This window comes from Hyphomonas sp. BRH_c22 (genome assembly GCF_000961795.1).
Lineage (GTDB): Bacteria > Pseudomonadota > Alphaproteobacteria > Caulobacterales > Hyphomonadaceae > Hyphomonas.
Genome location: NZ_LADU01000092.1, coordinates 1 through 57,299, shown reverse-complemented (window position 1 = coordinate 57,299; position 57,299 = coordinate 1). Strand labels below are relative to the sequence as shown.

The following is a 57,299-nucleotide window of genomic DNA, read 5'->3' as shown; positions in this document are numbered from 1 at the left end:
GCCCCGTGCGGCGCTGATGGACCCGGAAACAGTTACCTTTCTGTTCCTCATAACCATGTTTGCGGCCGTGGTCCTGCTCCTGGGGATTGGCGTTGGCGATGCGCTCGCCTGGGCAACGTCTGCCTTGTCGACGTCAGGACTCATACTCTCGAGCGCTCCAACGCGTGACCTTGTCCCGTTGCCAATTCTTGTGCTGCCAGCGCTCATCGGTGGTTCGGCTCTGTCTGCTGCAGGGGGCGTGAAGATCGCGCGTCTGATCGTTCTGGCACGCCGCGCCGGCCAGGAATTTCGCCAGTTGGGCTATCGTCGTTCAGTTCTTGGATTCCGCTTCCGGGACAGGGAACTCGACGAAAGAAGCGTGATCGGCGTATGGGTTTACCTCGTCGCCTACATTGTCGCGGTGTTCATTGTGATGATCGGTTTCAGCTTTCAAAATCTGCCATTTGAGGAAACAATTCGGCTTTCGATCGGCGGTCTCACCAATTCAGGGGCCCTTCTGATGGGGCATACGAGTGACCTCGGCGGCGGCGCGACAACGCTGCTCATCATATCGATGATTTTGGGGCGTCTGGAGATTTTGGCAATCATTCCGGCGCTTTCTCCCAGCTTTTGGCGGGGTTAAGCAGTGTTCGCACTTGCACAATTCACCCAATCCATTTAGTTCGCGACACATAACAAGAACAATAGAAGGACTGGTCGCTCCCATGTCTTCGGAAAAAAAGCAAAACTTGCAGGATACGTTCCTGAACGCAGTGAGAAAATCACGGACGCCTTTGACAGTCTTTCTGGTCAATGGGGTCAAGTTGCAGGGCGTCGTAACATGGTTCGACAATTTCTGCGTTTTACTGCGCGGAGATGGCCGTCCGCCTCAACTGGTCTATAAGCACGCGATTTCGACGATCGCTCCGAGTGCACCAGTTCAACTGTTCGATGAAGAGTTGGAGGGACAATAGGTCCCTTTGAACGACAAGCTGATTGATCGTCTGCCAGAGACCGAAATCGCCGGTGCGGTCATACCTTGGTTTACGCCTGCAAACCGCCCCACTGAAGAACGGCTTCAAGAGACCGCTGGGCTCGTTGAGGCGCTGGGTTGCAAACTTGCATTCTTGCGGGCTGATCATGTACGGAATGTCAACTCATCCGTCTTGTTTTCAGGCGGGTTGCTGGACCGCTTCGCGGCCGATCTCGACGAGCATCACTGCACTGTGGCGATTGTAGATGGTGCGCTGACACCGGTTCAGCAGCGCAACCTTGAAACGCGCCTCGGGGTCAAGGTTATTGACCGTACGGGTCTCATTTTGGAGATCTTCGGATTGCGCGCGCGAACCAAAGAGGGGCGTTTGCAAGTTGAGCTCGCACGCCTCTTATATGAACGCTCGCGACTGGTGAGGACCTGGACCCATCTGGAGCGCCAGCGTGGCGGGGGCGGGTTCCTTTCCGGGCCGGGAGAGAGCCAGCTGGAAGCCGACCGCAGGATGCTTGATGACAAGATTGTCCGATTGAGGCGGGATCTTGAAGATGTTCGTCGTACGCGCGCTGTACAGAGGGCCGGCAGAAAACGGGGCGGCAAACCGATCATCGCCCTCGTCGGTTATACGAACTCGGGCAAGTCGACGCTGTTCAACAGGCTGTCTGGAGCTAAAGTATTCGCCAAGGACATGCCGTTCGCGACACTCGACCCGACAATTCGCCGGATCGACCTTCCGACAATCGGTGAGGCTGCTTTGATCGACACTGTCGGTTTCATCACCGATCTGCCGACACATCTGATTGACAGTTTCAAAGCAACACTTGAGGAGGCGCTGCAGGCCGACTTGCTTGTCCACGTCAGGGATCGATCGAGTCCTGCTGACAGGGATCAAGCTCGTGACGTTGAGCTTGTTCTCGAGCGGCTCGAGAAGGAGACAGGTATCACCTTGCCGCCAATGATCGAGGCTTGGAACAAGTCTGATGCGCTGGCGCCTGAACGCGCTGAAATTCTTGAAATTGCTGCGCAAGGCAAAACAGATGTACCTGCCGTGCTCGTATCCGCGCTCACAGGCAAGGGCATGGGGCCGCTTCTCGACGCGATTGAGCTGGCCTTATTGCGCGGAGCGCGTGACGTGGCGGTTATGCTGGATGCGCGAGATGGACGCGCCCGCGCCTGGCTTCACAGCCACGGGGACGTCAATACTGAAACTAATCTCAAGGACGGCCGTGTTGCCTTGAGCGTCCGGCTCCCTGTTGAGCGTGTCGGGCAGTTCAAGTCTGAATTCCCGGATATAGAAATCGAGGATTAGGTTGCCGCTTTTTCAGCGCGTTTGACCTGTTGCCAGTAGGCTTCCTGCTCATCCAGTGACAGATCGGAGAATGCCAATCCGTCGGCTGTCGCTGCCGCCTCCATCGCGCGGAAACGACGTTCGAATTTCGCGTTGGCACGACGAAGGGCCTGCTCCGGATCAATGTCAAGTCGTCGGCTCAGGTTCGCGGCAACGAACAGAAGGTCACCGAGTTCGTCTTCAACATCGTCTTGTATTCCCGACGCGATCGCTTCACGCACCTCACGAATCTCTTCGTCGAGCTTGTCGAATATCGGTTCGGCTTCCGCCCAGTCGAAACCGACCCTCGCTGCGCGTTTTTGCAGTTTTTCGGCGCGCAACAGGGCGGGGAGCGCCAATGCAACGCCATCAAGCGCGCTTGCTGAGTTGCCGCGCGACTTATGAACGCGCTCCTCGGCCTTCATGCGTTCCCATGCACGCGTTTGATCATTCGCGGATCGCCCATCCGGCGTTTCGAACACGTGTGGATGACGCCGCACCATTTTCTCTGCGATTGCGTCGGTGACATCGCCGATATCAAATGCGCCGTCTTCGGACGCCATCTGGCTGTGAAAGACGACCTGAAAGAGGAGATCACCTAATTCCTCCTTGAGGTCTGCCATATTTCCTCGCTCAATCGCATCAGCGACTTCGTAGGCCTCCTCGATCGTGTAGGGTGCAATTGTCGCATAATTTTGCTCAAGATCCCACGCGCACCCCGACCCGGGGGTTCGCAAGCGCGCCATCACATCAATCAACCTGACGTAGGCCTGAGCGGGATCAATGGTTTCGTGTGAATCTTTCATGCCAGTCTCCTAGCGCAGCTGCGCCTGACCTGGAAGGCACCTCGACTGTGCGTTTTCGAGTCGATTAGATTGACTTTTGCAGCCGGTCGCGTGACCTCGGCGGAATGCAGATCTCAAGATTCTCCAGCAGCTGTATTAGCCGTTCGCGTAATTCCAGCTTGACTGTCGCCCGGTGGGCTTTCCGGTGAGCCCGCCAGTAGCGCTTATTGGAGTGGACTGGACAATAAATAGCGTCCGGGGCTGGGCTTTCGACGAGGACGGCGAAATTCTCTCAAGTGCCGAGGACGTCGCGGCTATTCGTCAGCCCGGTGCGAGTGCAGATACCGTGAAGGCGTTCGTTGCCAATTGGCTTGGCGGATCCATCAACATTCCCATAATTCTATGTGGCGATATGGGTGCGGGCCCCGGGAACTTGCTCCAGGTGCCGACGTTGCTTGATGCTTTGAGTGACGCGCTGGTCAGACACGGCGAAATCCACGTCATACCCGGACTCAAACAATTGTCTCCCGCCGACTTGCTCTGCGGTCAGGAGACATTGCTTGTCGGCCTCGGCCAGGTGTCCGGTGCAGTCTGCATTCCAGGCTTTCACACTAAGCATGTCTCGCTAGAGCAAGGTCGGGTTCTCGGTTTTTCCACTGAAATGACTGGAGAAATCATCTCTCTGCTCGAATCGGAGGGATCCCTGAAGCTGGGCGAGTCGGTCCATCAGACGTTCGAGGCGAGGGTATTCAGGGATTGGGTTGAGCGTTCACTAGACACTGAAGATGCTGCATCCCCTTTCGCTGTCAGCGCGGCACGCACAATCGGTGTGCTCAGGGCCGAGCATCAGACGTCGGCCTTGTCGGGACTAATGATCGGGGCGGACATCGCTGCGCACTATGACCCCGGCGACGAAGTGATCCTGGTCGCGGACGGCCCATTGGCCGAAGCTTACGGAATGGCCCTTGATGCATTGGGTGCGAGCGTGGAAGAGTATTCCGCAGAAGAAGCGATGCAGGACGGCCTGTTCGAAATCGCGGAAGCAGCAGGATTGCTCGACCAATGATCTGCCAGGCAAATCCCTTTGAATCGATGCGGGAGACCGCATGCTGATTACGCCCGAATGTGTTGCGCCGACAGGTTGCGTACTGGGGGAGGGGGCTGTGTGGAGTCCGTCTGAGGGTTTTCTTTGGTGGGTCGATATCAAGCGGGCAAAGCTTCATCGCTACAACCCAAAAACCGGGAATACGAGACGCTACGACCTGCCCATCCGGGCCAGTGCCCTGGCCCTCCATGACGGGTGCCTCCTGATGGCTGGCGACCGCGAGGTCGGCCTGTATGACCCTGCAACGGAAGCGTATGAGCGCTGGTGCGAATTGCCGGGAGAACCGGACACGAACCGCACCAATGATGGCGGAGTTGCCCCAGATGGATCGTTCTGGTTCGGCACGATGGACGACCGCGAAAAAGACCCGATAGGCAGTTATTTCCGTCTGACGCCAGATCGCAAGATATCGCAAATGCGACTGCCGTCGGTCCTGGTCACCAATACAATGCAGTTTTCCCCGGATGGCCGGACATTCTATACTTGTGACTCGGCGGAGCAGGAGATTCTGGCATTCGACCATGATCTGGAGGCGGGCACGCTCACCGGACGACGCGTCTTTGCCTCGACCTATGAGTTCGGCGGCTATCCGGACGGTTCTGCGGTTGATTCCGAGGGTGGCCTGTGGACGTGTCTGTGGAATGCATCACGCGTTGTGCGATATCGGCCGGATGGCTCGATCGATCAGGTGGTGACGCTCGCCGCGCCGCAGCCCACCTCGTGCACGTTTGGCGGAGATGACCTGAGAACCCTGTTCATCACGACAGCTCGCGCTGGAATGAGCTTTCCGGCTCTGGATTCACGACCGCTTTCAGGCAGCCTGTTTGCGATTTCTGTCGATGTCCCCGGCTTGCCTGCGCGTCAATTCGGCGTTTCCAGGTAAACTCTGCTAAGTTAGAGAGGCGAATTGTGCGAATTTCGTCGCTGAAACCCTCTTGCAAGCTCAGGTTTTCCGCCTCACATGCCTTCACAAATGAGCGTATCAACTTTAATCGTGGACGTAGCGGATCAAAACCGCTACCCCCCCGCCTTTCAAGAAAGTGTCGAAATGGCCGACAAGGACAAGAAAAAACGCGTTGGACCCATCACCTTCGTGCGCCAGGTGCGCGCTGAGGGGAACAAGGTCACATGGACGACACGCCCTGAAACAATTCAGGCGTCGATTTTCGTGGTGATCATGTCCGTTCTCATCGCCCTGTTCCTGTTTGCCGCCGACTCGGTCATCAGCATGGCCGTCAAAGCAATTACCGGCCTGTAGATGCAGGCCGAACAACTCGTATTCAAGGAGCGCGTAGGCCCTATGGCTGAAGCCAAATGGTATATCGTCCACGCTTATTCGAACTTCGAAAAGAAGGTCGCCGCATCGATTCTCGAACAGGCGGAGCGTAAGGGTCTTTCGGATCTGATCGAAGACATTCAGGTTCCGACCGAGGAAGTCGTCGAAGTCGCACGCGGCAAGAAGAAGACGGTCGAACGCCGGTTTTTCCCGGGCTATGTGCTGTTGAAGGCACTAATGACCGACGATGTTTACCACCTGGTCAAGGACACGCCCAAAGTGTCGGGTTTCCTCGGTTCGGACGGCGGCAAGAAGCCTTTGCCCGTTCGCCAGCGCGAGGTTGATCGTATCCTTGGCACGTCCACTGATTCAGCAGAAGAGCGTCCGCGGCCAAAGATTTCGTTTGAAATTGGCGAACAGGTTCAGGTCAATGACGGTCCGTTCCAGGGATTCGAGGGCGCAGTCGAAGAAATCGACGAGGCAAATGGCCGCCTCAAGGTCACCGTGTCCATTTTCGGCCGCGGTACGCCGGTCGATCTCGAATTCGATCAGGTTGCAAAGATCTGATTCGCGAGGATGGCAGTTTCAGGCGCCCTGGCGCTTGAATCGACGGTAAATGGACTGTATCTCAAAAAAATAAGCCGCCTTAGCTCAGTTGGTTAGAGCGCTGGTTTGTGGAACCAGAGGTCCTCCGTTCAAACCGGAGAGGCGGTACCATCCCCTAATAAAAGGGGAATATAGATTCCTGCCACAATTTTGACGCGCAAGGGTATTCTGTTGCAATTGGGTCGCGTGGCTGGAAAAACACCATGCGTTTCGGTACTTCGGTGTGGGAAAACACTCGCAGTATCCAGTAAAAAAGTTTAACAGGAACCATGCGCAATGATGCGCGTATGAACCTGCGGTCGAGGACAATCCCGTCCATCGGCACAAGAAGGGGATCGAGTATGAAGAAAACTCTTATGTGCGCGACAGCCGCGGCCGCGTTTGCGTCTGCCGGCATGGTCGCTCAGGCAGAGGAAGGCTGGTACGGCCGCGCCGATGCACAGTATTCGTTTGATGGAAAGCTGGATCATGATCCGGTAAACCAAAATGAAATGGGCACGATCGGCGGTGATTCCGACATCGACGACACCTGGGGTGGTGATATCGGTCTTGGCTACGGCTTTGACAACGGCTTCCGCCTTGAAGGTGTTGTGGGTTATAACAGCGGCGATTTGGCTGTTCCATCGGACGTCAACGGTACTCTGCCGCTGACCGTTTCCAACCCAAACGGTTACCTCCAGTCTGTCGACCTGATGCTGAACGGCATCTATGATTTCAACCGTGCGGGCGCCTTTCAGCCCTACGTTGGTATCGGTATCGGAGCGGTCCGCGCAAGCGCCAAGGCGAGCAACCTGAACTACGTTTCGGGAACAGACCTTAGCGCGGCTAACGGGTTTTCCGACACAGACACCAACCTGGCTTACCAAGGCCTTCTCGGTTTCGGTTACAAGTTGAGCGAAAAGCTCACGATGGACGTCGGTTACAAATATTTCGTGTCGGAAGACATGGATCTTGGCGGCAATCACGGTGGTCCGGACTACGAAGGCGATATGACCCGTCATTCGGCGACCGTTGGTCTCCGTTACGCGTTTGGCGCAACACCGCCACCGCCACCACCGCCACCACCGCCACCGCCACCACCTCCGCCGCCTCCGCCACCTCCGCCTCCGCCACCACCGCCTCCGCCAACCACGGAAACGGTTGCTCCGGAAGTTGTGTGCTCGGGTCTGAACCAGAATTTCGTGGTTTACTTCGAGTGGGACAAGGCTGATCTGACCAGCCAGGCTGCTGCAGTGATTGATCAGGCAGTGGCCAACATCACGGCTGGTGCCGGTTGTGCACCTAGCGCGGTGTCGATTGCGGGACACACCGATACGTCGGGTGCCAGCGCCTATAACGAGCGCCTGTCGCAGCGTCGCGCAAACATCGTAACGTCAGCCTTGGTGTCACGCGGTGTGGATGCAGCCATCATCACTGAAGTTGCCAAAGGCGAGAACGAACTTGCCAAGGCGACACGTGATGGCGTTCGCGAACCACTGAACCGTCGTGCGGAAGTTGTGATCAACGTTCAATAGTTGAACTCGATGTAATTATAATTAGCGGCCCGGCTTAAAGCCGGGCCGTTTTTGTCTGGGACACCCACTCTGGCAGACTTGCCCCGGATCGTTACCTATGAAACCAAGTATCCATGACTGAACTATCCAAGCTGACAATTGAAGATGAAGCGGCGCTTGAGCGTCTGAACATGGCCTCTGCAGGCATGGTGGCTCGCACATGTGCCTGGTCCGACATCAACACGGGCAGCTGGAACATCGACGGGCTGAAGGCCTTGTCAGGCGTATTGGCTGACGCGTTCTCAGAGCTGGATGGTCATGTCCGCCTCGACGAGGCTCCCGGATTTGAAACAATTGATGCTTCTGGAAAGGTTGAGATAATCCACACCGCGCCCATCCTGCGCGTCTCTTCACGCCCTTCAGCCCCCGTGCAGGTCGTGTTGACCGGCCACTACGACACTGTGTTTCCGAAGGGAACTTTTGAAGGCGTCAAGGACTTGGGAGACGGGCGTCTGAATGGTCCGGGCCTTGCCGACATGAAGGGCGGTCTATGCGTCATGCTGGAGGCGCTCAAGGCGTTCGAGGCCGGTCCTTTTCGTGATCGATTAGGCTACCAGATCGTCATCACACCGGATGAGGAAATCGGAAATCACGCCAGTGCCGCCGCGCTGACAGAAGCAGCGCAATCGGGCGCTCATGTCGGGATGACCTATGAACCGGCGATGGATACAGGTGCTATGTCAGGCGGACGCAAAGGGTCGGCCGTATTTGATATCGTCCTTCACGGAAAGGCAGCGCATGCCGGTCGCGCCAAGGAAGAGGGCCGAAGCGCCATCGAGGCCGCTGCCGAGCTCGTCGTTGGATTGGAGGCCCTTAATTGGCAACGCGATGGTGTGACAGTAAACGTCGGAGCGATAGAAGGCGGCAGCGCGGTCAATATCGTGCCCGACCTGGCGGTTGTCAGGTTCGGCGCCCGCGCTCCCGATGCGGAAGCTGCAGCTTGGACAATTTCTGCCGTGACGCGACTGTTTGAGCGCGCAACGTCGCGCGCCGGAATTTCAGGACACCTGCACGGGGGCTTCTACCGTCCACCCAAGCCGCGCAACGCTGCGCAAAAAGCCATCTTTGATGCTGTACACGCCACTGGCCGTGCAATCGGGCTCGATCTGGAATTCATCGACACAGGTGGCGTGTGTGAGGGCAACAATATATTTGCTGCAGGTGTGCCCAATGTCGATACGCTCGGCGTGAGGGGGGGGCGGATTCATTCAAGCGAGGAATTTGTCGTGGTCGATAGCTTTGCGGAACGCGCCACGCTTTCAGCTCTCCTTCTAAATCGTCTGGCGGATGGCCGAATGGATGGCCCGCGTATAAAGGCCTTGATGGAGAACTGACATGTCCAGCGCCTATGTCATGCGTCCATCCCGACTTGAAGACTTCGACGCACTCATGGAACTTGCGCGTCAGTCCGGTCCGGGCTTCACCAGCCTGCCGGTAGACGAACTCATCCTGCACGAACGCCTCGAGAAGTCGGAACGAGCTTTCAAGGGCCTGCAGAAACGTCTGGAATACGGCAAGTATTTGCTGATGATGGAGGATCTGAGAACTGGAGAAGTGGTGGGATGTTCGGCTGTAAAAGCTGGAACGGGCATCGACCAGCCGTTCTTCAATTATCGGGTCATAACCTTGGCCCAGGCGAGCCATGCAGCAGGTAACAAGCGCTTCGACATGGATGCGCTTATCCTGACCAACGAGTATGTCGGGTATACAGAGGTCGGCACACTTTTCCTGAAGCCCGATCATCGCGGCGGCGGTGCCGGACGCCTCGCAGCTCAGTCGCGCTATTTGCTAATGGCTGCAGCGCCCGAGAGATTTAGCGAAAACGTTCTAGCCGAGTTGCGGGGAGTCGTGGACGACACGGGACGATCGCCATTCTGGGAATGCCTGGGACGTCACTTCTTCCGCATGGACTTTACCGAGGCCGACCGTCTTTCAGCCACGACAGACAATCAGTTTATCCTGGACCTCATGCCGAAGTATCCAATCTATGTCGATCTGCTGCCGCCAGAAGCGCGTGAAGTCATCGGCAGGTGCCATTCGGAAGGTGTCGGGGCATACAAGCTGCTTCAGTGGGAAGGTTTCCAGTTCGATCGCACGGTCGATATTTTTGATGGCGGACCTCTCGTCGCGGCGCAACGACGGCATATTCGAACCATACAGGAAAGCCGACTGGTAACGGTGTCTCCTGGTAATGTGGAGAGCGATACGGCTGGTCGCCAGGGCATTGTGTCCAGCAACTCGTTGCCCGATTTTCGCGTATCGCTCGCAACGATGAAAGTGGATGCCGATAATGTTGCAACCATGTCGCCTGCGATCATCGAAGCCCTTCAACTGAAGCCTGGCGCCAAAGCGCGGATCTGGCTACGGAGCAAATCATGATGCCTAGCGTATATATAGATGGAAAATGGGCGGAAGGCCACGGTCCGCGTTTGGTCAATACGTGTCCAGCCACAGGAGAAGCCGTCTGGGATGGCAACGCTTCGGCTGCAAATCAGGTCGATGCCGCTGTCGCTTCCGCACGCGAGGCGTTTCATGATTGGTCCCGGCTGCCTCAGGGAGACCGTACGACGATCCTTGAGCGGTATGCTGAAGAGATTGGCAAGCGGACGGAAGCGATTGCAACGACGATCAGTCGCGACATGGGTAAAGTGCTCTGGGAAACGCGAGCTGAAGCTGCGACGATGAAAGCCAAGGTCTCGGTCTCCATCGCGGCGCAGAATGAGCGAGCAGGTTCGAAATTCGAACAGGCTGCGTTCGGTTCGTCACACCTTACACACCGCGCTCACGGGGTCTTGGCTGTGTTTGGGCCTTTCAATTTTCCGGGTCACTTGCCCAACGGGCATATCGTTCCAGCGCTACTCGCAGGCAACACGTGTGTATTCAAGCCATCTGAACTAGCACCAGGTGTCGCGGCGCTCATGGCTGAAGCTTTTCAGGCTGCGGGTCTTCCAGATGGCTGCCTCAATATCGTCCACGGTGCCCGAGATACAGGAGGGGCGCTCCTCAATGCTGAAATCAACGGCCTCCTTTTCACGGGATCAGCCAATACTGGTGTATTCTTTCACAAGCATTTTGCAGGTCGCCCCGATGTAATCCTTGCGCTTGAAATGGGCGGCAATAATCCGCTGATCATATGGGATCCCGCTGATGTCGAAGCGGCGGCCGACATTGCCGCGCAGTCCAGTTTCCTGACGACGGGCCAGCGTTGCTCGTGTGCCCGGCGGATCATACTCCCGGAAGGGAAATTTGGTGACTCCGTGGTCGAGGCTATCATCGCTCGCGCCAAGGGCCTGAGTATTGGAGCATGGGACGAAGAAGGCGCATTTATGGGGCCGCTCGTGTCCGAGGCCGCCGCTCAGGCTGCAACAGATTTCCAGATGATGTTGTCCAAGGCCGGCGGGAAGTCCTTGCGCCGGTTGAAGCGCATGGATCGTGGCGGCGGTTTTGTGACTGCAGGCGTCATAGACGTCACGGAAGCGCATCATGTGCCCGACGAAGAATTGTTTGGACCGCTCATGCAGATTGTCAGGGTCAAGACATTCGACGACGCTCTCATTCGGGCGAATGCGACGCGCTATGGCCTGTCAGGCGGTCTGGTTAGCGACGATGATGCCCTGTGGGTCAAGGCGCACCGGGAAATGCGGGCAGGCATCCTGAACCGCAACCGGCCCACTGCAGGGGCCAGCGGGTCCATGCCGTTCGGTGGCCCGGGACTGTCGGGCAATTTCCGGCCGGGCGCATACTATGCCGCCGATTATTGTGCGTGGCCGCAGGCCAGCCAGGTTGCCGACAAGGCAGAACGTATGGGCGCTCAGGGATTTCCGAAATGACCGCCTTTGAGGTCAACTTTGATGGATTGATCGGGCCTTCGCATAATTATGGCGGATTGTCGGATGGCAACCTGGCCAGCGCGACGCATGCTGGAGCGGTTTCGAATCCCCGGGAAGCAGCTCTGCAGGGCCTCGAAAAGATGCGGAGGATGATTCAAGCGGGCCTCATTCAAGGTGTTCTGCCTCCATTGCCACGTCCCAATTTCGATTTCTTGGTTTCGGCGGGATTTACAGGCAGCGATGCGCAAATCATCGAATCTGCAGCGCGGTCTGCGCCGCACCTCCTAAAGACGGCCTATTCGGCTAGCAATATGTGGACAGCGAATGCCGCAACAGTGTCGCCGTCTGCTGACACTGGCGACGGTCGGTTGCACTTGACCACGGCCAACCTCTCCACAATGCTTCATCGCAGCATTGAACACCCCGATACGACGGCGACACTCATTTCCGTATTTGATGACGAGGATTGTTTCGCTGTGCACTCTGCACTGCCAATGCATCCTGATTTCGCAGACGAAGGCGCGGCAAATCATGTACGCTTAAGCGCCGAGCACGGCGCGGCTGGCGTAGAGCTTTTCGTATTCGGGCGTCTGGCAGGAGAGAGTACGACCGGGTTCCCTGCCCGTCAGAGCCGTTTGGCAAGTGAATCGATCGTGCGAGGTCATGGGCTTGATTTTCAGCGGGCAATCTTGGCGCGCCAGTCAGCCGCGGCGATTAATGCAGGAGCCTTTCACAATGATGTTGTCTGTGTTGGCGCGCTGGATACACTATTCTTTCATGAGATGGCATTTGAGGATACGGATGGCGTTTTGGGCTCGATACGCCAAGCTGCAGACGGGCTGTTCGAACTGAAGGCGGTAATGGTGCCGCGCGCAGAGGTCCCGATAGAGGACGCCATACGGTCATATCTCTTCAATTCCCAACTTCTCAAAACGCCTGGTGATGATCGCCTCGTGCTGGTGGCACCCATTGAGACTCAGGAAATGGATTCGACCCGTTTATTTTGTGAGCAGATGGTGTCGGGCAACGGTCCGATTGGCCGGGTCGAATATGTCGATGTCCGTCAGTCCATGCGAAACGGGGGAGGGCCAGCCTGCCTGCGTCTTCGTGTGGTCATGACAGAATCTGAGATAGACGCATGCCATCAAGGCGTCCTGCTGGATGACGAGGTGATCGACGAGCTTCAGGATGTTGTTCGCGCTAGCTATCGTGACCGCCTTGCGCCATCGGATCTCGCTGACCCCAAATTCGCCGATGAATGCCGTGCCGCCCGCGAACAGATTCTCGGGGTGCTTGATCTTGAATCCCTTGCATGACTAGCCGGAGAGACGAATGCTGAAGCTATATGACTATTGGCGTTCCTCGGCCGCTTACCGTGTTCGTATCGCACTGAACCTGAAGGGTGTGACTTACGAGAGCATACCGGTGAACATCGCACCGGGTCGAGACGAACAGTTGCAAAGCGAGTATCGCACGATCAATCCACAGATGCGGGTGCCATCTATCGAGGTGGATGACCGCGTTATAGGCCAATCCATGGCGATCATTGAATGGATTGACGAGAGCTTTCCTGGTCCGGCACTACTCCCGTCCGATCCGTGGAAACGGCTTCAGGCACGGTCTTTCGCGGATACGATTGCCTGTGACATTCACCCGCTCAACAATCTGTCGGTACTGGCTGCCTTGCGGAATGATTTTGGTGCGGACGATACGGCAATAACCCACTGGTATCATGACTGGATTCGTCGCGGTTTTTCAGCACTTGAGGTAATTGCACGAGACTTGCCGAGCAGTAGGTTTTTGTTTGGTGAAGCACCAACCATTGCAGAGACTTGTCTCGTGCCGCAAGTGGCGAACGCGAAGCGTTTTGACATGGACCTGTCGGCTTTCCCCAGGCTGCTCGAAGTTGATGCGGCATGCTGTCAGTTGGACGCATTTGTGCGCGCCGCACCCGACGCCCAACAAAGAGGCTGATCCTAGTCTTTGTCCGTGGCGCGGTTTTCGTCTGTATCTCCGGGCCGCCGAATGTCGATGATCTCGACTTCTTCAAGCGAGCCCAGTGGTTCGGCAGTCTTGGCGACATTGGCCTCCAGCCATGAGGTCAGTCCCGATAGGTTGTCGCCGCCAACTGGCGAGTCCTGAGCAACAATCATCATGCCATCCTGACGTCCAATCCGGACTATCGGCTGACAGTCTGACAATTCACTATACTGGTCCGGACAGTAGTCTTTCAAACTAGCTGCACCATCGATTGCGGGAAAGGGATCGTCCGAACCAATGTCCCGTGTGAGTCTCAAAAATCCGCCAAAGCGTTCGCGCAGCGTATCATCTGCTTTCAGACCCGCAAATGCCTCAGCCGTCAGAGTGTGATCCGTCGCGATGACAAATGCCCGGCCGCGGTTGTGGGTGTCTACATATTGCTGGAATGCTGTAGACAAATCGGTTTGCTCCGAATCTCTCCGGAAAAGGGGCGCATAAACCGGACCCACAGCCGCCAGTGATTCCGCCATGCGTTTTGCCTGTGCACCGGCGCGTGTAGTTTGTGAGGCGAGTTCGGCTTCCGAGCGGGGCGCCAGACCAGCATCGGGCGCGATGAGAATGACATCCACGGCCCACCCATCTTTCCAGACTGGCGCGGGAACCTCGGCCGGTAATGCTGCCCAGCTATCAGTGGTACGATAGTCAAAGGCCGGGAGAGCTAATGGCTCGCCCGGCGCGAAGAGTGTTCTATAGGCCCACGGCCCCAATCCCACAGCCAATACAAAGAGTATGCCGATGGCCAGTAACACGCGTTTCATGGAAGGTTCTCGCTCGTCTCAGCTTTATCAGCCGGGCCTGGAGCGCGCGGCCTCAAGTCCGGAATAGTTCGGTTGATCTATAGACAGCTGGTCGATTGTGGTCGTTTTGAGATGCTGGAACAAGCCAGGTGTTGCAGCATCCATATGGCCATCACGTATGCGTCCGCACAGGTCGCGGTTCATGTCGTGGACCGTTGCGTCTGGCGCTGCGCCCAGGATTTCACGCAGGCGCTCGGATTCATCGTGCTCGGCAGCCGGGCGATGTTCAAGTTCGCGCAGCAAGGTTGCGAGCACGTTGGATGCGACGCGCGCATGAAAGGCGGCATGGCCGGTCAGTTGTGGAGCGGCCGCTTTGTCGATGAATGATTTAACAGCTGCAATCAACTCAGAAGGAGAGGGGGCATCATGCATGTCAAAGCGCCTTTTCGAGCAGATTGAGCAGGTCAATCTCCGTTTCAGAAACGCGTCTGCCTATGGCGGCGCGTTCGACACTCGGATCACCACCAGACCGGAAAGCTTCGTACATGATCATGCACATGATACCCCATTTCAGGCTGCCCAGTGTTTCCCACCAGTCGATCTCCCGCGCCTCGAAGCGCGCGCCGCCAGCGGCAGCGTATGCGGCCAACATCTCTTCAAGTTCACCAAACCCGCCGACGCGGTGCTCGATCTGGCCGAACCTCCAGGAATTTACGCAAATCCAGGCAATGTCTTCGCGCGGATCACCGATATGCGCGAGTTCCCAGTCCAGGACCGAGGCCAGTCCATTTGAATCGACGATAAGATTGCCAAGCCGAAAGTCGCCATGCACCAGAACAGGCGCATGAGCGGTCGGCTCATTAGCCTTGAGCCAGGAAAACGCCAGTTCAAACACCGGTCGTGGCAGGTCAAAATTGCGGTATATGTCTTCGTACTTCCGAATCTGGTCTGCGCCATTGCTACGAGGCAAATCCGGTAGCGTAGCCAGGTCCACTGCGTGAATTCCTGCCAGCGCTTGACCGCACTGTGCCGCGAGCAAGGGCAGCGCCGATTTATAGGCCTCGTCGCGCAGGATTTTCCGGCCGATCGTTTCCCCTTCGATCCGATGCATCACAAATGCCTCGCCAAGGTCGCTGCCGGGCTCGAAGACACCCAGCACGCCGGGAACAGGTACGCCTGCCCGCTGGGCGCACCCAAGCAAAGCTGATTCAGTGCGCAGGTTGATGGCCTCAGAAGACCGGGTAACCGATTCGCCTCCCGGTACACGGCGAAGGATCAGGCGATGATGCGTCGCGCCTTGCACCATTTCGAAGGCCCATGTTTCCTGGCTGGCCCCACCCGATAATCGTTTCAAGGCTGCAATATGCGCACTTTCGCCGAAATCGCGGCGGGCCCAGCTTTCCAAAGCTCTTTCAATCTGATCTGTGCTTCCCATCTTTGACACAATCGCGCGGAACAAGAGGCACGCCAAGGTCTTACCCAGAGTAACCTTGAGCCATAAGATTGGAGGGGCCTGATGGCTCGACGGAACGACCACGAAGGCGGCCCCTTGTCGCCAGAAAAGCCGCATCCTCAAAGCCTGTTCGCCTGGCTCAGAGGACGTTTCTTTGCTGGCATGGTCATTGCCGCGCCTATCGCGGTAACTTTCCTTATTCTTCAGTTCCTTATTAGTGAAATCGACCGGCGCGTTGTGCCGCTTATTCCGGCCGCGCTGAACCCTGAAACCTACCTCAAATATGCAGTTCCGGGATTTGGCCTGATCGTTCTCGTGGTCTTTCTGACCATCTTGGGCGCCATTGCAACCAACTTGATCGGGCGGTCTGTCATTTCTGTTGGCGACCGCATTCTGGGCCAGGTTCCGATCGTTCGCTCCCTTTATTCTGCGTTCAAGCAACTGGTGGAAGTCTTTGCCAAGGACAATACGGATCAGTTCAGCGAAGTAGTCCTCGTAGAATATCCAAAGCCTGGAACATGGTGCCTCGGATTTGTATCATCCCCTGCCAGGGGAGAGATCGGCGCCGCTTTAGGCCCGGATTTCCTTGGCATCTTCGTCCCGACCACACCAAACCCGACATCGGGTTTCCTGATGTATCTGGATGCCCGTGAGGTAATCCGGCTCAGCATGACCGTCGAAGAAGGTGCAAAAATGATCCTGTCGGCGGGACTAGTTGTTCCTGAGTTTCCACCATCGCCCAAGCCTGAGTCGAAGTCTTCCAAAACGTTGACATCTCAATCCGGAAAATGACGCTAGCCCGAATGGCCGGTTGGGACGCGAGGTGTCAGAAGCTCGCGGACAAGCCGAAGTGCCTGGCCGCGTGGGCCAGCCAGTTCGGGATCTGCGTCGATAGCAGCCGTTGCGTCCTTCTTGGCGATTGCCAGTAAGCCGGCATGACGTGACAGGTCAATCAGGCGATAATCGGTGGCGCCGGCCTGACGCAATCCGAGCATATCGCCCGGCCCTCGTAACTTGAAGTCTGCCTCGGCAATCTCGAAGCCGTCCTCCGTTCGTCGCAGGGTCTCAAGACGTTCGCGTGCCATGTCTCCGAGGGGAGGGCGATACAGCAACAGGCAGAATGAAGGCTTGTCACCGCGCCCGACCCTGCCTCGCAACTGGTGCAGCTGGGCCAGCCCAAAGCCTTCCGCGCGTTCTATGACCATGATCGTCGCTTCAGGCACATCGACGCCAACTTCGATGACCGTGGTCGCCACCAGTATTTTCGTTCGGCCTGATCGGAAGTCCTCGAGAGCGGTGTCCTTTTCGGTCGGTTTCAATCTCCCGTGCACCAGGCCAACAGGAACTCCCAGCTGCTCGGCCAGGGCTGCATGCCGACCGACTGCGGTGGAATCGTCGTCATCGACATCAACCTTGGGGCACACCCAGAAGGCCTGCTCCCCACGCCTTACAGCGCGGCCCACGGCGTCCACAACTTCGTCTATCCGCGTATCCGGCAGGGCGCGCGTCTCGATCGGCTTTCGGCCCTGCGGCTTTTCATCAAGAATCGTAACGTCCAGATCGCCATGCACCGCCTGAGCCAGCGTTCTCGGTATTGGCGTCGCGCTCATCACAAGCATGTGCGGCGAAGTGGCCTTGCTCACCAGCCGCATGCGATCCTGCACGCCAAAGCGATGCTGCTCGTCAACGATAATGAGGCCGAGATTTCGAAAGCTGACCGATTCCTGGAACAGGGCGTGCGTTCCGGCAACAACATGGATCGACCCGTCTGCGAGCCCGAGAAGTGTCCCTTCTCGGGCGGCTCCTTTGTCTCTCCCCGTCAACGAGGCTACGACATAGCCTTGAGGTGAAAGCAGCCTGTCCAAAGTCTCGAACTGTTGGCGCGCCAACACTTCGGTCGGCACCATGAATGCGGACTGGAATCCGCCAGCCGCAGCCTGTACGGCGGCCATCGCTCCGACAAGTGTCTTGCCTGACCCCACATCGCCCTGGAGCATCCGGCGCATGGGCGATTGGCGCGCCATGTCCTCGCTGATCTCGGCAACGGCCCGAACCTGTGCACCGGTCTGTCTATAGGGCAGGCTGCGCGCCAGGCGCGATTGTGCGACTTGAGCCTGGGGTATGGGCGGCGCATTCCGGCGCTTTCGACTTGCCCGGGCAAGGGCAAAAGCCGATTCGCGGGCAAGAGCCTCATCATAGGCGAGCCGTTCTCGTGCCAGGTCGAACGCCGTCTCGTCATAGACTGGTGGATTATGCAGTCCGATGAGGGCATCCTTGAATCCCACCCACCCCTTCTGCGCAACCAGGTGCACATCGCTCCATTCCGGCAAGCCATCCGGTACGCTGTTCAGCGCCTGAACGGCCAGGCTGTGGACCCTTTTGTTGGTGAGGCCCGCAGTGAGGCCGTAAATGGGCTCGACCTCGGGCGGTTGGTCTCCCTTGGCAGGATCCACAATATAGTCCGGATGTGTCATCTGGCGCTCACCCTTGAAGTCCTCCACCCGCCCCGAGACAATACGAGTCGAACCAAGCGGGAATTGGCCTTGCAGCCACCGGCCGTCGGCCCGGAAGAAGGCAAGAGTGAGGAATCCGGTCCCGTCAAACAATTGGATTCGGTGGGGTGCCTTGTCAGAATAGGGCGCTTGATAGGCGTGAACCTCTCCCTGAACGGTGGCGACTTCTCCGAAAACAACCTGGTCGAAGCTCGCGCGGACCCGGCGGTCGACCCAGCGTTCAGGCAGGTGCAGCAACAAGTCCCATATGGTTTCACCATCGACGAGCCGCTCAAGCAAGGGCTTCATCTTCGGCCCCACACCCGTGAGCGTATCCAGCCCGGCAAACATTGGAAAAAGTCGCTCGTCCCGCATGGACTGACTCTAAGCATGCGCACCAAAGCGCACAATGCGTGGTTTACGCTTCTCAAGTGTGGCCTATATCCTCGTCTCACAAACAAATCCGGAGTTCATGATGGAAACGCGGCGCCGCAAATTGACGTTTCGAGCCTGGCGGCGCGGATTTCGCGAGATGGACCTGTATATGGGGTCGTTCGCAGACAAATATCTGGGTGAGTTCGATGAGGCCCAGCTTGATGAGTTTGAGCGGATATTGTCGGTGCCTGATTGGGAAGTGTACGCTTGGCTGATCGGGCATGAAGACGTACCTGACAATCATAAGGGTCCCGTGCTGGACCAGCTGGTCGCTTTCCGCTACCCCGCGCAGGGCGGTTGAGCGAGTCAGCCGTTTTCCGAAACCAACCTGGCCTGTATTTCGATGACTCCCGTCGACCTTCTCAAATCCTTGAGCGGCCCGGCCACCTTTGCCGGTGCGCCCTTTGGCGCTGACCTGATTGCGTTTTGCCGTGGTCTTGAGGCACGCGGCGGGGTTGGTCTCTACATCGCGCGCGACGACAAGAGTGCGAATACGGCAAGACGCCTCGCCCAGTTCATTTCACCGCGTCTCGACAGCGTCGACCTGCCAGGATGGGACACGCTTCCCTATGACCGGGTCAGCCCGACACCCAGTGTTGCGGCCAGGCGCTGCGCAGGTTTGGCGCGTCTTGCGCGCCATGAACGGTCCCACGGGCCTCTCCTGGTGGTCACAACGGCGACATCGCTCGTTCAGCGGGTCCCGCCTGTTTCGACTTTGCGTCGCGCGTCATTCTCGGTCTCGATTGGCCAGACGGTCAGCCAGAAGGATTTGACCGGGTATCTCTCGGTCAACGGCTATGTCCGCGCCAGCACAGTGCGCGAACAGGGCGAGTTCGCTATTCGCGGCGGCATTATCGACATATTCCCGCCCACGGCCGGTGAACCCTATCGCCTGGACTTCTTCGGCGACACGCTCGAGACATTGCGCACATTTGATACTGAGAGTCAGCGCTCGACAGGCGATGCGAGGTCTGTCGCCTTCGCGCCCGTCAGCGAAATCCTGTTTGATGATACGATCCTCAGTGGTTTCCGCGAACGCTACCTTGCGACGTTCGGACCACCATCGGGTGATCAGATGTACGAATCTGCACGCGCATCGATCCGGCGACAGGGCGTTGAGGCATGGCTGGCGCTCTTCCACGACCATCTCGAAACACTATTCGATTATATCGGTGATGATGCGCTTATAGGTTTTGGTCACCTTTCGGCCGAATCGGCGGCCGAGCGCCTCGCTCAGGCACTCGATTATTTCAACGCCAGACTCGATGCAGCGGGTGGAGATGCCAACGTTGCGCGGGTTCTTGCCCCGTCATCGCTCTACCTGGAGTCGAATGAACTCGACCAGTATCTCTCAACCCGAGCGGTTGTGCGCTTCAATCCGGCAGAAGCAACAGGTGGAGCGTTCGACATGGGCGCACGCTTGGGGCGGGATTTCGCACCAGAGCGGCTGCGCACTGACGAAAATATCTTCGAAGCGGCAATTGCGCATGCCCGGGCCCTTTATGCATCGGGTAAACCTGTAGCATTTGCGGCCTGGTCCGCTGGTTCGGCGGACCGCTTGATCAACGTCATGGCTGATCACGGCTTGCCGGACCTGGTCCAGGTTCATTCTCTTGAAGCTGTTCGCAAGTCCGATTTCACGATTGTAGAAGTCCCACTGGAATCCGGATTCGTAACGACCGACCTCGCAGTCATCTCCGAAGCCGACATACTGGGTGACCGACTCGCTGCGCCGAGGCGCCGCCGCAAGTCCGCCAGCTTCATCACTGATGCGTCAGCCCTGTCACCCGATGACCTTGTCGTTCATGTCGATCATGGCGTTGGCCGGTATATCGGACTGAAAACACTGGACCTCACCGGCGCGCCACACGACTGCCTCCAGCTGGAGTATGCCGGTGGCGACATGATTTTCCTGCCGGTCGAAAACATCGACCTGATCAGCCGTTATGGTTCAGAGGAATCCGAAAGCCAGCTTGACCGGCTGGGGGGCGCAGGTTGGCAGACGCGCAAAGCCAAGGCCAAGAAGCGCATTCTCGAGATGGCCGCAGAACTGATGGCAATCGCGGCCGAGCGCGCCTTGAAACGAGCGGATGCACTTGCTGCCGGGCAGGGGATGTATGAGGAGTTTGCGGCACGCTTCCCCTATGAAGAAACTGACGATCAGCTGAATGCAATCGAAGACGTCCTGGGCGACCTGGCTTCTGGCCGGCCGATGGACCGACTCGTTTGCGGCGACGTCGGTTTCGGCAAAACCGAAGTTGCCCTGCGCGCCGCATTCATGGCGGCGATGAGCGGCAAGCAGGTCGCTGTGATCGCCCCGACCACGCTGCTCGCGCGCCAGCACTACAAGACATTCTCGGAGCGTTTTGCCGGCTGGCCGCTGAAAGTCCGCCAATTATCCCGGCTGGTCGGTCAGCGCGAGGCAGTCGAAACCCGCGATGGCTTGACCGATGGCAGTGTCGACGTCGTCATCGGTACACATGCTTTGCTCGCCAAGGGAATCGACTTCAAGCGCCTCGGCCTGCTCATAATCGATGAAGAGCAGCGTTTTGGCGTTAAGCACAAGGAACGCCTGAAGGAGATCAAGGCGGATGTGCACGTCTTGACGCTCTCGGCGACACCGATCCCGCGCACGCTTCAAATGGCGCTCACGGGAATTCGCGATCTGTCGATCATCGCGACGCCGCCCGTCGACCGCCTGTCGGTTCGCACCTATATCACTGAAGAAGACACGGTCACGTTGAGAGAGGCCCTGTTGCGCGAGAAATATCGCGGCGGTCAGGCCTTCTTTGTTGCTCCCCGCATTCAGGATCTCGACAAATTGGAAATCTTCCTCTCGACTCAGGTGCCGGAAGTCTCCTTCATCGTTGCACATGGCCAGATGGCGGCGGGCGAACTGGAAGACATCATGACCGCTTTCTATGACGGTAAGTATGATGTGCTCCTGTCCACGACGATCGTGGAAAGCGGCCTGGACATTCCCCGCGCCAACACGCTCATCATTCACCGCGCCGACATGTTTGGCCTGGCTCAGTTGTACCAGCTTAGGGGCCGCGTCGGCCGCTCCAAGTTGCGGGCCTACGCTTATTTCACGACGCCGCGCGACCGGGTCATAACGGAAATGGCCGAGAAGCGCCTGAAAGTCCTGCAATCACTCGACAGCCTGGGGGCTGGATTCCAGCTCGCAAGTCATGACCTTGATATGCGGGGCTCTGGCAACCTGCTGGGCGATCAGCAATCGGGACAGGTGCGGGAAGTCGGTGTCGAACTCTATCAATCCATGCTTGAAGATGCGGTGAAGGCACTTCAGGCGGGCGCCCGTGGAGAAGATGACGTTGCTGACGACTGGTCGCCTCAGATCAATCTCGGCGTGGCCGTCCTCATCCCCGAAGATTATGTCGAGGACCTGACGATTCGGCTGTCTCTCTATCGCCGGCTTGCCGAGATCAGCACGGCACCTGACAGGGAATCGTTTGCTGCCGAACTGATCGATCGGTTTGGGCCCTTGCCTGAAGCGACGCGGCAGCTCCTCGAGGTCACCGCAATCAAGGTACAGTGCAAGGCGCTGGGAATCTCCAAGCTCGACTCCGGCGTAAAGGGGGCCGTGTTTGCGTTTCGCCCGGACACCGTGATGGATCCGGCGCGATTAATGGAACTCGTCCGTACACGTCCTAATGTGTTAAAGCTTCGACCTGATTCAAAGTTGGTTCATTCCGGACTCGGAGGTGAACCGGAACGCCGGCTTGTCACCGTTAAGGCATTCCTCAAGGAACTGGAATCCGTGTCTGGCCTGGTGACGGCCTAAGCAGCTTCCAGGCGCGTAAAGGGGCCGGTCAGTCCTGCCTCCAGGAATGTCTGTGCCGTATGGAAAGCGCGCTTTTCGACCACACGCCAGCTCAGGAAAAGTTCGGAGAGCGGATCCCGGTCCGCAACGGTCATCGCAATGCGCTCGGCAAGCTGGACGCCGCCACGGTACGTCGTCAGCGGAAGTGACACGGCAATCGTTCCTGGATCAACGACTGCGGGACAATCAGTTTCCCGCAGCAGGTTCTGTACCAATCGCGCGAGTGACGCCAATGCGCCCGCGTCAGTGCGCTGGTTTCCAATGAGCTTCAGCGTCATGATCGACAAGGCATCGGAACGGGTGCCCGCAACAACCATCTGCCGCTCCAGATGCGCTTCAAGGAACCGGCGAGAGAATATGCCTGTTGACTGATCAATCGCGCTAGCCGGGGCTGAGGCGCTTGGTTGCAGGGGGCTCCCCGCGAAATATTTCTTGCTCAGGTCTGCAACGCGATCTGCAAATCCGGGCTCGCTGTCCTGGCATTCAATGATTTCGTCGCATTGCGAAAGAATGGAACGCACGTCGCCCATGAGGTGAGTGTCGCCATCTATCAAGGCCAGAACAGGCAAGCCGTTTAACCACTCACCGGGAGTGAATGTGTCCAGATCGTTGGTGTCGCGCCCGGTTGAAGTCATGTCCAGAAGCGCAGCTGTGAATCGACGGCTGGTCAGATACTCGCGGGTCGCAGTCCGGGTCAGCGCGGAAGTGATGGTTACGCCGCGCTCCATCAGAGCGGTCTGCAAAGAAAGAAACAAGGGAGAGCCCTGGCCCAAAAATATCAAGGCTGGGGTCTGCTGTCTCGGCACAGTCGTTCCGGCTCCGAAATGTCGGGCCGTCTGAGCGCGGATCTCGAATTCAAGCGTCCTTGCAAAGCGTCTCGCCATTGCGTTCAGCCGCCCTTTGACGAGGGGAATGTCCCTGTCACGGCGAATTGTGATGGCGTCGGACAAGTTCAATCCAGTGTTCGCAATGTCGAGAATGACCAGAGGGCGTGAAAGCCCTGCCAGGCAAGCGTCCCGGCAGCTTTCGAGCGTTTCCACCTCCACACTTGCAATGTCGACAAGCAGCGGTTCGGTCGAGCCGAAATCGATCATGTCATCCGCCTCGTAAGGGCGCATTCCGCCGGTGCGAAGCCGCGCAGCAATAATCTTGAGGCGCACTCCCGTTGCGGCAATCTCGATCGGTGGGTCCAGGTAGGACATATCAGACATGAATTTCTCTCGCCGCGGCTTCAGTCGACGCTGGGACACCCCTTTCTTTTGCCCGGTTCGCTCTTAAAGTTCCGCTAATCAGGCCAGTTGGCCAACACAATCAGGGAGAATGTCATGGCCAGCGGTCCACTGAACGGAGTCAAAATTGTCGAATTCGCAGGGATAGGCCCCGGACCTTTCTGCGGGATGTTGCTCTCCGACATGGGCGCGGATGTCATCCGCATTGACCGGCCGGGAGATGGCAAGCCGGGCCGTGCCGCAGACGTCATGGGTCGCGGGCGTCGTTCGATCAGCCTGAACCTGAAAGATCCTGCCGATGTCGAAACTGCGATGAAGCTGATCGAGAAAGCAGACGGCTTGATCGAGGGTTTCCGTCCTGGCGTGATGGAGCGCAACGGTCTCGGGCCGGACGCCGTCCTCGCGCGTAATCCGAAGCTGGTCTATGGGCGCATGACGGGGTGGGGACAGTTCGGTTCGCTGTCGCAGGCGGCGGGTCATGACCTCAACTACATCGCCCTGACGGGTGCCCTTCATGCGATGGGGCGCAAGGGAGAGCGTCCAAGCCCACCGCTCAATCTGGTGGGTGACTATGGCGGCGGCGCACTCTACCTCGCAATGGGCCTGTTGGCCGGTATTATCAACGTGAAGAATGGTGGCAAGGGCCAGGTCATCGACGTTGCCATGACAGATGGGGCAGCATCGCTGTCCACCATGTTCTTCGGCATGAAGGCCATGGGAGTGTGGACCGATGACAGGGAATCCAACCTGCTCGATGGCGGTGCGCACTTCTACGATACGTATGAATGTAGTGATGGGAAATGGGTATCGATCGGATCCATCGAGCCGCAGTTCTATGCCTTGCTGCTCGAGAAGGCCGGGATCACGGATCCTGAGTTCAAGTCCCAGATGGACCGGTCCAAATGGGGTTCTCTGAAAGACAAGCTCATCGCCCTGTTCAAGACGAAAACGCGTGATGAATGGTGCGCCGTCATGGAAGGGACCGACATCTGCTTCGCGCCAGTCCTGTCGATGGCTGAGGCGCCAGGCCACCCGCACAATGCGGAACGAAAGACGTTCGTTGAAGTGGAAGGTGTCATCCAGCCTGCTCCTGCACCACGCTTTTCTGAAACCCCACCAGAGATCCAACGTCGGCCTGCGGGTATTGGCGAGCATACCGATGAGATCCTGCGCGACTGGCAAGTCAGCCGCTGATGAGTGCCTTGCCGGGCACCACGGGCCGGCGGCGTATCTACCTGATGCGCCACGGCTTCGTGGACTACACCTCTGAAGCGGTGCGCAAGGCGCGGGATCCGTCCATAGCCGTGCTGACGCAACAAGGGGAAGACGAGGCTCGTGCGGCCGGTGTCGCGCTATCGGAAGTTCACTTCGACCTGGCGATCTGTTCTGGCCTCGCGCGCACACGGCAAACCGCAGAAATCGTCCTTGCCGAGCACCCTGATGCACCCGTGCTTGAGGAAGAGCGCCGTCTCGAAGAAGTGCGATCAGGCCGGTACATCGACTTTCATTCGGCTGCGCATCTGGCCGCCACCATGACGTTCATGTTCGAACAGGCCGGCGAGCCGGACGCCAGCTTTCTGGAGGGCGGTGAAAAGTTTTCGGACGCACTGGCGCGAATTCAGAGCGGGCTGAGCGATCTGTTGTTGCGCCCCGGCTGGGCTACAGCGCTGGTGGTGGCGCATGAGGTTGTGAACCGGATGGTTCTGGCATCGGTTGTCGGGGCGCCGCTTGGGGCAAGTGCGGGTTTTGAGCAGGATACAGGCTGCATCAACATCATCGATTTTGATATGGTACCTGCCGAAAGCGGGCAGGGCACGCGCATTGAGCGGGGTGTGATCAAGGCGGTCAATCTAACGCCAGCAAACTATCTGAAGAACGGCATGAACCTCAGAAGTCTGGAGGCTATTTTCACGCGTCCGAACGCTAGCGAGTAGGCGATTCGGCAAACTCGCCTCTCAGGTGAACAGAACATAACAATGGGACAGGGATCGGTTCAGGTAGGATTCTCTATTAACCTCTCTGTCGGCGCCGCGTTTTTAGGCATTTTGCCAGGACAAAGTGCTGACGTCCTTCTTGCTTTACCTTGGCCGCCCTTTTGGGCGGCCATTTTCTTGCGCCGCCCCCATTCCGCGATAAGGTCGCCCGGACACATCCAACGGCGAGGGCTGACAATTGAGAATTGCACTGACGAGCATACTGGTTCTGACTGCGGTGGCCTGTTCACCAGAAGCTCCCCAACCGGAAGCAGCGCCCGCACCAGAGTCAGCAGCGGACCTTCATGACCGCCTTCTGGTGATGGATACCCATCTCGATACGCCCGCAAACTTTTCGAAGGCTGATTTTGACATTCTGGCCGACAATCCGAGCGTGCTCGGAAGCGTTCAGGTGGATCTGCCCAAAATGCAGCGTGGCGGGCTGGATGGCGGATTCTGGGTCATCTTCACCCCGCAAGGCCCTCTGGACGCGGAATCCTATGAGGCTGCGAAGCAGGCGGCACTCACGCGCGGCGACGAGATACAGGCAATGGTTGCTGCCAATCCCGATTCATTTGAGATGGCATATACAAGCGCCGACGCTGGCCGAATCGCGGCTGCCGGCAAGCGCATTGTCTATCAATCCATGGAAAACTCTTATCCCATCGGTACCGATCTATCGCTGGTCGAGGTGTTCTACGATAAGGGTTTACGCATGATCGGCCCGGTCCATTTCCGGGACAACCAGTTTGCCGACAGTGCGACAGACTTTTCCGCAAGTGACCATGGCGGCCTCAGCCCGCTGGGTGAAGAACTCATCAAAGAGGCGAACCGGCTCGGCATGATCCTCGACGGGTCCCACGCTGCCGATTCGACGGTCGACGACATGATTGCCCTGTCTGCGACACCGCTCATCCTGTCTCATACGGGCGTAAAGGCAGTCTATGACCATCCGCGAAACATCGATGATGCGCTGATGCGCAAGATTGCGGACGATGGCGGCGTCATCCAGATCAATGCCTATGGCGGTTATCTTGAGCCGCTTGAACCCACACCAGAGCGGCAAGCTGCGCTGGATGCACTCGAGGTGGAGTTTGATGGCATATCGCCGCTGACGGCGGATGACGAAACTCGCGAGCGGTATTTTGCCCGCAGGGAAGAGGTTGATGCGGCCTTTCCAGCGCCACGTTCGACATTCGAAAAATTCATTGAGCACCTTTTGCACGCGCTTGAGATAGTCGGTCCCGACCATGTCGGCATGGGCGCAGACTGGGATGGCGGTGGCGGCGTCGAAGGCATGGAAGACGTGTCTTTCCTGCCCAAAGTGACCGAGCGCCTGCTCGCTGAAGGGTACACCGAAGCTGAAATCCAGAAATTCTGGAGCGGGAATATGCTGCGCCTGATGGAGCAGGCCGAAGCGGCCAAACAGGGCCCGTCTGCCGAATAGAGCAGGGGAATGCACAATTCGAGGGTTTGGTGATGTTCAGACCTTGCAAAGCCTGTTGGGCGTCTGTAAGAGGCCCGTTCCAATTCACTCGCTGAAATGCGCATTAATCCGGATACCTGTCATGGCAGTTCCAAAGAGCAAGATCTCCAAGTCCCGTCGCGGCATGCGCCGCTCGCATGATCGGCTTGATTCCAACACCTATATCGAAGACGCCCAGTCCGGCGAGCTTCGTCGTCCACACCACATCGACCTGAAAACCGGCATGTATCGCGGTCGGCAGGTTCTTGAACCCAAGGACGACATCTAGTCAGGTTGCGCATTTGCGCGCACAAGACTATGGCTTCCAGCGCCTCCCGCCATCCGGCAGGGGGCGCTTTTTACATCTGACGCTGAAAAACATATGAGGGGCACAGGACGGCCATGAGCGAGATCATCGATATTCACGCACGCGAAATTCTCGACAGCCGGGGCAACCCGACCGTGGAAGTCGACGTTACCCTCGAAGACGGTTCCATGGGCCGCGCGGCTGTGCCATCCGGCGCATCAACTGGCGCCTATGAAGCACATGAACAGCGTGACGGCGACAAATCGCGTTATGGCGGCAAGGGTGTCCTGAAGGCCGTTGACGCCGTGAACGGCGAAATCGCCAACGAACTTGAAGGACTTGATGCTTCCGACCAGCGCCTGATCGACATGATGATGATCGATCTGGACGGTACGGAAAACAAGTCACGCCTGGGCGCCAATGCCATTCTGGGCGTGTCTCTCGCTGTTGCAAAGGCTGCTGCCGAAAGCGCTGCCATGCCCCTTTACCGCTACATTGGCGGCGCCAATGCGCGCGTCCTGCCGACGCCGATGATGAATATCATCAATGGCGGCGCACACGCTGACAACCCGATCGACATTCAGGAATTCATGATCATGCCGGTCAGCGCGGAAAGCCTTGCTGATTCCGTACGCATGGGCGCCGAAGTCTTCCACGCACTGAAGAAGACACTCAGCGACGCGGGCCACAACACCAATGTCGGTGACGAAGGTGGCTTCGCTCCGAATATCGGCTCCACCGACGAAGCCATCGGCTTTATCATGAAAGCCATCGAGAAGGCGGGCTACGCCCCCGGCGAAGACATCGCCCTGGCGCTCGATGCCGCGTCGACCGAGTTCTACAAGGACGGCAAGTACAACCTTGCTGGCGAGAGCAGGATTCTCGGCTCGGAAGAGTTTGCCAAGTATCTCGCTGACCTTTGCGGACGCTACCCCATCGTGTCCATTGAAGACGGCATGGCTGAAGACGACTGGGATGGCTGGGTCGCCCTGACCGAAATGATCGGCGACCGGATCCAGCTTGTCGGTGACGATCTCTTCGTCACGAATCCGGAACGCCTTTCCACGGGGCTCCAGAAGGGGGCGGCCAACTCGATCCTCATCAAGGTCAACCAGATCGGCACCCTGTCCGAGACGCTCGACGCGGTCGAGCTCGCACACCTCCATGCCTATACCGCCGTCATGTCGCACCGGTCAGGTGAAACCGAGGATTCGACGATTGCGGATCTGGCCGTCGCCACGAATTGTGGACAGATCAAAACCGGTTCGCTTTCCCGCTCCGACCGGATTGCCAAATACAACCAGCTGATTCGTATCGAGGAAGAACTCGGGCCGATCGGAATCTACGCTGGCCGGTCACGTATCAACGCCGAATAGTGCAAACCGGCGGTTAACCAATCGCCGCTACAGATTCGCACCATGGTATCCCGCCTCGAAGCCCTCGGGCTCAGCTTGCTTGTGCTTTACTTCGCCTACCACGCGTTTGCGGGGGAGAAGGGGCTTGGCCGCTGGTCTGATGCGCAGTTGGAACTGGAAGACCGCAGAGCCGTTCTTGGGCAATTGGAAGCGGATATTTCCCGCCTGCAAACGGATATCCGAAGGCTGACCCCGGGATCGGTTGACCCTGATTTCGTCGAGGCATTGGCGCGTGATAAGCTGGCCTTCGTATATCAGAATGAAATCGTTTTGATGGCGTCAGACCGCAGCATTGCAAATTGACATAGATGTTCTGACTTGTCGCCGCGGAAACGCGCATACATAAAACGGGTAAGGGATGGAGTATCTAATGGCGACAAAACCAAAGAGTGCCAAAAAGGCACCTTCGAAAGCAACCAAAGCAGACATGCTCGAATACTATCGGGCGATGCTGCTGATCCGGCGCTTTGAAGAAAAGGCCGGCCAACTCTACGGTATGGGCAAGATTGCTGGCTTCTGCCATCTCTACATCGGACAGGAAGCGGTCGTTACCGGCATGCAGGCCTGCCTGAAGGACGGCGACCAGGTTATCACCGGTTATCGCGACCACGGGCACATGCTCGCCTGCGGGCTCGATCCGAAAGGCGTCATGGCCGAATTGACCGGACGCAGTGGTGGCCTGTCCAAGGGCAAGGGCGGCTCCATGCACATGTTCAGCCGTGAGAAGAATTTCTTCGGCGGTCACGGCATCGTCGGTGCGCAAGTACCGCTCGGTACGGGCCTCGCCTTCGCGAACAAGTACAAGGGCAACGACAATGTCTGTCTCGCCTATTTCGGCGATGGGGCAGCCAACCAGGGACAAGTGTATGAAGCCTTCAACATGGCCTCCCTCTGGGACTTGCCCGTCGTCTACGTGATCGAAAACAACCAGTATGCAATGGGTACGAGCGTGGCCCGTGCGTCTGCTGAAGTGGAACTATTCAAACGCGGGATCAGTTTTGAAATCGAAGGCGAAGCCGTTGACGGCATGGATGTCCTGGCGGTCCGGGAAGCCGGTGAAAAGGCGGTCAAATATGCGCGCTCGGGCAAGGGTCCCTACATCCTTGAAATGAAGACCTATCGCTACCGCGGTCACTCGATGTCCGACCCCGCCAAGTATCGCAAGCGCGAGGAAGTCGATGATATCCGCACGCATCATGACCCAATCGACGGGCTGAAAGGGCAGCTGCTTGACGCCGGACACGCGACGGAAGACGACTTGAAAAACATCGACAAGGAGATCAAGGCCATCGTGAAGGAGGCGGCTGACTTCTCACTTGAAAGCCCGGAGCCCGATGCATCCGAACTCTGGACCGATGTCCTGCGCGAAGTGGAGTCTGTCTAGATGTCCGTTGATATTCTCATGCCCGCGCTTTCACCGACAATGGAAGAGGGCACCCTCTCCAAATGGCTCAAGAAGGAGGGTGATGCCATCTCGTCCGGCGACATCATCGCCGAGATCGAGACGGACAAGGCAACGATGGAAGTCGAAGCCGTCGATGAAGGCATTCTGGCCAAGATCCTCGTTGCTGAAGGCACCGAAGGCGTGAAGGTGAACGCCATCATCGCCGTTCTGGCAGAAGACGGCGAAGACGCAGGCAGCGTCAAGCCATCGACGAACGGATCAGCCGCTCCAGCAGCCGAAACGTCGAAAAGTGCGCCTGCCGATTCGCAGGAACCATCACCCGAAGCAGAATCCGAAACGCCAGAACCGAACGACGCCCCAGCCGCAGCGGTCCTCTCCGATCCTTCCATTCCCGAAGGCACGACATTTACCGAAACGACTGTGCGCGATGCCCTGCGCGATGCGATGGCCGAAGAAATGCGCCGCGACGAAACCGTCTTCGTCATGGGCGAGGAAGTCGCCGAATACCAGGGCGCCTACAAGGTCACGCGCGAACTTCTCCAGGAATTCGGCGCGCGCCGCGTCGTCGATACGCCGATTACGGAGCATGGCTTCGCCGGTCTCGGCGTCGGAGCTGCATTTGGCGGCCTGCGGCCCATCGTTGAGTTCATGACGTTCAACTTTGCCATGCAGGCCATCGACCACATCATCAACTCAGCCGCCAAGACGCTCTATATGTCAGGCGGGCAGATGGGTTGTCCCATTGTGTTCCGTGGACCCAACGGTGCCGCCAGCCGTGTCGGTGCACAGCACAGCCAGGACTATGCCGCCTGGTACGGCGCCATACCGGGCCTCAAGGTTGTCGCTCCCTACGATGCCGCCGATGCAAAGGCACTGCTGAAGGCGGCAATTCGCGATCCGAACCCGGTTGTCTTCCTCGAGCACGAACTCGTTTATGGTACCAGCTTCCCTGTGCCGGACCTGGATGACTACGTCCTTCCCATCGGCAAGGCTGCCGTGAAACGCGCTGGCTCGGATGTCACGCTGGTGGCCTATTCGCGCATGGTCGGCTTCGCGCTCCAGGCTGCCGAGGAACTGGCAGAGCAGGGGATCGACGCCGAGGTTATTGACCTGCGTTCCATCCGCCCGCTTGATACCGCGACCGTGATTGAAAGCGTGAAGAAAACCAATCGTCTCGTCACATGTGAGGAAGGCTGGCGCTATATGGGCGTCGGCGCGGAAATCGCCGCATCAGTCGTGGCGGAGGCTTTCGATTATCTCGACGCACCACCGGCCCGCGTCCATCAGAAAGATGTTCCTCTCCCATACGCTGCCAACCTCGAGGCCATGAGCCTTCCCGGCGTTGCCGACATCGTCGCAGCAGCCCGCAAGGTCTGCTACGTGGACCAGGAGTAGCGCCATGAGTATCAACATCACCATGCCTGCGCTTTCTCCCACGATGGAAGAAGGCACGCTCGCCAAATGGCTCGTCAAGGAAGGCGACACCGTCTCGTCTGGTGACATCATCGCCGAGATTGAAACCGACAAGGCCACGATGGAAGTCGAGGCCGCCGACGAAGGCACGATTGCGAAAATTCTGGTTTCGGAAGGCACAGAAGGCGTGAAGGTCAACGCCGTTATCGCCGTTCTCGCAGAAGAGGGCGAAGACGCATCCTCGATCAAGGCGCCCAAAGAGTCAGCTTCTCCAGAGAAAGCCGGGGCCTCGGGCAGCCAGGACAAGAAGGCGGAGGCGGCAACTGAGCCCAAGTCTGCGAAGCCGGAGCCGAAATCTGACGCGCCTGCAAAGTCCGAAGCTGCGCCCAAGGCTGAAAAACTCGCTTCCACGCCGCTTCCAAGCGCCAACACATCAGATGGCCGGATCAAGGCGAGCCCGCTTGCCCGCCGCATCGCGGACATGAAGGGCATCGAACTCAAGGCCCTCAAAGGCACCGGACCGCGCGGACGTATCATCAAGCGCGATGTGGAAAATGCCAAGCCGGGCGCCGCCGCTCAATCGGCCGGCAAGGGAGCGCCCGCGCTGGATGGTCTTATCCTGCCGCAAATCCTCGACGATCGCGTCTATGCGCCTGACAGCTACACGCTGGAGCCGCTCGACGGCATGCGCAAGGTCGTCGCCAAGCGCCTGACCACCAGCTTCATGCAGGTGCCGCACTTCCCGCTGACGATTGACCTTGAGCTCGATCATCTCTTGGCGAGCCGCGCGGCCATCAATGCCGCCGCGCCGGACGGTATCAAGGTCTCGGTCAATGACCTGCTCATCAAGGCCAGCGCCATGGCCCTGATGGACGAGCCAGACTGCAACGCATCGTACACGGACAAGGGCATCGCATATCACAAGCATGCAAACGTCTCGGTTGCCGTCGCGATTGATGGCGGGCTCATCACGCCGGTCATTTTCCATGCCGAAACCAAGGGGCTCGCCGAGATTTCCGAAGAGATGAAGGATCTCGCCGCCCGCGCCCGCGAACGCAAGCTGAAGCCGCAGGAATATTCCGGAGGCACATTCTCCATCTCCAATCTCGGCATGTTCGGCATCCGGAATTTCGCTTCGATAATCAACCCACCCGAAGGCATGATCCTGTCCGTCGGGGCAGGGGAGAAGCGCCCGGTCGTCAACGCCAAGGGCGACCTTGCCGTCGCCACTGTGATGAGCATCACCCTCACCTGTGACCACCGCGTCATCGGAGGGGCAGAGGGCGCCAAATGGCTGCAGGCCTTCAAGCGCTACGTCGAGACGCCGGAGGCAATGCTGCTTTAGCGGGTAAGATCAATAGCTTTTGGGAGGAGGGGTGATGAGCAAGATTTTTCTGAGTGTCGGGAGCCCAAGTACTAAAGCTCAGGAAGCTTTCATCGACAACTTCCGATCTCTGATGATGTCCGCCGGCCTCAAACCTCTTACTGCCGACTCGTCGTCGGTAAGGCCATTCGACAATATCAACTCGACAATGAGAAAGGCCGAGGGCGTAATCGTGTTGGCACTAGAGCGATATCATGTGAGTGAATTGGTCGAGCGACGCGGCGCTGATCTTGATCATCGTGAGGAGAGCATTCTCAAGAATGTTGCCATGCCCACCACATGGAATCAGGTTGAAGCTGCATTTGCTCATGCGTGGAAGCTGCCTCTTCTTGTATTTCGGGAGCAGCACGTATGGGAGGATGCATTGCTCGATCGCGGGAATGACTGGTACGTGCATCCCATTCGCACCGACGGGTCGAGTAAAGATTTGCTTGTGGACCAGCTGTTGAAATTTGCGGAGAAAGTCCGGAAGACGCGCCGCCCCATCTGGCATATCTGGAGATCGGCAGGTCTCCTTGAGCGGCTTGGTGCGATCTCCGCACTGCTGGCCATTGGTGCGGTTCTGGGTCAACTCATCGCGATTGTCGTCTCGAGAACAGGATTATAAGCATGTCCACCCAATACGACCTTATCGTTATAGGTTCCGGTCCCGGCGGCTACGTTTCTGCTATCCGCGCCAGCCAGCTTGGCCTGAAAACCGCCATCGTCGAACGCGAGGCCTTGGGCGGCGTCTGCCTCAACTGGGGCTGCATCCCGACAAAGGCGCTGCTGCGCTCGGCCGAAGTCATGCACCTCGCCAAACACGCCAAGGATTTCGGCCTCAGGATCGACAAGGTCGAGGTTGATCTCGATGCGGTCGTAAAGCGCTCGCGCGATGTGGCGAGCCAGCTGTCGGGCGGCGTCAAGTTCCTGATGAAGAAGAACAAGATCGACGTCATCGAAGGCACGGCCCGCCTCGAAAAAGGCACACCTGCGCCGAAGGTCATCGTCAAGGGCAAGGATGGCAAGGACACCACCCTCCAGGCCAAGCACGTCATGCTTGCCACCGGCGCCCGCGCCCGCGACATCCCGCAGGCTGGCCTCGTCGCCGATGGCAAGCTGATCTGGACCTATCGTGAAGCCATGACGCCGGACGTCATGCCCAAGCGCCTCCTCGTCATTGGGTCCGGAGCCATCGGCATCGAATTTGCCAGCTTCTACAACGAGCTAGGCGCTGACGTGACGGTCGCAGAAGTCCTGCCGCGTATCCTGCCCGTCGAGGACGCCGAAATCTCCGCCATGGCGGAAAAGGATTTCAAGAAGCAGGGCCTCAACATCATCACCGGCGCCAAAGTCGAAAACCTGAAAGCGGGCAAGAACACGGTCACCGCCAATATCACCAGCAAAGACGGCAAGAAGGAGTCGCAGGAATTCGACCGCGCAATTCTGGCTGTCGGCATTGTCGGCAATGTCGAAAATCTGGGCCTCGAAACCCTCGGCGTGAAGGTCGAGAAGACCCACGTCATAGTCGACGGCTTCGGCAAGACCGGGGTGCCCGGCCTTTATGCCATTGGAGACCTCACCGGCCCGCCATGGCTTGCCCACAAGGCCAGCCATGAAGGCGTCATTTGCGTCGAAGCCATCGCCGGCAAGGGCAAGAATCACGCCGAGCCGTTCGACGCCTCCAACGTCCCCGGGTGCACCTATTCACACCCCCAGGTCGCCAGTGTCGGCCTCACCGAAGCCGCTGCGAAGGAAAAGGGTTACGACATCAAGGTCGGCCGTTTCCCCTTCATCGGTAACGGCAAGGCCATCGCCCTTGGCGAAACCAATGGCATGGTCAAAACCGTGTTCGACAAGAAGACCGGCGAATTGCTTGGCGCGCACATGATCGGCGCGGAAGTGACTGAACTGATCCAGGGCTATGTCATCGCCCGGCAGGGTGAGCTCACCGACGTGGACCTCGCCCACACCATCTTCGCGCATCCGACGATCTCGGAAACCATGCATGAAGCCGTGCTCGACGCTGACGGCAGGGCCTTGCACATCTGACCCGGCACTTGCCCCGGCACACTGTGGGCTGGTACGCATGATGATGCCCGCTCATCATCGGAGGATACAGCGTGATACGCTATTTGGTCATGGGCCTTGCCGCCTGCCTGCTTGTTGCCTGCGCGCCTGCACCTGCGCCTGAAACGGATGTAGCGCCACCCGCCCCGGCGCTCGTCCTCCCGGACTCCCGGGAAGGGGTCGTGACCGACCGCTTCGCGCGTCTGGCCCTGCAATGTGTTCACCGCGAATACCCGAACAAGATCAGTCACGTCATGAACAGCGACGCGGATGCGGCAACACCGCGCGAACTCTACCCGGCTTTCTATGGCTGCTTCGACTGGCATTCCTCGGTGCATGGCCATTGGCTGCTCGCCCGCATCCTGAACACTGATCCCGGCACACCCTATCGGGATGCCATCATCACGGTGCTGGGCCACAGTTTCACGCCGGAAAAGATCGCGGGCGAGGTCGCCTATTTCAAGGCCGAAGGACGTGCGTCGTTCGAGCGTCCATATGGCACCGCCTGGTTCCTGCAGTTGATGACCGAATTACGGGAATCCGATCTTCGCGAAGCCAATGACTGGGTTGGCTCGCTGGAACCGCTGGAATCGCTCATCGAGGCTGAGACATCCACCTGGCTCACCAAGCTTGCCTATCCGATCCGGCTCGGCACCCATAATCAGACCGCCTTCGCATTCGGCCTGATGCTGGACTGGTCGAAAGCCAGTAATGCAGGCGCCTTCAATGCGCAGCTGACCCGAAAAGTGTTCGAGTTTCATTCCGCTGACGTGAATTGCCCGCTCGCCTATGAACCGTCCGGAGAAGACTTCCTGTCGCCCTGCCTGATGGAAGCCGACCTGATGCGCCGCGTGATGCAGGCTGACCAATATGCGAGCTGGCTCGAGGCCTTCCTGCCGCAAATCCCGACCACCGGATCAGGCGACTGGCTGCTGCCCGGTGTGGTGCTTGATCCCTCCGACGGAAAGCTCGTTCACCTCGACGGCGTAAACCTGTCGCGCGCCTGGGCACTGGAAGGTATTGCCAGCGCCTTGCCTGAGGGCGACGCGCGTATCCCGTCTCTCCTTGCTGCCGCAGAGTTGCACAAGGAAACGGGCATCGCCGCTGTCAGCGATACGCATTATTCGGGCAGCCACTGGCTCGCGAGCTTTGCGACCTATCTCGAAACCCGGCGCGGAATCGGCTCGCAATGAAACTGCCCATTGGCCCCGGCGCACTCGTCGCAGCGGCCTTTATTGGTCCAGGCACTGTCACCACGTGTACGCTTGCCGGTGCAAACTTCGGCTTCGCGCTGATCTGGGCGCTGGCCTTTGCTACGATCGCGACCATTATCCTGCAGGACATGTCAGCCCGGCTCGGAGTCATGGGCCGCGTCGGCCTCGGCGAGGCGCTGGTCAGCGGAACGGGTAACAGGTTCGTCAAATGGGGAGCGGCCGGACTGGTTCTGGCCGCACTTGCATTGGGGAACGCCGCCTATGAAGCGGGGAACCTGTCCGGCGGCGCACTTGGCCTTGAAGCCATATTCGGGGCAGGGGGGCAAACCCGCCGCATCATCATTCTGGTTCTGGCCGCCATCGCTGCCGCCGTCCTCCTGTTCGGCCGCTACAAGCTGATAGAGCGGGTCCTCGTCGCACTGGTCATCCTCATGAGCCTCGCCTTCGCCGGAAGCGCCATTCTCGTGCGGCCGGATCTCGCCGCGATGCTCGTCGGGCTTGTTCCGCGTGTGCCGGAGGCGGGGCTTCTGACATCTGTCGCCCTGATAGGCACAACCATCGTGCCCTATAATCTCTTCCTGCATGCCGCCTCCGCGCGCGAGCACTGGCCGGAGGCGAACCCGCAGGCGCTTGAAGAAGCCAAGCGCGATACGCGTGTGTCCGTCGGACTGGGCGGCCTGATCTCCATTCTTATTCTCACCACAGCCGCGTCCAGCCTGTTCGGTTCCGGCCAGCAGATATCCGGCGCGGCCGACATGGCAGCCGCCATCGCGCCCACCTATGGCGAGGCCGCGCGCTATCTCGTCGGCATCGGCCTTTTCGCGGCGGGCCTGACCTCGTCCATCACGGCCCCCCTCGCCACCGCCTATGCGCTCAGCGAAATCGCGGGCAAGCCTCGCACGGGCAAACTCTTCAAGGGCGTCGCTCTCACTATCCTGCTGACCGGTACGGTTGTCGCATTGATGGGCTATCGCCCGGTGAGCATCATTTTCGTGGCGCAGGTCGCCAATGGCCTGCTCCTCCCCATCGTTGCCGTCTTCCTGCTGGTGGCTATGAACCGGCGGTCGCTGCTTGGTGACCAGGTCAATGGCCCGATCGCCAATGCACTCGGCGTGCTAGTCATCCTGATCACGTTCGGCCTGGGACTCCGGATCATCCTGCGCGCCTTCGGAGTGTGGCCATGATACGGGAAATCTGTCTCAACGCCGATATCGGAGAACTACCCGGCGATAATGGCCGTGCGCTTGATCGGGCGATCCTGGACGTTGTCACCCGCTGCAGCATTGCGTCGGGCGGACATGCCGGAGACCAGGAAAGCATGGCAGCAACGGTCAAGGCGGCTGACGCGCGCAATGTCCTCATCGGCGCTCACCCATCCTATCCTGACAGGGAAGGGTTTGGGCGCAACGCGATGACCCTGTCTCGCGCCGACCTTAGTATAACCTTGCTGCAGCAGGTACGGGCGCTCGCTGCCATCGCCCGCGAGCGGGGCGTGCCGATAGCCCACCTGAAACCGCATGGCGCGCTCTACAATACAGCCGCACGCGATGAAGACACCGCGCAGACCATCGTCGACGTGACGATCCAGTCGCGCATCCCGCTCCTCATCGGTCCTCCCACTTCCCGGTTGGCACTTGCCGCGCACCATGCGGGCCTACCCTATCTGGCTGAAGGTTTTGCTGACCGGGCTTATGAGGCCTCCGGCGAGCTCACACCGCGGACAATGGAAGGCGCTGTCATTGCCGCCGACGAGGATCGCGTCCGCCAGGCTGTCCAGATCGCCTCCACAGGGCAGGTCACGACCCGCACGGGCGAGACCATCCAGCTACCGGTCCGCACGATCTGCGTTCACGGTGACACTCCGGGCGCTCTCGCCAGCGCGCGCGCCATTCGCGCCGCGCTGATCCGCTCTGGCATTTCCGTCGCCGCTGTCGCCCCATGACCCATCCAGTCATCACCTTCTGCGGCGATGACGCCTTGCGTTTCGTCGTGACCGATCAGGAGACGCGTCTCGCGCGCGCTCGCCAGCTGCTCGCCACAGGCGACTGGCGCGAAGTCGTGCCCGGGCGCAAGGACATCACCGTGCAGTTCAACCCGCACGAACACACCCCTGCCACCGCCATGGCGCACCTCTCGCACAACCTTGCCACACCCGCCCCCCACCTCTCCGGCACCGCCGAAACCCTCGAACTGCCCGTCCATTTTGGCGGCGCGGGCGGTCCGGACCTCAAGGATATTGCCGCCCGCATTGGCCTGTCGGAAGCGAATATCATTACGCGCCTCCTGGCCGCGCCATTGATGGTTGAGATGCTTGGTTTCACGCCCGGCTTTGCCTATATGTCAGGCCTTCCCGAGACTTTCGAAATTTCACGCCTTGCGCAGCCGCGCCAGCAGGTTCCTGCTGGTTCAATCGGCCTTATCACAGGTCAGTGCGGTCTCTATGCGCTGGCAGGCCCGGGCGGCTGGCCGATCATCGGGCGTGCCTCCCTTTCGCTGTTCGATGCCGCCTCGCCCACGCCATTCCGCCTTCAGGCCGGCACACGTGTCCAACTCGTCGAAGCAACTCCGCCATGAGCCTCACGATCCTTCAGCCCGGTGTACAGATGACGCTCCAGGGCGCGCCGCGTGTCGGCCATCGCCATCTTGGCGTTCCCGCAAGTGGCCCCGCCGATCATCTGTCCATGGCACTGGCCAACCGTCTTGTCGGAAACGCCAGTACCGCGACAGCCATCGAAGTCACCTTCGGCGGCGCCGCGATCAGCTTCGACAAGTCCGTCAGCTTTGCGATAACCGGGGCACAGTCTGACCTGATACTCGCAGGCCGTCCTGTTGCGTCCCACATGACTCATTTTGCCCAGGCAGGAGATACGCTCAGGATAGAGCCTGCCCGGAAAGGCTGCCGGGTCTACATCGCCATCGCGGCGGCCTTGGAGGCTGCGGATTTTCTCGGGTCCACATCGACCTATCTTCCCGCAGCGCTCGGCGGACGCGCGGGCAGGGCGCTCAAGCCAGATGATACGGTCGGGTTTGGCGGCGGGCGCAATGTTTCCGGACTGGCAACGCCTCGAGACCTTCAGCCCGTCTGCAGCAACAGCTACACGTTGCGCGCTGTCGAAGGGCCGGACTATCCGGCCGGGGCGCAAGGCCTGTGGGACAGCAGTTTCAACGTGACCCAACGCGCCAGCCGTATGGGCATCGAACTGGAAGGTGATTTCCCGCGCTCGGCTGAATGTGCAAGCCGTCCCAGTTCGGCGATCTTTCCGGGCGCGTTACAGCTGCCTCCGGGCGGGCGGGGTTTCCTGCTTCTCGCAGACGCGCAGACGACCGGTGGCTATCCGCATATCCTGCAAGTCGTGCGGGCCGACCGCCACCTTCTCGGGCAGGTTCGTCCGGGCGATCGAATACGTTTCCTGCATAGGACACGACAGCAAGCGACGGATGCCCTGCGTGCAAAGCAGGCTTTGCTGTCATCGTGGCTGCCGGATTTTTTCCTCTGAATCCGTCCTGCGGCAGGGCTATTCCTCGGAATCGTGATTTTCACTAGGAGGGAGCGGGCGGTCTTCATCAACCAGAATGCGGGTGGCGGCGCCGTCAGGATCATCAAACTGGCCTGATCGGGCGGCCCACAAGAATGCGATCAGGCCAATCAGGCCCATGCCAAGTGCGATGGGGATGAGAATCAGCAAACCCGACACTAGAGCCGCTCCGGCATTGTATTCAGGCGCAAGGCATTCAGTGACACCAGAATGGACGAGGCTGACATGGCAATTGCAGCCACGAGTGGCGTTGCATGACCACTGATGGCAATCGGGACGGCAACCAGATTGTAGGCCGCAGCAAAGCCGAAATTCTGCAGCATCACGACACGTGCCTGCTTGGCTACTGAAATCAGCCGGGGGAGGGAGGCCAGGCCGCCGGAATAGACTGCGTCGCTTGCAGAACGGCTGATATCCATGGCGCCGCCGGGCGTGACGGACGCATGAGCAAGCGCCAAAGCACCGGCATCGTTGAGTCCGTCGCCAACCATCAGTACGCGATGGCCCTTTGCCTGCAATTCCTCCAGGCGTTGAACCTTGTCGCGAGGAGATGATTTCGCGCGCCAATTCGCAATCCCAAGCGTTTCTGCGACGTCGCGAACCGCTTCTTCGCGGTCACCTGACAGGACTTCCATGCCGTAACCGGCACGCTTCAATGTGCGGATGGTCTCGATCGCATCATCAAGAATATGGTCAGCGAAATGGAACTGGATTGGCTGTTCGTCGCCCTTCGAAAACCAGAGGGAGCTGCTCGTGATATCACTCTGATCCGTGCCGATCCATTCAGCAGATCCCAGCCTGCATGTGACGCCGTCGATCAAACCCTCAAGGCCGAGCCCGGGAAACTCCCGAACACCCGATGCGATCGGGCCTGGACCTGCAATTTCGACCAAAGCCCGTGAAAAGGGGTGCCGGCTAGCGCGGGCTAATTGAGCCGCGTCGTCCAGCACATCTGGCGCGATCTCATCGACGAGGCGGGGCGTACCAAGTGTGAGTGTGCCGGTCTTGTCAAAGATCACGTAGTCGCATTGGGCGAGGCGTTCCAGGGCATCGCCCGACTTCAGGAACGTGCCGGACCTGAACAGGCGTCCCGATGCGACTACTTGAGTCACAGGCGCAGCGAGCGCGAGGGCGCAAGGACAGGTAATGATGAGCGTCGAAACACCGATCAGCAACGCCTCGTTCGCCCCCAAGCCTGCCATGAGCCAGCCGAGGAATGCTAGCAATGCAGATGTGTGGACGAACGGGACGTAGAGCGACACAGCGCGGTCTGCGATCTTCCGGTAAGTCGATCGGCGTTGCTCTCCGGCGTCCAGCATCCGGGCAATATCGGAAAGCAGGGAGTCACTCGCCGCACCGATGGCTCGGCCCTGCAGCGGTTGGGACAGGTTCACAGTGCCCGCGAGCAAGCTCATGCCGACAAATGTCGTTCGCGGAACGCTTTCTCCGGTTACCAGGCTGTCATCCACTTCCGAAAGTCCCGAATCGATTTTCATGTCGACGACGGCGCATTCGCCCGGCGACAGGAGAATTCGGTCTCCGGGCTGAATCTCACTTGCCCGAACGGATCTTGCTTCGCCGCCTTCACCTAATCTGGTCACCGTTCGATTGGCCATCGCAGCGAGTTCACGCGCAGAGACGTAGGCTTTCCTGCGCACACGGGCATCCAGAAAGCGCCCAATCAGCAGGAAGAACAGCAACATGACAGTCGCATCGAAATAGGCATGCTCGCCGCCTCTGAGCGTTTCCGATACGCTCACGCAAAACGCGATTGTCACCGCCAGCGAGATGGGAACATCCATATTGGCATGCCCCCGTTTCAGAACGCTCCAGGCGGAACGAAAGAATACGCGGCCTGAAAACAGGATTGTCGGAAACGCTATCAGGCCGGAGATGCCATGCAACATCCTGCGCGTGGATTCACCCATTTCTCCGTGGCCAGCCCACACCGAAACTGAAAGGAGCATGATGTTGGCTGTGGCGAAACCAGCGACACCCAAAGCAACCAGCAAGCTTCGCTCTTCGCGCTGCTCATCGGAAACATTGCGGTTTTGATCCTGCGGCGAGACGCCATATCCGAGGGCACTGACCGCTTGCACAATCGTGTTCGCGCCGAGATCCCCGCGCCACGCCACATCAAGTGTGCCGGTTGATAGATTGAGCCGTGCCGTCTCGACATCCGGTAATGCCTTCACAGCCGATTCGATCCGGTTGATGCAAGCCCCGCATTTGGCGCCGCGTACAGTCAGGCCGAGACGATTTTGCCCGCCGACGCGCCGCACGAAGGCAGAAGAGTCAGGTGCATTCGTCAATTCGGGCGGAGCAAGCCCTGTCGGACAACCGGCCGAAAGGCTGTCGTTGAGCGATGTCATTGCACCGTGAGCACCTTGGCTGCAGAGAATGTGCCGGCCCCGGCTTCGCCGTTCACAACAGCATTTATCCTGACGTGCCACGCGCCCGCCGCGAGGGCCGGAAGCGCGCCCTGAAACTCACCGGCACCTACTGGCAGAAGTTCGAGAACAAGATCACTCTCCTGCGTTGCCGCGCGTCGCAACTCCCCGCCTACGGAGCGGGCAGCCAAGGGATTGCCATCGCGATCAAACAGGCGCGCAACCAGAATCTTCCCGGATTCGGTTTCAACGAGTCCGACCTCTGCCTTCCACATCATGTCCTGCTGGAGCGAACGCGACTCGATCGTCTTATTGTATTGCAGGCCCTGCAAGTAGGAATGCTTGACGTCCTCACCCGGGAACGATGTGATGGCTGCCCACAGGAAGATGCCGTTGACCACAAACATCAATCCGAAAAAGCCCAGCATCCAGATGAGGACATGGCTTCCTTTGAGCGTTTTGGACGTGATGGAAGAATTCGGGGTCACGACTGACATCATTTGGCTCCGGCTGTAACAAACGCGGCTGTGCTCGTGTGGCTCTCACCTGTCTCTGGGTCGGTTATGGTGATCTCCAGAGAAGATCTGTGTGGAAGCGAGGCGGCAGGTGCCGTCACCAGCATACGGAACCTGTCGACGCCGTATTGTTCCAGAGGCAGCTTGGTGCTGATTGCGCCTTCAGTTTTTGGCACACCGATAATCTCGAAGTCCGCGCCAGGTATTCCGGAAATAGAGATAACAGTTTCGCGTGCGGTTGTCGCCTTGTTGATCAGTTTGAGCGTATAGCCATTGCGCACTTCACCGCCTGCGAGTTGGACGAAAGGCGGCGACCGATCCTTCAGGACATTGACCTGGAACGTGGGCTTGTTTGCCAATCCAAACAGGATCAACCCGCTGATGGCCAGCATGAGAAACGCGTAAAGCACGGTCCTGGCCCGTACAAGTTTATATGTTGGCTTCTGTCCTGCTGCGCGGGCGGCTACAGCCAGATCGGTATCGTAGGCAATCAGGCCTGTCGGGCGATCGACCCTTTTCATGATGTCGTCGCAGGCATCGATGCAGAGCGCGCAGTGGATACATTCCAGTTGGGCACCGTCGCGGATATCGATACCCATGGGACAGACCTGAACGCATTGCTTGCAATCAATGCAGTCGCCACGCCCTTCGAAGCCCTGGTCCTTGCGCAGTGCGCCGCGCGGTTCACCGCGATCGTAGCGATACGTCACGTTCAGCGCATAATCGTCTGTCAGTGCGCCCTGGATGCGGGGCCAGGGACACATATAGGTGCAAACCTGCTCGCGCATCCAGCCGGCTAGAAAATACGTTGTGAGGGTCAATATTCCCGCAAAGAAATAGGCGGTGAGTGGGGCTTCGCCCGTGAAGAAGGTGCGCGCGATGGTCGGCGCATCATGCCAATAGAGTACCCAGACTCCACCCGTCAGGAACGCAATTATCAGCCAGACAACATGCTTGCCGATCTTCCTTGCGGCTTTGTTCAATGACCAGGCCGCCTTGTCGAGGCGCATGCGCGCTGCACGGTCACCTTCAAATGCGCGTTCGACCCAGATGTAGAGGTCGGTCCATACGGTTTGCGGGCATGTGTATCCACACCACGCCCGCCCCAGCAGCGATGTCACGAGGAACAGGCCGAGGGTCGCAACGATCAGCAGGCCTGCAAGATAATAGACCTCCTGAGGCCATATCTCGATGAAGAAGAAGTAGAATTTCTCGCTCGAGAAATCGGCCAGGACAGCCTGGTTCGGAATGCCTTCACCCCGTTCCCAGCGAACCCAGGGAAGCAGGTAATAGATCCCCAGCGTCACTGCCATGACGATCCACTTCACCATCCGGAACTTGCCGTGAGCGAGTTTCGGATAGATCTGCTTGCGGCCTTCGTACAAGGACGGCGGCCGTGGCGGCATGCCTGCAGTATGTGTGGGGTTCGTGATCTGGTTCATGACTGCTCTTATTCACCGCCACCGAGTGAGTGGACATAGAGTGCCAGCGCCTTGATTGTCGGGTCGTCCAGTCTTCCCTGCCAAGCCGGCATATGGGCGTTACGGGCATTGGAAATGCTGGCCGTGATATCGGCCGGTCCCCCGCCGAACACCCATTCGTCATCTGTCAGGTCCGGTGCGCCAACATCACGGCTGCCTTTGGCATTATCGCCGTGACAGGAGGCGCACTGACTGGCGAAAAGTGGAGCGCCTTGCGACGCGGCATCCATATCTGTTGCGCGGCCTGAAAAGCTCAATACGTGCTGCACCAAGTCGTCGATCTCTGATGACGTCAGGAGCTTGTCGCGACCGAATGCCGGCATGGCCGAGAATCGGGTCGCGTCATCACCTTCATGTCGGATGCCGTGGCGGAGCGTGTATTCGATGCCGTCAAGTGTGCCTGACCAAAGCCAGACATCATCGGCCAGCATCGGATAGCCTTTGGCACCGCGACCGCCTGCGCCGTGGCACGTGGCGCAATTGTCGCCAAAGGCACTTTCACCCATAGCCATGGCAAATTGCTGAAGGTTCAGGTCATTCTGGATCTCGGTCAGTGAGGCAGTCATCAAGCGCTGTGAGGCGGCGCTGCGCTCTGTCTTCATTGTGGCGACCTTGTCGGCCACCATTGCACGGTCCGAATGTCCCAAAACACCTGGCGTATTCGTGCCACCAAATCCCGGAAGCGCTGGAATGGCAGGCATGAAGATCATGTAGAGAATGGCCCACGCGATCGATATGTACCAGACAATCAGCCACCAGCGCGGAAGCGGATTGTTGAGTTCCTTGATTCCATCCCAGGTGTGGCCGGTGGTTTCCACGCCGCTGTGAACGTCGATTTCATTATGCTGGTCACTCATCGCCGGGTTCCTTGTCTTCGAGAGGCAGATAGGCTGCTTCACGAAATTTGTTCTTGTTCGAAGGCCAGAGGGCATATGCGAGCGCGACGGCGAACATCACGACGAACAGTCCAAGGCCCCATGTTTGGGCAAATTTTGAAAGCGTCTCGTACATTTCCATCTCCTAGCGTCGGTTGCTCAGATCGTCGGCTTCGTACGTCGAAAAATCGACGAGCGTGCCGGTCATCTGGAGATAGGCAACCAGGGCGTCCATCTCGGTGATACGGCTCGGGTCGCCGTCATAATCACCTATCAAGACGGTTCCCGTGCGTTCGGCGGCGGCCTCGTAGCGAGCAACCAGCGCATCCTGGTTGTCATAGTCGGCTGCCGGATCGACCTGGGCGATCAGGTCAGCCTTTGCGTTCTCGATCATCTCGTCAGTGTAGGGCGTGCCCTCCATACGAAGCGCCTTCAAATGATCAGCTATTTCGTCGAAGCGCAGCTCCTTGTCCGAAAGGAACGCGTAGGGAGGCATGATTGATCCCGGCACAACCGATCTCGGATCTTTCAAATGGTCCACGTGCCATTCGTCGGAATACTTGCCTCCAACACGGGCCAGATCCGGCCCTGTCCGCTTTGATCCCCACTGGAACGGGCGGTCATACATGCTCTCGGCGGCGAGAGAATAGTGCCCGTAGCGTTCGACTTCGTCACGCAGCGGCCGGACCATCTGGGAGTGGCAAGTGTAGCAGCCCTCCCGGATATAGATGTTCCGCCCCGTCAGCTCGAGAGGCGTGTAGGGACGCATCCCTTTCACCTTCTCGATCGTGTTTTCGAGATAGAAGAGCGGTGCGATCTCCACGATGCCGCCGACGGCGACAACCAGCAAAATGCCAACAGTCAGAAGCAGTGAGTGGCGCTCAAGGGCCTGGTGTTTTTGGAACAATCCCATTTTTTCCGTTCCTATTCAGCAGGTTGGAGGGTGGAGGCGTGAGCCGGCGCGGATTTGGAGACGTCTGCCGCCTCACCATGTCCCAAAGCCGTTCGCACAAGATTGTATGCCATGATCAGCGCACCCACGAGGTAGAGGCTGCCCCCTGCGGCACGGATCATGTAGCTGATATGCTTGGCTTCGACGGTTTCAATGAAGCTGTACTCAAGGAAGCCGTATTCATTGTAGGCGCGCCACATCAGGCCTTCCATGATGCCAGCGAAGTAAAGAGCCACGATGTAGAAGACGATACCGATCGTCGCGAGCCAGAAGTGCCATTCGACGAGGTTTCTCGAAAAGAGCGCCGGACGCTTCCACAACCATTGTGTAAGGCAATAGAGAGCACCGAACGAGATGAACCCGACCCATCCGAGCGATCCGGAGTGCACGTGCGCAATGCCCCATTCGGTATAGTGAGACAGGGCGTTGACGGCGCGCACACTCATTAGCGGGCCTTCAAAGGTCGACATGCCGTAGAATGCGAGCGAGACGACCATCATCCGGACGACGGGATCCGTGCGCAGTTTGTCCCACGCGCCGGAAAGGGTCATGACGCCGTTGATCATCCCGCCCCAGCTGGGCATCCACAACATCACCGAGAAGGTCATACCCAGTGTCTGGGCCCACTGCGGCAGAGCCGTATAGTGCAGGTGGTGCGGGCCAGCCCAGATGTAGATAAAAATCAGTGACCAGAAGTGTACGATGGACAGCCGGTAGGAATAGACAGGCCGCTGCGCGCGCTTCGGAATGAAGTAGTACATGATGGCGAGGAAGCCGGTTGTCAGGAAGAACCCGACGGCATTGTGACCGTACCACCACTGGGTCAGCGCATCCTGGACGCCCGCGAACAGCTGGTAGCTTTTCGAACCAGACAGGTTCACCGGAAGCGACAGGTTATTGACGATGTGCAACATCGCGATTGTCACGATGAAGGACAGGTAGAACCAGTTGGCCACGTAGATGTGTGGTTCCTTGCGCTTCCAGAGCGTGCCCAGGAAGACAAGCAGGTAAGCCACCCATACGATTGTGAGCCACAAGTCAGCATACCATTCTGGCTCTGCGTATTCTTTCGACTGTGTTACGCCCATCAGGTACCCGGTACCTGCGATGACGATGAACAGATTGTATCCCCAGAACACAAACCAGGGCCAAAGGCCGCCTGCGATGCGTGTCCGGGATGTGCGCTGAACGACGTAAAAGCTGGTCGCGATCAGCACGTTGCCACCAAAGGCAAAAATGACTGCAGAGGTATGCAGCGGACGAAGCCGGCCAAAATTGGTCCAGCCAAGTTCAGGAAAATAGAACAGGCCAGGCCAGGTCAGCTGCAGCGCAATGATGAGGCCGACGAGAAACCCCGCAATGCCCCAGAACATGGCAGCCGCAACCCCGAACTTGACGATCGTGTCTTCATAATAGGTTTCGTCAAACGGGTTGCGGCCGTTAAGTCCGCCAGCCCATATGCCGATCGAAACCAGCGCAAACGCCGACAGGAAGAAGAACAGCCATGCATGGGCCTCCATCATTGGGTCCACGGCATTGGCCGCGATCAATAGTGACCCCAGACATGCAATGGCGACGAATGTCGCGACACTGGCGATGCTGCCAGCTGCCGACGCTCGCGGCTTGGTTAGAGTGCTCACCGGATTTGCCCCTTTTTCAGACCTGCTTGGATTTGGTGCAAAATGCCGGGAGCCGTCCGCAGGTTATATAAGGGTAATTACGGATGGGCTGGGCTGTCGCACCTTTAATACTATCACGTATCACTATAGGAGATTCGGATGAATAGATTGGCCGGTTTTTTCCCGGGAATCGCAATGCTCGCTGTGGGAGCCGCGAAGGTGTGGACGCACACACAATCATTGCAGGCTTTTCTGTCCGTCCGGTGCGGGCCTGAAGGTCTGTCGTCAGCGGCAAACGGTCCCGCATTCTGGACGAGCATGTTTGCGGGCCATTGCTGGGGCTGCCCGGTGTCTTTTGCAGGTGCTGCGATGATTCTCGTCGCGGTAGCGATGCAGTTCAGGCCACAGGTGACGTCACGCTTACGCCTTCGTTAGATTGGCCTGAAATAACGTCGGCAGGTTCCTGCTCGCAAGTTCAGACAGGCTTGTGCATATGAGGTGTGATCTGAGTCGAAGGAAACCACGGCATGACAGAACCAGCTGATGGACCAGGACAAATTCTCTTTTCGGCCGACGATGTCGCCGCACTCCAGTCCCATCTGAAATCCATCCTGGAATCCGTACCTGACGGCATGATCGTCATTGACGAAACAGGCCGCATTCTAGCCTTCAGCAAAGCTGCAGAAGCCCTGTTCGGTTATGAAGCGGAGGAAATTATCGGACGTAATGTACGTCAGTTGATGGCTGGTCGCGACGAAACCAATCACGATCAGTATATCAGCAATTATCTGCAGACTGGCGAGCGGCAGATCATAGGTGTCGGTCGGGTCGTGACCGCGCGACGGTCTGACGGCACCTTGTTCACGATCGACCTCAAGATCGGGGAGGCGAAAATCGGTGACCATTGGCTATTCACGGCATTTGTACGCGATCTGACCGAACAACGACGCGCAGAGATGAGGATGCGAGAGATGCAGTCCGAACTCGTGCATTTCTCGCGCCTGAGCGCAGTTGGTACGATGGCGTCAGCACTGGCTCACGAACTCAATCAACCCCTCACGGCCGTGGCCAACTATCTTGAGGCAGGCCGTGATATTCTTGACAGTCCAGGAGCAGAGAAGCGCGAACTGCTGCGTGAAGCCTTGGACGAAGGGGCACGACAGGCCGTCCGGGCGGGCGACATTGTCCGCAAGCTTCGCGGCTATGTCTCACGAGGGGAGATTGATGCGCGCTCGGTCGAGCTTGGGCCGCTTCTGATCGACGCTGCGGCTTTGGCACGTCTCTCGATGAGCTCCAAAGACGTGCCCGTGACACTCAACGTTGCGTCAAATGTCGGCAATGTCCTGGCGGACCCCATTCAAGTCCAGCAAGTCGTCATTAATCTGGTGCGAAATGCGCAGGAGGCACTGTCGGCTTCACCAAGCCCGAAGATCCGGATCAACGCGGAGCGAAGAGACAAAGGGCTGATCGAAGTTTCGGTTTGTGACAATGGCGCTGGTCTTGATGAAGAGGTCAAGAAGTCGCTCTTCAAACCATTCACGACCTCCAAGTCTGGTGGCATGGGGCTCGGCCTGTCAATCTGCCAGACAATTGTCGAGGCTCATGGCGGTACGATCTGCGCTGATTTGGCCCCGGATGGAGGCACGTGTTTCAGGTTCACACTTCGAACCGATCCGGCTATCAATGCGGGATGACTGATCAACGCCTGATACACTTGGTAGATGATGATGAGGCTGTCCGGCACTCGGCAAGCTTCATGCTGCGTCATGCCGGATTCCTGGTCAAAACCTACGCCGACGGTGTGCAATTCCTGGAGTGCGCACAAACGGCGGATCCCGGTTGCATTTTGCTCGATGTGCAGATGCCACACATGGACGGACTGGAAGTTCAGGAGCGCCTCAATGAGCTCGGATTGGCCTTTCCGGTCATCGTGCTGACCGGTCATGGCGATGTCGAGGTGGCGGTCAAGGCGATGAAGGCCGGGGCTATCGATTTTGTCGAAAAACCTTATGAAAAACAGACGCTTGTGGATGCGATTGTACGCGCTTTCGATCGCATGGATGCGCGCAGCCTGAAGGATGTTCTCGCGGATGAAGCCAAAGGTCGCGTCGAACGCCTTACGCCCCGGGAAAAAGACGTTCTCGTTGGCCTGGTTGATGGTTTTACCAACAAGATGATTGCGGAAACGCTCGATATATCGCCGCGCACGGTGGAGATTCACCGCGCGAACCTGATGGAAAAACTCGACGCGCCCAGCCTCTCCAGCGTCCTGAGAATCGCTTTCGCAGCCGGTATTGGCATGGAGAGCTCGCAGTAGGGGCTTCTACTTAAAGACAGGGCTGACGACGTATTTCAGACTATCTGCTCACCTAACTTTACGCGGTAGAGCATGAATCAGGAAATCCAACCGGTAAAATCTGCCCAAATCGCGATCGTTGATGACAACGAGGCGGTGTGCCGGTCATTGTCATTGCTTTTGCGCGCCAAAGGGTACGGCGTTTCCGTGTATGACAGCGGATTGACATTTCTCGGCAGGGGAGTGGCGCCGGATTTCGATTGTGTGCTCATCGACTTCAAGATGGCGCCACATGACGGATTCGAGTTGCTGCGGGAAATGAGGGAGCGCGGCGAGACAATGCCGGCGATCATGATCACAGGCTGGCAATCCAACGATCTCGAGGAGCAAGCAAGAAACGCGGGTTTCGAGGATCTTATCTATAAGCCAATGCTCGATGATACGTTGATCGAAGCCCTGGATCAGGTTTTGTCCCACTGAACTGCACGGGTCGGAGGGGCGTTTGGGGAAGGGGCCTGGCAAGGCAAAGAGCCCGATTTGTTAACAAGACGTTGCGCACCATAGAGGCAAGCATGCTGTGGTGGACGAGGGAAGCTTGATAGCAACCGCATTTTCCGGCTGCTCATGCTGGTTCGAGATCATGCAATATCACCAGCCGCTAAAGTCCAGAATGGATCGGCTAATAAAATCCATGAGTCGCATAATCATCATTATGGGAAATAATGATGCGGCCCATCATGGCGAGACACGCAGCGTCATGCCGTCAAAACCGGGCTCTACGCCGTCGGGCAACTCTCCCTTCAATGTCTGATAATCCATATCCACGTGCATATTGGTCAGGATCGCCCGTGTTGGCTTCAGTTCGGCAATCCATGCCAGGGCCTGCTCGAGGTTCGCGTGTGTTGGGTGTGACGTGTAGCGTAGCGCATCCACGACAAGCGTTTCGAGCCCTCTCAAATGGTCGAGCGTCTCGCTCGGCAACGCGTTCACGTCGTTGCAATATGCAAGTCCCCCAACTCTGAAACCGAGGCAGCGTATTCGTCCGTGCTCCATATCCAGCGGCATGAGCTCGATTTGTCCCCCGGGTCCGTCAATCGTAAACGGTTTGCAGGGCGTAATATCGGCCTTGGTCTCAAGTATGGGCGGATATCCGCCCATACCCTCAAAACAATATTTGAACCTATTGTGCAGCGACGTGCGGGTTGCCGCGTCCATATAGGTCGGGATCGGGCGTCTCATGGCAATCACCAGCGGCCGCACATCGTCAATTCCGTGCGTCTGGTCAGCATGATCGTGCGAGTAAACGATTGCGTCCAGGTGGCGTACATCAGCCGCAAGTAACTGCTCCCGCATGTCAGGCGACGTATCAATCAGGATGCGGGTCATCACTCCATCTGGGCCAATGCGGTCTAGCAGTGCAGAACACCGCGTCCGGCGATTGCGGACTTCTGCTGGATCACATGCGCCCCAGTCACCGCCGACACGAGGTACGCCTCCGGAGGAGCCCGTCCCGAGCAGCGTGAAGCGATAGCTGGAATCAGTCACGCATCGACCTTTGCGAAAAGCTTTCGCGCATTGGCTTCCGTGATCTGCTTCACGTCCTCAACATTGATGCCTTTGAGCTTTGCAAGTGCCTCTGCGACGTGGACGAGAAAGGCTGGCTCGTTACGGCGCCCTCTCATAGGCATGGGCGCCAGATAGGGACAATCTGTTTCGAGAATGATCCGCTCCATCGGCACATCCGCGATAACGTCGCGAACTTCGCTTGCGCTTTTGAACGACAGGATGCCCGACACTGACACATATGCGCCAAGCGCCAGGCCTCGCTGCGCCAATCGGGCCCCTCCGGTATAGCAATGCAAAAGGGGCTGGAACGCCCCTATATTGTATTCAGCTTCAAGGACATCACCCATCATGTCATCTGCTTCGCGCGTGTGCAGGATCAAGGGCAGGCCCGTGATACGAGACGCCTCAATGTGCTTTTGCAGGCTGCGTATCTGTGCATCTTCCGAGCTGTAGCCGTAGTGAAAGTCCAGCCCCGTTTCACCGATCGCCACCACGTCCGGACGCTCAGCGGCTGCAACGAGATCATCAACAGTGATATCGGGAAAGTCTTTGCTATGGTGGGGGTGCACACCGACGGAACACCAGATGTCGGCATTTGCTGCCGCAATGGCGTGGACCGCCTCGAAATTGTCAAACCGGTCACAAATCGCCAGGAACCGACGGACGCCAGCCGCACGCGCGCGCTGTAGTACGTCTTCCAGATCGTCAGCGAATGCATCGCCGTGCAGGTTCACATGCGTATCAAACATAAGGGTTGCCTTAGCCCTGTCCCACTGAGGAATAAAGCCCGGCAATCACCTTCGCAGCTGTCTGCGAAGCCTCCATGTTCAATGCTTCGGACTGCCCCAGCAGGCGTGATGTCTGCAACCAGGCATCGGCCGACGCGGGGTTGTCATCCGCCCGGTCTGCCAGCCAGTTCAGCACCTCCTCACCAAAGGCCTGAAGTGCGGTTGAGTCCGCATTGGCGGCCTGCACTGCCGCCGTAAGCAAGGCATCATTCGGCTTGGGCATGGATCTCAATAAGGCGCGCGCCGCGTTGGACGCTTGCAGGCCGCTAGGGGTGGATAGCCGAATTCCCAATCCCGGACGTCCTCGCGCCAGGGCCATCGCTTCTTTCGGCGCGTCCGCCATCTTGAGAACTTGAGCTGTATCATCTGTCGACAATGGATTGAGCCGAAGCGTTCTGCAGCGTGACCTGATTGTTGGCAGGATGGGCTTTGAACCATGATTGACAAGAAACATGATGCTCGACGCGGGAGGCTCTTCCAGTGTTTTCAGCAAGGCATTCGAAGCGTTCCGGTTCAACTCATCCAGCGAATCGATGATGCCGACCCGCCAGCCGCCCATCCCGGGTTTCAATGTGAAAAAGTGATTGAGGCCGCGCACCTGGTCGATCGTGATGTCTTGCCTCGGTTTGCCCTTGTCATTGAGTTCGATCTGGACGATGCGGCGATCCGGGTGCCCCCCCGCGAGAAACTTTTGCATCACCGGATCGTCCTCGGGGGCATCAAGCGGCGCTTCGCCCGGCCCTCTCGCGCCAAGGATGAAGGCTGCAAGACGACAGGCGAAGCGTGACTTTCCTATCCCTGTCGGTCCCTCGATGAGCCAGGCATGGTGCAGCTTGCCGCTGGCATGGGCCGCAAGGAATGCCTGTTCGGCTGCCCGATGACCCACGAGAGGAAGTGCCACACTCATCGGGCGCTCATTTGCTGGGCCAAGAAGGCCTGAATCTCCGACCACACAGCGTCAGCGACCACGGAGGCTTCCTCGGAAGCATCAATCAAGCGACATCTTTTTGGTTCCGATTTAGCGAGATCAATGAACGCGGCGCGCACCTCGGTATGGAACGCGCTCGATCGGCTCTCGAATGAATCCTTCACTTGGCTGCGGTTCTCCCTTCGCGCATCCGTCGTTGACGGTGGGGCGTCCAGGACAAATGTTAGGTCAGGCTGAGTCTCGCCAATCACAGACGCTTCGAAGCTCTTGAGCACATCAAGCGGGACGCCCCCTTTCACGCTCTGGTACACACGCGTTGAGTCGGAAAACCGGTCACAGATCACCCATTTGCCGCTTTCAAGCGCTGGCCTGATGACTCTGTCGAGATGGTCGCTTCGCGCTGCATTCATCAGCAAGGCTTCGGCCATCGACGACCAGTAGTTTCCGGGCGGTGGATGAAGCGCGAGGTCCCTGACCAGTTCTGCGAGCGGCGTTCCGCCGGGTTCACGAGTGGTCACCACATCGAGGCCGGCGGCAACAAGGCGTTCAGCCAGTGCGCTTTGCAAGGTCGACTTCCCGACACCTTCACCGCCTTCAAGCGTTATGAACCGCCCGCGCTTCGTATCAGCCATCATCGCCCGACATCAATGCGCTCAATCCGTCTATGGCGCGGCCGAAGAAACCAAGCTTCTTGACAGGCGCTTCGGCGATTATGGGTGCCTCCACCGGTTCACGTCCGGCCAGTGTGACAACCAGCCGCCCGACACGGTCACCTTTCGCAATGGGAGCCTGCAATGCCTGATCGAGCACAATCTCTGTTTTCGCCTTGTCAAAAGCAGCCTTGTGTCCTGCAATCAGCATTGGCTCTGCGAGCGACACCGGAACGGTGCGCTGCTGGCCGAGCCAGACTTTTTGGTCGGGGAGGACGACATTCTCGGGCGCGATGGTTTTCAGTTCAAAGCTTTGAAACGCGAGACGGAGCATGCGTTCAGCTTCAGAGGCTCTTGCAGCCATCGAATCCAGACCGTTGATCACGATCGTTCTGCGTACGCCGTCACGAACCGCTGATCCTGTCAGCCCATATCCCGAAGCTTCCAGATGTCCGGTTTTTAGCCCGTCCGCGCCCTCAACGCCGAGCAGAGGATTTCGGTTAGGCTGCGTGTATTCGCGCCACGAATAGGCGGGCAGGTCATACCAGTCATAATATTCCGGGAAGTCATCGATGGTGAGCTTTGCGAGCCGCGCGAGGTCCTCGGCAGAAATGACGTGCCCAACATCTTCAAGGCCAGTCGCGTTGAGGAAGTTGGCCGATTTCAGGCCTTTCTCATGTGCGAGTTGGGTCATGCGTTTTGCAAACGCTTCCTCCGATCCGGAGATGCCTTCGGCCAACACGATACAGGCGTCATTGCCGGACATGACGATAACGCCATGCAGGAGTTCTTCGATGGTCGGAGTGTCCTTCGGAACGAGCCCCATCGTGGACGTGCCGGATGGAAACCCGCCACGCCGCCACGCATCGGCGCTGACCGTGAGGCGATCTGTCAGTTTCAGTTCGCCGCGCTTCACCATGTCGAAGACAAGGTAGGCAGTCATCATCTTGGTCATGGAGGCGGGGATCATCGGTTGCGATCCGTCCTTGGAATAGAGGATTTCGCCCGTCGAATGGTCCATGATCACAGCGTATTGCGCAGGCGTGTCAATGATTTGCGCCTTGGCGGGCGCAACCAGCACCGAAAGCAGTGCCACGATGGCCAGGACATGTGTTTGGCGCTTCATGAGAGAGGGCCTCCATTGTAAAAGATGAGGGCTTCATGACGAGCGGCCCTTATTCCCGTTTAATTGGGAAAAAGGGCCGGTTTGTGGTCAGCGTCAATGGGGTGTTCTGTAGCGGCAGCTAGTCGGCGGAAACAACGCGGCCATTGGCAACGCCGCGAAATGCCAGATCGTCCCGCATTTCCGCTGCTGAATGCCGGTCGTCGAAAGGCCCGACACGAACACGGAAATAGTCTGCGCCATTCACACGGGCTGGAATGATCGTGACAGAAAGGTCGCTTCCGAGCGATTTCTGGAACGTCTGGGCATTCCCGATATCGGAAAAAGAGCCAACCTGGACGAAATAGCTGCCCTGCCCTGTCTGTTCTGGACGCCCGAATTGTACAGTGTCGGAGAGATTCGCCGAGGCATACTGAACGGGTGCCGCCTTATCTTGGTCTGTTCCGATCGTATAAGTCGCGGGCACAACACGTTCAGGTGCAACAGATGGGCTAAGGGCGACTGTTCGTCCACTCACCGGCGCGGCACCAAGGTAGCGAACCCGGATATTGGCGCGACCGTCGGATCCAAACGCCAGTGCACTGGCCGCGCGCTTGGAGAGCTGCAGCGACGCGCCATCTTCAAATGGCCCGCGGTCATTCACCCGCACGACCACCTCTTTCTGCGTATCGACATTGATGACCTGGATCAGGCTGGGTAGCGGAAGGGTTGGGTGCGCAGCTGTCAGGCCGTCCTGGTCGAAAACTTCACCGTTCGCGGTTGGAAGACCTGAAAATTCGTCGCCATAAGTGACGCCAACACCTGTTTCGTCGAATACCGGGCCGGATTCCGGGGCGACGAAAATCGTGCTTGCCGGAGCTGCGCTCGCCTGTATTGCGCTTGTGAAGCGCGGCTCTTCTGCGGGTTCGAATGGCTCCAAGGACGCCAGCGCCTCGGATTCAACTTGTGCCGCCTGGCGGTTGGCCGCGATCCGGGCTGCCGCTGTATCCGCATCAAAACTGTTGGGCGTCAGCATTTGTGTTGCTGCGCTTGATGGTGCCGACATCTGCGGCACACTTGTGCTCGCATAGTCCCGGGTCGCCGCCGGTGCAGGTGCAGGTGCCGTGGCCGTTGCACTGCCCTGCCCCGGATAACGGAATGCGATGCGTTTTCCTTCTTCGCCCGGTGCCGGCGCCGATATTCGCTGCGGTGATCCAGCCGCAGGCGCTCTGCCTTGAGGGGCCGGAGCACTTTGCCCTGCATAAATTATCGGCGCAGGGTTTCGCTGGCCCGCATAGGCCGGCCCACTCGCAGAGAGTGCGATTGCACTGGCAGCAAGGAAACAACTAAACTGGGCGGATCGACGCTGTGTCGTAAAACGCATTGCGAAACGTGAACCTCATTCTGTGGTCTCGGGCTCGACCTTCAGGTCGCTTCAGACGGCTGTTCTGCCGACTTCAATTCTGATGGTTACCACAGGGAGATGCACAGCCAATGAACCCGGCATTCAGGATTGGCCGACCTCGGCAAGGGAGCGTTAATGATTGGCCAGGAAACGCGAATGCCCCGGTGCGCACATCGGGACTTGCAAACCGGCGTTCAGTATATCAAACACGGCGCGCCGGAGGAGTGGCAGAGTGGTTGAATGCGGCGGTCTTGAAAACCGTTGAGCCTTCGCGGGCTCCGGGGGTTCGAATCCCTCCTCCTCCGCCAGCCAAATCTTGTGTCCGGCCCGGACACATAGGTAACAGTATGTACCGGAGAGATGGGTTACACTTTTGCTCCGAACGGGTTGTCGATTGTCTGCAGGGTTCTCTGCTCGAGGTCAACGTATCCGAGGTCATAGTGCATGAAGGAGACGAGCCATATGCCGTCGTCGACCTCCTTTACGCCGACACGCTGACCCGCGAGCACGGTGGAGATGTTGATTTTTTTCCGATGCATGCAGATCCGGCCGCAGGCGGTTATCAGGACCTCGCGATCATGGAAGGGATAATCGATGTCTGGCAGGCCGTCATAGATGCGCGATGACGGCGTGTAGATCTCTGCAGGGGTCGCCATGGCGAGGCCTTCATGCGGACGTTCTGTGTTATATTCCCTGACGAAGTCATCGAACCGCACCTGCTGTTGCAGGTGATTTTCGCAGGCCGGCCGGGTGGTTTCCTGCTTCAGGGTCAGGTGCATGCGCTCATGCCGGCCATTCTGCTGCGGATGGCCTGGCTTGATGCGTTCGATGGCGATGCCGAGTCTGAGCCACCAGACAGAGAGTTTCGAGAGATTGTAGAGCCCGTTGG

At 58.4% G+C, this 57,299-nt stretch carries 56 protein-coding genes and 2 tRNA genes (1 of these 58 running past the window's edge); 37 read left to right on the top strand and 21 right to left on the bottom strand.

The features are described 5' to 3' along the window. The 3 genes from VR74_RS12930 to hflX form a co-directional block, all read left to right on the top strand. On the top strand, positions 1-622 hold the end of the coding sequence (locus VR74_RS12930) for a potassium transporter TrkG (RefSeq protein WP_299950442.1). Its footprint begins 746 nt before the window's first position; the window shows 622 of its 1,368 coding nt (coding positions 747-1,368); its start codon lies beyond the left edge, outside the window; its stop codon occupies positions 620-622. Positions 623-704: 82 nt separating this feature from the next. Then, positions 705-953, top strand: coding sequence for an RNA chaperone Hfq (gene hfq / locus VR74_RS12925; RefSeq protein ID WP_034743071.1), 249 nt, complete (start codon positions 705-707; stop codon positions 951-953). A 6-nt stretch (positions 954-959) separates the two neighbouring features. Next, the gene (gene hflX / locus VR74_RS12920) at positions 960-2,279 is read left to right on the top strand and encodes a GTPase HflX (RefSeq protein ID WP_299950439.1); all 1,320 of its coding nucleotides are present in this window, start codon (positions 960-962) and stop codon (positions 2,277-2,279) included. Here the strand turns inward: hflX and mazG are convergent. Next, entirely contained in the window at positions 2,276-3,046 is a 771-nt protein-coding gene (gene mazG, locus VR74_RS12915) for a nucleoside triphosphate pyrophosphohydrolase (protein WP_299950505.1), read from the bottom strand. The genes hflX and mazG overlap by 4 nt on opposite strands. Positions 3,047-3,314: 268 nt before the next feature. On the opposite strand from mazG, the gene VR74_RS12910 reads away from it, so the two are divergent. From VR74_RS12910 to maiA, 11 genes are all read left to right on the top strand, one after another. Beyond that, a complete protein-coding gene (locus tag VR74_RS12910; RefSeq protein WP_045697406.1) occupies positions 3,315-4,148 on the top strand; it encodes a 2-dehydro-3-deoxygalactonokinase in 834 nt (277 codons plus the stop codon). Between the two features lie 40 nt (positions 4,149-4,188). Next, entirely contained in the window at positions 4,189-5,070 is an 882-nt protein-coding gene (locus VR74_RS12905) for an SMP-30/gluconolactonase/LRE family protein (protein ID WP_045697404.1), read from the top strand. Positions 5,071-5,235: 165 nt separating this feature from the next. After that, a complete protein-coding gene (gene secE, locus VR74_RS12900; protein ID WP_045697402.1) occupies positions 5,236-5,445 on the top strand; it encodes a preprotein translocase subunit SecE in 210 nt (69 codons plus the stop codon). Between the two features lie 42 nt (positions 5,446-5,487). Beyond that, the gene (gene nusG / locus VR74_RS12895; protein ID WP_045697554.1) at positions 5,488-6,030 is read left to right on the top strand and encodes a transcription termination/antitermination protein NusG; all 543 of its coding nucleotides are present in this window, start codon (positions 5,488-5,490) and stop codon (positions 6,028-6,030) included. Positions 6,031-6,103: 73 nt separating this feature from the next. Next, positions 6,104-6,180, top strand: a tRNA-His gene (locus VR74_RS12890). 230 nt (positions 6,181-6,410) lie between these two features. Continuing rightward, positions 6,411-7,583, top strand: coding sequence for an outer membrane beta-barrel protein (locus tag VR74_RS12885; RefSeq protein WP_045697400.1), 1,173 nt, complete (start codon positions 6,411-6,413; stop codon positions 7,581-7,583). 113 nt (positions 7,584-7,696) lie between these two features. Further along, positions 7,697-8,956 carry a hydrolase gene (locus VR74_RS12880; RefSeq protein ID WP_045697398.1) on the top strand — a complete coding sequence of 420 codons (1,260 nt, stop codon included), beginning with the start codon at positions 7,697-7,699 and terminating at the stop codon, positions 8,954-8,956. 1 nt (position 8,957) lies between these two features. Beyond that, positions 8,958-10,001: an arginine N-succinyltransferase gene (locus VR74_RS12875; RefSeq protein WP_045697396.1), complete on the top strand. Its 1,044-nt coding sequence runs from the start codon at positions 8,958-8,960 to the stop codon at positions 9,999-10,001. Continuing rightward, entirely contained in the window at positions 9,998-11,452 is a 1,455-nt protein-coding gene (gene astD, locus VR74_RS12870; protein WP_045697394.1) for a succinylglutamate-semialdehyde dehydrogenase, read from the top strand. The genes VR74_RS12875 and astD overlap by 4 nt, the downstream gene beginning before the upstream one ends. Next, complete coding sequence (locus VR74_RS12865) at positions 11,449-12,768, top strand: N-succinylarginine dihydrolase (RefSeq protein ID WP_045697392.1); 1,320 nt, start codon at positions 11,449-11,451, stop codon at positions 12,766-12,768. The genes astD and VR74_RS12865 overlap by 4 nt, the downstream gene beginning before the upstream one ends. 16 nt (positions 12,769-12,784) lie before the next feature. Next, a complete protein-coding gene (maiA, locus tag VR74_RS12860) occupies positions 12,785-13,426 on the top strand; it encodes a maleylacetoacetate isomerase (protein ID WP_045697391.1) in 642 nt (213 codons plus the stop codon). Between the two features lie 2 nt (positions 13,427-13,428). Here maiA and VR74_RS12855 read toward each other — a convergent pair whose 3' ends face one another. The 3 genes from VR74_RS12855 to VR74_RS12845 are packed head-to-tail and all read right to left on the bottom strand — an operon-like array spanning position 13,429 to position 15,583. Further along, a complete protein-coding gene (locus VR74_RS12855; RefSeq protein WP_299950435.1) occupies positions 13,429-14,250 on the bottom strand; it encodes a hypothetical protein in 822 nt (273 codons plus the stop codon). Between the two features lie 27 nt (positions 14,251-14,277). After that, entirely contained in the window at positions 14,278-14,661 is a 384-nt protein-coding gene (locus VR74_RS12850) for a DUF6285 domain-containing protein (protein ID WP_045697387.1), read from the bottom strand. 1 nt (position 14,662) lies between these two features. Further along, on the bottom strand, positions 14,663-15,583 hold the full coding sequence (locus VR74_RS12845; RefSeq protein WP_299950432.1) for a phosphotransferase family protein: 921 nt from the start codon (positions 15,581-15,583) through the stop codon (positions 14,663-14,665). Positions 15,584-15,745: 162 nt separating this feature from the next. On the opposite strand from VR74_RS12845, the gene VR74_RS12840 reads away from it, so the two are divergent. After that, complete coding sequence (locus VR74_RS12840) at positions 15,746-16,474, top strand: DUF502 domain-containing protein (protein WP_045697385.1); 729 nt, start codon at positions 15,746-15,748, stop codon at positions 16,472-16,474. Positions 16,475-16,476: 2 nt separating this feature from the next. Here the strand turns inward: VR74_RS12840 and recG are convergent, their stop codons facing one another. Then, positions 16,477-18,549 (bottom strand): ATP-dependent DNA helicase RecG, encoded by a 2,073-nt coding sequence (recG, locus tag VR74_RS12835; protein ID WP_045697383.1) that lies wholly within the window; start codon positions 18,547-18,549, stop codon positions 16,477-16,479. Between the two features lie 58 nt (positions 18,550-18,607). On the opposite strand from recG, the gene VR74_RS12830 reads away from it, so the two are divergent. Next, positions 18,608-18,910 carry a succinate dehydrogenase assembly factor 2 gene (locus VR74_RS12830; protein WP_299950430.1) on the top strand — a complete coding sequence of 101 codons (303 nt, stop codon included), beginning with the start codon at positions 18,608-18,610 and terminating at the stop codon, positions 18,908-18,910. 42 nt (positions 18,911-18,952) lie between these two features. Beyond that, positions 18,953-22,414, top strand: a complete 3,462-nt coding sequence (gene mfd, locus VR74_RS12825) for a transcription-repair coupling factor (protein WP_045697381.1) — start codon at positions 18,953-18,955, stop codon at positions 22,412-22,414. Here the strand turns inward: mfd and VR74_RS12820 are convergent. After that, complete coding sequence (locus tag VR74_RS12820) at positions 22,411-23,664, bottom strand: hypothetical protein (RefSeq protein WP_045697380.1); 1,254 nt, start codon at positions 23,662-23,664, stop codon at positions 22,411-22,413. The genes mfd and VR74_RS12820 overlap by 4 nt on opposite strands. A gap of 114 nt (positions 23,665-23,778) precedes the next feature. Between VR74_RS12820 and VR74_RS12815 the strand changes: the two genes are divergently transcribed. The 16 genes from VR74_RS12815 (at position 23,779) to VR74_RS12740 (ending at position 39,804) form a co-directional block, all read left to right on the top strand. Next, positions 23,779-24,876 carry a CaiB/BaiF CoA-transferase family protein gene (locus VR74_RS12815; protein ID WP_045697378.1) on the top strand — a complete coding sequence of 366 codons (1,098 nt, stop codon included), beginning with the start codon at positions 23,779-23,781 and terminating at the stop codon, positions 24,874-24,876. A gap of 44 nt (positions 24,877-24,920) precedes the next feature. Next, on the top strand, positions 24,921-25,616 hold the full coding sequence (locus tag VR74_RS12810; protein ID WP_299950428.1) for a histidine phosphatase family protein: 696 nt from the start codon (positions 24,921-24,923) through the stop codon (positions 25,614-25,616). Positions 25,617-25,893: 277 nt separating this feature from the next. Then, on the top strand, positions 25,894-27,102 hold the full coding sequence (locus tag VR74_RS12805; protein ID WP_299950502.1) for a dipeptidase: 1,209 nt from the start codon (positions 25,894-25,896) through the stop codon (positions 27,100-27,102). Positions 27,103-27,223: 121 nt separating this feature from the next. Next, entirely contained in the window at positions 27,224-27,409 is a 186-nt protein-coding gene (rpmF, locus tag VR74_RS12800; RefSeq protein WP_045697375.1) for a 50S ribosomal protein L32, read from the top strand. A gap of 113 nt (positions 27,410-27,522) precedes the next feature. Beyond that, positions 27,523-28,803 (top strand): phosphopyruvate hydratase, encoded by a 1,281-nt coding sequence (gene eno / locus VR74_RS12795; protein ID WP_045697373.1) that lies wholly within the window; start codon positions 27,523-27,525, stop codon positions 28,801-28,803. Between the two features lie 42 nt (positions 28,804-28,845). After that, on the top strand, positions 28,846-29,145 hold the full coding sequence (locus tag VR74_RS12790) for a septum formation initiator family protein (protein ID WP_045697371.1): 300 nt from the start codon (positions 28,846-28,848) through the stop codon (positions 29,143-29,145). 67 nt (positions 29,146-29,212) lie between these two features. Further along, entirely contained in the window at positions 29,213-30,226 is a 1,014-nt protein-coding gene (gene pdhA / locus VR74_RS12785) for a pyruvate dehydrogenase (acetyl-transferring) E1 component subunit alpha (RefSeq protein WP_045697369.1), read from the top strand. Next, positions 30,227-31,642 (top strand): pyruvate dehydrogenase complex E1 component subunit beta, encoded by a 1,416-nt coding sequence (locus tag VR74_RS12780; protein ID WP_045697368.1) that lies wholly within the window; start codon positions 30,227-30,229, stop codon positions 31,640-31,642. Between the two features lie 4 nt (positions 31,643-31,646). Continuing rightward, positions 31,647-33,005, top strand: a complete 1,359-nt coding sequence (locus VR74_RS12775) for a pyruvate dehydrogenase complex dihydrolipoamide acetyltransferase (protein WP_045697366.1) — start codon at positions 31,647-31,649, stop codon at positions 33,003-33,005. A gap of 34 nt (positions 33,006-33,039) precedes the next feature. Beyond that, positions 33,040-33,651 carry a hypothetical protein gene (locus VR74_RS12770; RefSeq protein WP_299950425.1) on the top strand — a complete coding sequence of 204 codons (612 nt, stop codon included), beginning with the start codon at positions 33,040-33,042 and terminating at the stop codon, positions 33,649-33,651. A 2-nt stretch (positions 33,652-33,653) separates the two neighbouring features. Beyond that, the gene (gene lpdA, locus VR74_RS12765; RefSeq protein ID WP_045697364.1) at positions 33,654-35,075 is read left to right on the top strand and encodes a dihydrolipoyl dehydrogenase; all 1,422 of its coding nucleotides are present in this window, start codon (positions 33,654-33,656) and stop codon (positions 35,073-35,075) included. Between the two features lie 71 nt (positions 35,076-35,146). Next, positions 35,147-36,286 carry a DUF2891 domain-containing protein gene (locus VR74_RS12760; protein WP_299950422.1) on the top strand — a complete coding sequence of 380 codons (1,140 nt, stop codon included), beginning with the start codon at positions 35,147-35,149 and terminating at the stop codon, positions 36,284-36,286. Next, complete coding sequence (locus VR74_RS12755; protein WP_045697362.1) at positions 36,283-37,491, top strand: Nramp family divalent metal transporter; 1,209 nt, start codon at positions 36,283-36,285, stop codon at positions 37,489-37,491. Before VR74_RS12760 ends, VR74_RS12755 begins: the two co-directional genes overlap by 4 nt. Then, a complete protein-coding gene (gene pxpA, locus VR74_RS12750; RefSeq protein ID WP_045697360.1) occupies positions 37,488-38,249 on the top strand; it encodes a 5-oxoprolinase subunit PxpA in 762 nt (253 codons plus the stop codon). The genes VR74_RS12755 and pxpA overlap by 4 nt, the downstream gene beginning before the upstream one ends. Beyond that, complete coding sequence (locus tag VR74_RS12745) at positions 38,246-38,881, top strand: carboxyltransferase domain-containing protein (RefSeq protein ID WP_045697359.1); 636 nt, start codon at positions 38,246-38,248, stop codon at positions 38,879-38,881. The genes pxpA and VR74_RS12745 overlap by 4 nt, the downstream gene beginning before the upstream one ends. Beyond that, a complete protein-coding gene (locus VR74_RS12740; RefSeq protein ID WP_045697357.1) occupies positions 38,878-39,804 on the top strand; it encodes a biotin-dependent carboxyltransferase family protein in 927 nt (308 codons plus the stop codon). The genes VR74_RS12745 and VR74_RS12740 overlap by 4 nt, the downstream gene beginning before the upstream one ends. A gap of 18 nt (positions 39,805-39,822) precedes the next feature. On the opposite strand, the gene ccoS is transcribed toward VR74_RS12740, so the two are convergent. Genes ccoS through ccoN form a run of 8 tightly spaced genes read right to left on the bottom strand, consistent with a single transcriptional unit; the run spans position 39,823 to position 47,579 of the window. Further along, positions 39,823-40,002 (bottom strand): cbb3-type cytochrome oxidase assembly protein CcoS, encoded by a 180-nt coding sequence (gene ccoS, locus VR74_RS12735; RefSeq protein WP_045697355.1) that lies wholly within the window; start codon positions 40,000-40,002, stop codon positions 39,823-39,825. Continuing rightward, a complete protein-coding gene (locus VR74_RS12730) occupies positions 40,002-42,215 on the bottom strand; it encodes a heavy metal translocating P-type ATPase (protein ID WP_299950419.1) in 2,214 nt (737 codons plus the stop codon). The genes ccoS and VR74_RS12730 overlap by 1 nt, the downstream gene beginning before the upstream one ends. Continuing rightward, positions 42,212-42,730, bottom strand: coding sequence for a FixH family protein (locus tag VR74_RS21030; protein WP_299950416.1), 519 nt, complete (start codon positions 42,728-42,730; stop codon positions 42,212-42,214). Before VR74_RS21030 ends, VR74_RS12730 begins: the two co-directional genes overlap by 4 nt. Beyond that, positions 42,730-44,190, bottom strand: a complete 1,461-nt coding sequence (gene ccoG, locus VR74_RS12720) for a cytochrome c oxidase accessory protein CcoG (RefSeq protein WP_045697353.1) — start codon at positions 44,188-44,190, stop codon at positions 42,730-42,732. Before ccoG ends, VR74_RS21030 begins: the two co-directional genes overlap by 1 nt. Positions 44,191-44,198: 8 nt before the next feature. Continuing rightward, on the bottom strand, positions 44,199-45,086 hold the full coding sequence (gene ccoP / locus VR74_RS12715) for a cytochrome-c oxidase, cbb3-type subunit III (RefSeq protein ID WP_045697351.1): 888 nt from the start codon (positions 45,084-45,086) through the stop codon (positions 44,199-44,201). Further along, positions 45,079-45,240, bottom strand: a complete 162-nt coding sequence (locus tag VR74_RS12710; RefSeq protein WP_045697349.1) for a cbb3-type cytochrome c oxidase subunit 3 — start codon at positions 45,238-45,240, stop codon at positions 45,079-45,081. Before VR74_RS12710 ends, ccoP begins: the two co-directional genes overlap by 8 nt. A 9-nt stretch (positions 45,241-45,249) precedes the next feature. Next, positions 45,250-46,017, bottom strand: coding sequence for a cytochrome-c oxidase, cbb3-type subunit II (gene ccoO, locus VR74_RS12705; RefSeq protein WP_045697347.1), 768 nt, complete (start codon positions 46,015-46,017; stop codon positions 45,250-45,252). Positions 46,018-46,028: 11 nt separating this feature from the next. After that, complete coding sequence (ccoN, locus tag VR74_RS12700) at positions 46,029-47,579, bottom strand: cytochrome-c oxidase, cbb3-type subunit I (protein ID WP_366462587.1); 1,551 nt, start codon at positions 47,577-47,579, stop codon at positions 46,029-46,031. 623 nt (positions 47,580-48,202) lie between these two features. Between ccoN and VR74_RS12695 the strand changes: the two genes are divergently transcribed. The 3 genes from VR74_RS12695 to VR74_RS12685 all read left to right on the top strand — a co-directional run bounded on the left by VR74_RS12695 (position 48,203) and on the right by VR74_RS12685 (position 50,451). Further along, a complete protein-coding gene (locus VR74_RS12695; RefSeq protein WP_299950410.1) occupies positions 48,203-49,369 on the top strand; it encodes a PAS domain S-box protein in 1,167 nt (388 codons plus the stop codon). Further along, complete coding sequence (locus VR74_RS12690) at positions 49,366-49,992, top strand: response regulator (RefSeq protein ID WP_045697345.1); 627 nt, start codon at positions 49,366-49,368, stop codon at positions 49,990-49,992. The genes VR74_RS12695 and VR74_RS12690 overlap by 4 nt, the downstream gene beginning before the upstream one ends. Before the next feature lie 72 nt (positions 49,993-50,064). After that, entirely contained in the window at positions 50,065-50,451 is a 387-nt protein-coding gene (locus tag VR74_RS12685; RefSeq protein WP_045697343.1) for a response regulator, read from the top strand. Between the two features lie 255 nt (positions 50,452-50,706). Here VR74_RS12685 and VR74_RS12680 read toward each other — a convergent pair whose 3' ends face one another. The 6 genes from VR74_RS12680 to VR74_RS21025 form a co-directional block, all read right to left on the bottom strand. Beyond that, the gene (locus tag VR74_RS12680; protein ID WP_045697341.1) at positions 50,707-51,516 is read right to left on the bottom strand and encodes an MBL fold metallo-hydrolase; all 810 of its coding nucleotides are present in this window, start codon (positions 51,514-51,516) and stop codon (positions 50,707-50,709) included. Next, the gene (locus tag VR74_RS12675) at positions 51,513-52,286 is read right to left on the bottom strand and encodes a TatD family hydrolase (RefSeq protein WP_045697339.1); all 774 of its coding nucleotides are present in this window, start codon (positions 52,284-52,286) and stop codon (positions 51,513-51,515) included. Before VR74_RS12675 ends, VR74_RS12680 begins: the two co-directional genes overlap by 4 nt. 10 nt (positions 52,287-52,296) lie before the next feature. Then, complete coding sequence (locus VR74_RS12670) at positions 52,297-53,232, bottom strand: DNA polymerase III subunit delta' (protein ID WP_045697337.1); 936 nt, start codon at positions 53,230-53,232, stop codon at positions 52,297-52,299. Then, positions 53,229-53,885, bottom strand: coding sequence for a dTMP kinase (gene tmk / locus VR74_RS12665; protein WP_045697335.1), 657 nt, complete (start codon positions 53,883-53,885; stop codon positions 53,229-53,231). Before tmk ends, VR74_RS12670 begins: the two co-directional genes overlap by 4 nt. After that, positions 53,878-55,029 (bottom strand): D-alanyl-D-alanine carboxypeptidase family protein, encoded by a 1,152-nt coding sequence (locus tag VR74_RS12660; RefSeq protein WP_045697333.1) that lies wholly within the window; start codon positions 55,027-55,029, stop codon positions 53,878-53,880. The genes tmk and VR74_RS12660 overlap by 8 nt, the downstream gene beginning before the upstream one ends. A 118-nt stretch (positions 55,030-55,147) precedes the next feature. Next, complete coding sequence (locus tag VR74_RS21025) at positions 55,148-56,041, bottom strand: SPOR domain-containing protein (protein ID WP_299950408.1); 894 nt, start codon at positions 56,039-56,041, stop codon at positions 55,148-55,150. A gap of 587 nt (positions 56,042-56,628) precedes the next feature. Here VR74_RS21025 and VR74_RS12650 point away from each other — a divergent pair. Beyond that, positions 56,629-56,718 (top strand) — tRNA-Ser (locus VR74_RS12650). Positions 56,719-56,775: 57 nt separating this feature from the next. Here VR74_RS12650 and VR74_RS12645 read toward each other — a convergent pair. Continuing rightward, the coding region (locus VR74_RS12645) for an integrase core domain-containing protein (protein ID WP_045696099.1) at positions 56,776-57,299 on the bottom strand (524 nt) is incomplete at its 5' end.

Bases quoted from the DNA above. Each gene is read 5' to 3' on its own strand.
- hfq (WP_034743071.1), top strand. From the start codon at position 705: ATGTCTTCGGAAAAAAAGCAAAACTTGCAGGATACGTTCCTGAACGCA.
- VR74_RS12905 (WP_045697404.1), top strand. From the start codon at position 4,189: ATGCTGATTACGCCCGAATGTGTTGCGCCGACAGGTTGCGTACTGGGG.
- secE (WP_045697402.1), top strand. From the start codon at position 5,236: ATGGCCGACAAGGACAAGAAAAAACGCGTTGGACCCATCACCTTCGTG.
- nusG (WP_045697554.1), top strand. From the start codon at position 5,488: ATGGCTGAAGCCAAATGGTATATCGTCCACGCTTATTCGAACTTCGAA.
- VR74_RS12885 (WP_045697400.1), top strand. From the start codon at position 6,411: ATGAAGAAAACTCTTATGTGCGCGACAGCCGCGGCCGCGTTTGCGTCT.
- VR74_RS12880 (WP_045697398.1), top strand. From the start codon at position 7,697: ATGACTGAACTATCCAAGCTGACAATTGAAGATGAAGCGGCGCTTGAG.
- VR74_RS12875 (WP_045697396.1), top strand. From the start codon at position 8,958: ATGTCCAGCGCCTATGTCATGCGTCCATCCCGACTTGAAGACTTCGAC.
- astD (WP_045697394.1), top strand. From the start codon at position 9,998: ATGATGCCTAGCGTATATATAGATGGAAAATGGGCGGAAGGCCACGGT.
- VR74_RS12865 (WP_045697392.1), top strand. From the start codon at position 11,449: ATGACCGCCTTTGAGGTCAACTTTGATGGATTGATCGGGCCTTCGCAT.
- maiA (WP_045697391.1), top strand. From the start codon at position 12,785: ATGCTGAAGCTATATGACTATTGGCGTTCCTCGGCCGCTTACCGTGTT.
- VR74_RS12855 (WP_299950435.1), bottom strand. From the start codon at position 14,250: ATGAAACGCGTGTTACTGGCCATCGGCATACTCTTTGTATTGGCTGTG.
- VR74_RS12850 (WP_045697387.1), bottom strand. From the start codon at position 14,661: ATGCATGATGCCCCCTCTCCTTCTGAGTTGATTGCAGCTGTTAAATCA.
- VR74_RS12840 (WP_045697385.1), top strand. From the start codon at position 15,746: ATGGCTCGACGGAACGACCACGAAGGCGGCCCCTTGTCGCCAGAAAAG.
- recG (WP_045697383.1), bottom strand. From the start codon at position 18,549: ATGCGGGACGAGCGACTTTTTCCAATGTTTGCCGGGCTGGATACGCTC.
- mfd (WP_045697381.1), top strand. From the start codon at position 18,953: ATGACTCCCGTCGACCTTCTCAAATCCTTGAGCGGCCCGGCCACCTTT.
- VR74_RS12820 (WP_045697380.1), bottom strand. From the start codon at position 23,664: ATGTCTGATATGTCCTACCTGGACCCACCGATCGAGATTGCCGCAACG.
- VR74_RS12815 (WP_045697378.1), top strand. From the start codon at position 23,779: ATGGCCAGCGGTCCACTGAACGGAGTCAAAATTGTCGAATTCGCAGGG.
- VR74_RS12810 (WP_299950428.1), top strand. From the start codon at position 24,921: ATGCGCCACGGCTTCGTGGACTACACCTCTGAAGCGGTGCGCAAGGCG.
- rpmF (WP_045697375.1), top strand. From the start codon at position 27,224: ATGGCAGTTCCAAAGAGCAAGATCTCCAAGTCCCGTCGCGGCATGCGC.
- eno (WP_045697373.1), top strand. From the start codon at position 27,523: ATGAGCGAGATCATCGATATTCACGCACGCGAAATTCTCGACAGCCGG.
- VR74_RS12790 (WP_045697371.1), top strand. From the start codon at position 28,846: ATGGTATCCCGCCTCGAAGCCCTCGGGCTCAGCTTGCTTGTGCTTTAC.
- pdhA (WP_045697369.1), top strand. From the start codon at position 29,213: ATGGCGACAAAACCAAAGAGTGCCAAAAAGGCACCTTCGAAAGCAACC.
- VR74_RS12780 (WP_045697368.1), top strand. From the start codon at position 30,227: ATGTCCGTTGATATTCTCATGCCCGCGCTTTCACCGACAATGGAAGAG.
- VR74_RS12775 (WP_045697366.1), top strand. From the start codon at position 31,647: ATGAGTATCAACATCACCATGCCTGCGCTTTCTCCCACGATGGAAGAA.
- VR74_RS12770 (WP_299950425.1), top strand. From the start codon at position 33,040: ATGAGCAAGATTTTTCTGAGTGTCGGGAGCCCAAGTACTAAAGCTCAG.
- lpdA (WP_045697364.1), top strand. From the start codon at position 33,654: ATGTCCACCCAATACGACCTTATCGTTATAGGTTCCGGTCCCGGCGGC.
- VR74_RS12755 (WP_045697362.1), top strand. From the start codon at position 36,283: ATGAAACTGCCCATTGGCCCCGGCGCACTCGTCGCAGCGGCCTTTATT.
- pxpA (WP_045697360.1), top strand. From the start codon at position 37,488: ATGATACGGGAAATCTGTCTCAACGCCGATATCGGAGAACTACCCGGC.
- VR74_RS12745 (WP_045697359.1), top strand. From the start codon at position 38,246: ATGACCCATCCAGTCATCACCTTCTGCGGCGATGACGCCTTGCGTTTC.
- VR74_RS12740 (WP_045697357.1), top strand. From the start codon at position 38,878: ATGAGCCTCACGATCCTTCAGCCCGGTGTACAGATGACGCTCCAGGGC.
- VR74_RS12730 (WP_299950419.1), bottom strand. From the start codon at position 42,215: ATGACATCGCTCAACGACAGCCTTTCGGCCGGTTGTCCGACAGGGCTT.
- VR74_RS21030 (WP_299950416.1), bottom strand. From the start codon at position 42,730: ATGTCAGTCGTGACCCCGAATTCTTCCATCACGTCCAAAACGCTCAAA.
- ccoG (WP_045697353.1), bottom strand. From the start codon at position 44,190: ATGAACCAGATCACGAACCCCACACATACTGCAGGCATGCCGCCACGG.
- ccoP (WP_045697351.1), bottom strand. From the start codon at position 45,086: ATGAGTGACCAGCATAATGAAATCGACGTTCACAGCGGCGTGGAAACC.
- VR74_RS12710 (WP_045697349.1), bottom strand. From the start codon at position 45,240: ATGTACGAGACGCTTTCAAAATTTGCCCAAACATGGGGCCTTGGACTG.
- ccoO (WP_045697347.1), bottom strand. From the start codon at position 46,017: ATGGGATTGTTCCAAAAACACCAGGCCCTTGAGCGCCACTCACTGCTT.
- ccoN (WP_366462587.1), bottom strand. From the start codon at position 47,579: ATGATGGAGGCCCATGCATGGCTGTTCTTCTTCCTGTCGGCGTTTGCG.
- VR74_RS12695 (WP_299950410.1), top strand. From the start codon at position 48,203: ATGACAGAACCAGCTGATGGACCAGGACAAATTCTCTTTTCGGCCGAC.
- VR74_RS12690 (WP_045697345.1), top strand. From the start codon at position 49,366: ATGACTGATCAACGCCTGATACACTTGGTAGATGATGATGAGGCTGTC.
- VR74_RS12685 (WP_045697343.1), top strand. From the start codon at position 50,065: ATGAATCAGGAAATCCAACCGGTAAAATCTGCCCAAATCGCGATCGTT.
- VR74_RS12675 (WP_045697339.1), bottom strand. From the start codon at position 52,286: ATGTTTGATACGCATGTGAACCTGCACGGCGATGCATTCGCTGACGAT.
- VR74_RS12670 (WP_045697337.1), bottom strand. From the start codon at position 53,232: ATGAGTGTGGCACTTCCTCTCGTGGGTCATCGGGCAGCCGAACAGGCA.
- tmk (WP_045697335.1), bottom strand. From the start codon at position 53,885: ATGGCTGATACGAAGCGCGGGCGGTTCATAACGCTTGAAGGCGGTGAA.
- VR74_RS12660 (WP_045697333.1), bottom strand. From the start codon at position 55,029: ATGAAGCGCCAAACACATGTCCTGGCCATCGTGGCACTGCTTTCGGTG.
- VR74_RS21025 (WP_299950408.1), bottom strand. From the start codon at position 56,041: ATGCTGACGCCCAACAGTTTTGATGCGGATACAGCGGCAGCCCGGATC.